The sequence below is a fragment of the Novosphingobium profundi genome (assembly GCF_018491765.1).
Classification (GTDB): Bacteria; Pseudomonadota; Alphaproteobacteria; order Sphingomonadales; family Sphingomonadaceae; genus Novosphingobium; species Novosphingobium profundi.
On the sequence record NZ_JABWCU010000013.1, the window covers coordinates 110273 to 165008 of the forward strand.

56 protein-coding genes (2 of these 56 cut by a window edge) are annotated in these 54736 nt (G+C 68.1%); 29 read left to right on the forward strand and 27 right to left on the reverse strand.

The window, feature by feature from the left end; all coding sequences use genetic code 11:
* The 5 genes from HT136_RS16045 to HT136_RS16065 all read left to right on the forward strand — a co-directional run.
* Positions 1–481 carry the 3' portion of a DUF4163 domain-containing protein gene (locus HT136_RS16045; protein WP_214200802.1) on the forward strand. 374 nt of this gene lie to the left of the window's left edge, so 481 of the gene's 855 nt are visible here — the last part of the coding sequence; the start codon falls outside the window, past its left edge; the stop codon is at positions 479–481.
* 42 nt (positions 482–523) lie between these two features.
* Entirely contained in the window at positions 524–1354 is an 831-nt protein-coding gene (map, locus tag HT136_RS16050; RefSeq protein ID WP_214200803.1) for a type I methionyl aminopeptidase, read from the forward strand.
* Between the two features lie 47 nt (positions 1355–1401).
* Entirely contained in the window at positions 1402–1968 is a 567-nt protein-coding gene (locus tag HT136_RS16055) for a nucleoside 2-deoxyribosyltransferase domain-containing protein (RefSeq protein ID WP_214200804.1), read from the forward strand.
* 64 nt (positions 1969–2032) lie between these two features.
* Complete coding sequence (miaB, locus tag HT136_RS16060) at positions 2033–3379, forward strand: tRNA (N6-isopentenyl adenosine(37)-C2)-methylthiotransferase MiaB (protein WP_214200805.1); 1347 nt, start codon at positions 2033–2035, stop codon at positions 3377–3379.
* Between the two features lie 22 nt (positions 3380–3401).
* Entirely contained in the window at positions 3402–4106 is a 705-nt protein-coding gene (locus tag HT136_RS16065; RefSeq protein WP_343222216.1) for an alpha/beta fold hydrolase, read from the forward strand.
* Positions 4107–4213: 107 nt separating this feature from the next.
* Here HT136_RS16065 and HT136_RS16070 read toward each other — a convergent pair whose 3' ends face one another.
* Positions 4214–4840 carry a hypothetical protein gene (locus HT136_RS16070; protein ID WP_246543779.1) on the reverse strand — a complete coding sequence of 209 codons (627 nt, stop codon included), beginning with the start codon at positions 4838–4840 and terminating at the stop codon, positions 4214–4216.
* Positions 4841–4980: 140 nt separating this feature from the next.
* A complete protein-coding gene (locus HT136_RS16075; RefSeq protein ID WP_214200807.1) occupies positions 4981–5472 on the reverse strand; it encodes an RcnB family protein in 492 nt (163 codons plus the stop codon).
* A gap of 383 nt (positions 5473–5855) precedes the next feature.
* On the opposite strand from HT136_RS16075, the gene HT136_RS16080 reads away from it, so the two are divergent.
* The gene (locus HT136_RS16080) at positions 5856–6896 is read left to right on the forward strand and encodes a PhoH family protein (protein ID WP_214200808.1); all 1041 of its coding nucleotides are present in this window, start codon (positions 5856–5858) and stop codon (positions 6894–6896) included.
* A gap of 5 nt (positions 6897–6901) precedes the next feature.
* On the opposite strand, the gene HT136_RS16085 is transcribed toward HT136_RS16080, so the two are convergent.
* Positions 6902–7522 (reverse strand): NMCC_0638 family (lipo)protein, encoded by a 621-nt coding sequence (locus tag HT136_RS16085; RefSeq protein ID WP_214200809.1) that lies wholly within the window; start codon positions 7520–7522, stop codon positions 6902–6904.
* A 128-nt stretch (positions 7523–7650) separates the two neighbouring features.
* On the opposite strand from HT136_RS16085, the gene ybeY reads away from it, so the two are divergent.
* The 4 genes from ybeY (at position 7651) to HT136_RS16105 (ending at position 10833) form a co-directional block, all read left to right on the forward strand.
* The gene (ybeY, locus tag HT136_RS16090; protein ID WP_214200810.1) at positions 7651–8142 is read left to right on the forward strand and encodes an rRNA maturation RNase YbeY; all 492 of its coding nucleotides are present in this window, start codon (positions 7651–7653) and stop codon (positions 8140–8142) included.
* 23 nt (positions 8143–8165) lie between these two features.
* Entirely contained in the window at positions 8166–9083 is a 918-nt protein-coding gene (locus tag HT136_RS16095) for a hemolysin family protein (protein WP_214200811.1), read from the forward strand.
* A gap of 62 nt (positions 9084–9145) precedes the next feature.
* On the forward strand, positions 9146–10030 hold the full coding sequence (locus tag HT136_RS16100) for a LysR substrate-binding domain-containing protein (RefSeq protein WP_214200812.1): 885 nt from the start codon (positions 9146–9148) through the stop codon (positions 10028–10030).
* A 41-nt stretch (positions 10031–10071) separates the two neighbouring features.
* Positions 10072–10833, forward strand: coding sequence for a DUF2059 domain-containing protein (locus HT136_RS16105; protein WP_214200813.1), 762 nt, complete (start codon positions 10072–10074; stop codon positions 10831–10833).
* A 98-nt stretch (positions 10834–10931) separates the two neighbouring features.
* Here the strand turns inward: HT136_RS16105 and HT136_RS16110 are convergent, their stop codons facing one another.
* Complete coding sequence (locus HT136_RS16110) at positions 10932–11402, reverse strand: peptidylprolyl isomerase (RefSeq protein ID WP_214200814.1); 471 nt, start codon at positions 11400–11402, stop codon at positions 10932–10934.
* 229 nt (positions 11403–11631) lie between these two features.
* Between HT136_RS16110 and mgtE the strand changes: the two genes are divergently transcribed.
* On the forward strand, positions 11632–13113 hold the full coding sequence (gene mgtE / locus HT136_RS16115) for a magnesium transporter (protein WP_214200815.1): 1482 nt from the start codon (positions 11632–11634) through the stop codon (positions 13111–13113).
* Positions 13114–13140: 27 nt separating this feature from the next.
* Positions 13141–13545 (forward strand): DUF1489 family protein, encoded by a 405-nt coding sequence (locus HT136_RS16120; protein ID WP_214200816.1) that lies wholly within the window; start codon positions 13141–13143, stop codon positions 13543–13545.
* An 11-nt stretch (positions 13546–13556) separates the two neighbouring features.
* On the opposite strand, the gene nudC is transcribed toward HT136_RS16120, so the two are convergent.
* From nudC to HT136_RS16135, 3 genes are read right to left on the reverse strand one after another with little or no spacing between them, the layout of a single operon-like run.
* A complete protein-coding gene (gene nudC / locus HT136_RS16125) occupies positions 13557–14498 on the reverse strand; it encodes an NAD(+) diphosphatase (RefSeq protein ID WP_214200817.1) in 942 nt (313 codons plus the stop codon).
* A 2-nt stretch (positions 14499–14500) separates the two neighbouring features.
* A complete protein-coding gene (locus tag HT136_RS16130; protein WP_214200818.1) occupies positions 14501–15811 on the reverse strand; it encodes a serine hydrolase domain-containing protein in 1311 nt (436 codons plus the stop codon).
* On the reverse strand, positions 15808–16872 hold the full coding sequence (locus HT136_RS16135) for an A/G-specific adenine glycosylase (RefSeq protein ID WP_214200819.1): 1065 nt from the start codon (positions 16870–16872) through the stop codon (positions 15808–15810). Before HT136_RS16135 ends, HT136_RS16130 begins: the two co-directional genes overlap by 4 nt.
* 67 nt (positions 16873–16939) lie before the next feature.
* On the opposite strand from HT136_RS16135, the gene HT136_RS16140 reads away from it, so the two are divergent.
* The 5 genes from HT136_RS16140 to HT136_RS16160 all read left to right on the forward strand — a co-directional run bounded on the left by HT136_RS16140 (position 16940) and on the right by HT136_RS16160 (position 23519).
* Entirely contained in the window at positions 16940–17506 is a 567-nt protein-coding gene (locus tag HT136_RS16140) for a DUF721 domain-containing protein (protein WP_214200915.1), read from the forward strand.
* Positions 17503–18285 carry a DsbA family protein gene (locus HT136_RS16145; RefSeq protein WP_214200820.1) on the forward strand — a complete coding sequence of 261 codons (783 nt, stop codon included), beginning with the start codon at positions 17503–17505 and terminating at the stop codon, positions 18283–18285. The genes HT136_RS16140 and HT136_RS16145 overlap by 4 nt, the downstream gene beginning before the upstream one ends.
* A 111-nt stretch (positions 18286–18396) precedes the next feature.
* Positions 18397–19164, forward strand: coding sequence for a thioredoxin domain-containing protein (locus tag HT136_RS16150; RefSeq protein WP_214200821.1), 768 nt, complete (start codon positions 18397–18399; stop codon positions 19162–19164).
* A 45-nt stretch (positions 19165–19209) separates the two neighbouring features.
* The gene (locus HT136_RS16155; protein WP_214200822.1) at positions 19210–22632 is read left to right on the forward strand and encodes a chromosome segregation SMC family protein; all 3423 of its coding nucleotides are present in this window, start codon (positions 19210–19212) and stop codon (positions 22630–22632) included.
* A gap of 371 nt (positions 22633–23003) precedes the next feature.
* Positions 23004–23519 (forward strand): DUF3598 domain-containing protein, encoded by a 516-nt coding sequence (locus tag HT136_RS16160; RefSeq protein WP_246543798.1) that lies wholly within the window; start codon positions 23004–23006, stop codon positions 23517–23519.
* A 61-nt stretch (positions 23520–23580) separates the two neighbouring features.
* On the opposite strand, the gene soxR is transcribed toward HT136_RS16160, so the two are convergent.
* Complete coding sequence (soxR, locus tag HT136_RS16165; RefSeq protein WP_214200824.1) at positions 23581–24021, reverse strand: redox-sensitive transcriptional activator SoxR; 441 nt, start codon at positions 24019–24021, stop codon at positions 23581–23583.
* A 256-nt stretch (positions 24022–24277) separates the two neighbouring features.
* Between soxR and HT136_RS16170 the strand changes: the two genes are divergently transcribed.
* Positions 24278–24649: a VOC family protein gene (locus HT136_RS16170; protein ID WP_214200825.1), complete on the forward strand. Its 372-nt coding sequence runs from the start codon at positions 24278–24280 to the stop codon at positions 24647–24649.
* Positions 24650–24657: 8 nt separating this feature from the next.
* Here HT136_RS16170 and HT136_RS16175 read toward each other — a convergent pair whose 3' ends face one another.
* Positions 24658–25320, reverse strand: a complete 663-nt coding sequence (locus tag HT136_RS16175) for an SOS response-associated peptidase (RefSeq protein WP_214200826.1) — start codon at positions 25318–25320, stop codon at positions 24658–24660.
* Positions 25321–25340: 20 nt separating this feature from the next.
* Positions 25341–26273 (reverse strand): 4-hydroxybenzoate octaprenyltransferase, encoded by a 933-nt coding sequence (gene ubiA / locus HT136_RS16180; protein ID WP_214200827.1) that lies wholly within the window; start codon positions 26271–26273, stop codon positions 25341–25343.
* Positions 26274–26350: 77 nt separating this feature from the next.
* Between ubiA and HT136_RS16185 the strand changes: the two genes are divergently transcribed.
* From HT136_RS16185 to HT136_RS16200, 4 genes are all read left to right on the forward strand, one after another.
* Complete coding sequence (locus tag HT136_RS16185; protein ID WP_246543780.1) at positions 26351–27871, forward strand: M20/M25/M40 family metallo-hydrolase; 1521 nt, start codon at positions 26351–26353, stop codon at positions 27869–27871.
* Positions 27872–28053: 182 nt separating this feature from the next.
* A complete protein-coding gene (locus HT136_RS16190; protein WP_214200828.1) occupies positions 28054–28818 on the forward strand; it encodes a 16S rRNA (uracil(1498)-N(3))-methyltransferase in 765 nt (254 codons plus the stop codon).
* Between the two features lie 74 nt (positions 28819–28892).
* The gene (locus HT136_RS16195; protein ID WP_214200829.1) at positions 28893–30266 is read left to right on the forward strand and encodes a glutamate--cysteine ligase; all 1374 of its coding nucleotides are present in this window, start codon (positions 28893–28895) and stop codon (positions 30264–30266) included.
* A gap of 39 nt (positions 30267–30305) precedes the next feature.
* A complete protein-coding gene (locus tag HT136_RS16200) occupies positions 30306–31262 on the forward strand; it encodes a carbohydrate kinase family protein (RefSeq protein WP_214200830.1) in 957 nt (318 codons plus the stop codon).
* Between the two features lie 9 nt (positions 31263–31271).
* Here the strand turns inward: HT136_RS16200 and HT136_RS16205 are convergent, their stop codons facing one another.
* From HT136_RS16205 to HT136_RS16225, 5 genes are all read right to left on the reverse strand, one after another.
* Positions 31272–32630: a methyltransferase family protein gene (locus HT136_RS16205; RefSeq protein WP_246543781.1), complete on the reverse strand. Its 1359-nt coding sequence runs from the start codon at positions 32628–32630 to the stop codon at positions 31272–31274.
* Positions 32631–32796: 166 nt separating this feature from the next.
* A complete protein-coding gene (locus tag HT136_RS16210) occupies positions 32797–34176 on the reverse strand; it encodes an outer membrane protein assembly factor BamB family protein (protein ID WP_214200917.1) in 1380 nt (459 codons plus the stop codon).
* 23 nt (positions 34177–34199) lie between these two features.
* Positions 34200–35027: a tetratricopeptide repeat protein gene (locus tag HT136_RS16215; protein WP_214200832.1), complete on the reverse strand. Its 828-nt coding sequence runs from the start codon at positions 35025–35027 to the stop codon at positions 34200–34202.
* Positions 35028–35162: 135 nt separating this feature from the next.
* Positions 35163–36290: a glycosyltransferase gene (locus tag HT136_RS16220; protein WP_214200834.1), complete on the reverse strand. Its 1128-nt coding sequence runs from the start codon at positions 36288–36290 to the stop codon at positions 35163–35165.
* Between the two features lie 11 nt (positions 36291–36301).
* Complete coding sequence (locus HT136_RS16225; protein WP_214200835.1) at positions 36302–37219, reverse strand: alpha/beta fold hydrolase; 918 nt, start codon at positions 37217–37219, stop codon at positions 36302–36304.
* Positions 37220–37375: 156 nt separating this feature from the next.
* Here HT136_RS16225 and HT136_RS16230 point away from each other — a divergent pair, with 156 nt between their 5' ends.
* Together HT136_RS16230 and HT136_RS16235 are read left to right on the forward strand one after the other, a co-directional pair.
* A complete protein-coding gene (locus tag HT136_RS16230) occupies positions 37376–38821 on the forward strand; it encodes a protein adenylyltransferase SelO family protein (protein ID WP_214200837.1) in 1446 nt (481 codons plus the stop codon).
* A 176-nt stretch (positions 38822–38997) separates the two neighbouring features.
* On the forward strand, positions 38998–40413 hold the full coding sequence (locus HT136_RS16235; RefSeq protein WP_214200838.1) for a succinylglutamate-semialdehyde dehydrogenase: 1416 nt from the start codon (positions 38998–39000) through the stop codon (positions 40411–40413).
* Positions 40414–40419: 6 nt separating this feature from the next.
* Here HT136_RS16235 and HT136_RS16240 read toward each other — a convergent pair whose 3' ends face one another.
* Positions 40420–41148: a hypothetical protein gene (locus HT136_RS16240; protein WP_246543782.1), complete on the reverse strand. Its 729-nt coding sequence runs from the start codon at positions 41146–41148 to the stop codon at positions 40420–40422.
* 340 nt (positions 41149–41488) lie between these two features.
* The gene (locus HT136_RS16245; protein ID WP_214200839.1) at positions 41489–41920 is read right to left on the reverse strand and encodes a glycine zipper 2TM domain-containing protein; all 432 of its coding nucleotides are present in this window, start codon (positions 41918–41920) and stop codon (positions 41489–41491) included.
* Between the two features lie 207 nt (positions 41921–42127).
* Between HT136_RS16245 and rarD the strand changes: the two genes are divergently transcribed.
* Positions 42128–43039 carry an EamA family transporter RarD gene (rarD, locus tag HT136_RS16250; RefSeq protein ID WP_214200840.1) on the forward strand — a complete coding sequence of 304 codons (912 nt, stop codon included), beginning with the start codon at positions 42128–42130 and terminating at the stop codon, positions 43037–43039.
* Here rarD and HT136_RS16255 read toward each other — a convergent pair.
* Entirely contained in the window at positions 43036–44361 is a 1326-nt protein-coding gene (locus HT136_RS16255; RefSeq protein ID WP_214200841.1) for a dihydroorotase, read from the reverse strand. The two genes, rarD and HT136_RS16255, sit on opposite strands and share 4 nt — an antisense overlap.
* Before the next feature lie 162 nt (positions 44362–44523).
* On the opposite strand from HT136_RS16255, the gene HT136_RS16260 reads away from it, so the two are divergent.
* Positions 44524–44898: a hypothetical protein gene (locus tag HT136_RS16260; RefSeq protein WP_214200842.1), complete on the forward strand. Its 375-nt coding sequence runs from the start codon at positions 44524–44526 to the stop codon at positions 44896–44898.
* A 31-nt stretch (positions 44899–44929) separates the two neighbouring features.
* On the opposite strand, the gene HT136_RS16265 is transcribed toward HT136_RS16260, so the two are convergent.
* The 3 genes from HT136_RS16265 to HT136_RS16275 all read right to left on the reverse strand — a co-directional run bounded on the left by HT136_RS16265 (position 44930) and on the right by HT136_RS16275 (position 48388).
* Positions 44930–46210 (reverse strand): methyl-accepting chemotaxis protein, encoded by a 1281-nt coding sequence (locus tag HT136_RS16265; protein ID WP_246543784.1) that lies wholly within the window; start codon positions 46208–46210, stop codon positions 44930–44932.
* Between the two features lie 285 nt (positions 46211–46495).
* Positions 46496–47512, reverse strand: coding sequence for an alpha/beta hydrolase (locus tag HT136_RS16270; protein ID WP_214200844.1), 1017 nt, complete (start codon positions 47510–47512; stop codon positions 46496–46498).
* A gap of 285 nt (positions 47513–47797) precedes the next feature.
* Positions 47798–48388 carry a nitroreductase family protein gene (locus tag HT136_RS16275; RefSeq protein ID WP_214200845.1) on the reverse strand — a complete coding sequence of 197 codons (591 nt, stop codon included), beginning with the start codon at positions 48386–48388 and terminating at the stop codon, positions 47798–47800.
* 449 nt (positions 48389–48837) lie between these two features.
* Here HT136_RS16275 and HT136_RS16280 point away from each other — a divergent pair, with 449 nt between their 5' ends.
* Both HT136_RS16280 and ygfZ read left to right on the forward strand, forming a co-directional pair.
* The gene (locus HT136_RS16280; RefSeq protein WP_214200846.1) at positions 48838–49752 is read left to right on the forward strand and encodes a LysR family transcriptional regulator; all 915 of its coding nucleotides are present in this window, start codon (positions 48838–48840) and stop codon (positions 49750–49752) included.
* A 63-nt stretch (positions 49753–49815) separates the two neighbouring features.
* A complete protein-coding gene (gene ygfZ, locus HT136_RS16285) occupies positions 49816–50577 on the forward strand; it encodes a CAF17-like 4Fe-4S cluster assembly/insertion protein YgfZ (protein ID WP_214200847.1) in 762 nt (253 codons plus the stop codon).
* Between the two features lie 78 nt (positions 50578–50655).
* Here the strand turns inward: ygfZ and HT136_RS16290 are convergent, their stop codons facing one another.
* The 4 genes from HT136_RS16290 to rplU form a co-directional block, all read right to left on the reverse strand.
* A complete protein-coding gene (locus HT136_RS16290) occupies positions 50656–51237 on the reverse strand; it encodes a GNAT family N-acetyltransferase (RefSeq protein ID WP_246543785.1) in 582 nt (193 codons plus the stop codon).
* Positions 51238–51397: 160 nt separating this feature from the next.
* Positions 51398–51970 (reverse strand): GNAT family N-acetyltransferase, encoded by a 573-nt coding sequence (locus HT136_RS16295; RefSeq protein ID WP_214200848.1) that lies wholly within the window; start codon positions 51968–51970, stop codon positions 51398–51400.
* A 274-nt stretch (positions 51971–52244) separates the two neighbouring features.
* Positions 52245–52514 (reverse strand): 50S ribosomal protein L27, encoded by a 270-nt coding sequence (rpmA, locus tag HT136_RS16300; RefSeq protein WP_214200849.1) that lies wholly within the window; start codon positions 52512–52514, stop codon positions 52245–52247.
* Between the two features lie 26 nt (positions 52515–52540).
* Complete coding sequence (gene rplU / locus HT136_RS16305) at positions 52541–52837, reverse strand: 50S ribosomal protein L21 (RefSeq protein ID WP_214200850.1); 297 nt, start codon at positions 52835–52837, stop codon at positions 52541–52543.
* A gap of 344 nt (positions 52838–53181) precedes the next feature.
* On the opposite strand from rplU, the gene HT136_RS16310 reads away from it, so the two are divergent.
* The gene (locus HT136_RS16310; protein WP_246543786.1) at positions 53182–53760 is read left to right on the forward strand and encodes a hypothetical protein; all 579 of its coding nucleotides are present in this window, start codon (positions 53182–53184) and stop codon (positions 53758–53760) included.
* A 286-nt stretch (positions 53761–54046) separates the two neighbouring features.
* On the opposite strand, the gene HT136_RS16315 is transcribed toward HT136_RS16310, so the two are convergent.
* On the reverse strand, positions 54047–54523 hold the full coding sequence (locus tag HT136_RS16315; protein WP_214200851.1) for a molybdenum cofactor biosynthesis protein MoaE: 477 nt from the start codon (positions 54521–54523) through the stop codon (positions 54047–54049).
* A 5-nt stretch (positions 54524–54528) separates the two neighbouring features.
* Positions 54529–54736, reverse strand: the 3' portion of a protein-coding gene (locus tag HT136_RS16320; protein ID WP_214200852.1) for a MoaD/ThiS family protein. 35 nt of this gene lie beyond the right edge of the window; the window shows 208 of its 243 coding nt (coding positions 36–243); the start codon falls outside the window, past its right edge — the gene reads right to left on this strand; its stop codon occupies positions 54529–54531.

Below are 54736 nucleotides of genomic sequence, written 5' to 3' on the forward strand. Positions count from 1 at the left end.
CGCCCACGTCTACAGCGCCGACTGGCAGGTGGTGACCGACCTGCCCGAATGGCTCTCGCTTTCCTCCGAGATCTACACCTACACCGGCGGCGCGCACGGCATGAGCAGCTTCGACGGCCGCTTGTGGAACCGCGGCACCGACGCGATGCTGAAGGCCGCCGATCTCTTCACTAGCGAGGATGCCTTTTCCTCCGCGGTGCGCGCGCGCTTCTGCAAGGCGCTCGACGCGCAGCGCGTCAAGCGCCGGGGCGCGGCGCTGGTGCCGGGCGACATCTTCTCCGAATGCATCGAGCCCGCGCGCCAGACCGTCCTGCTCGGCTCCTCGAACGGCAAGACCTTCGACCGCATCGGCTTCGAGATCGCCCCCTACGAGGCCGGGCCCTATGCCGAAGGCAGCTACGAGATCACGCTGCCCGTCGACGCGGCGGTGATGCGCGCACTCAAGCCGCAGTACCGCAACAGTTTTTCGATTCCAGGCTGAGAGCCGCTCGCATTTTGCGGGCAATATCGCTATGTCGGGCCCATGACCGAATACCAGACAGTCGAAGCCGACGACACTACCGTCCTGCGCGACGGGACCATCAAGCTGCACGGACCCGAAGCCTTCGAAGGCATGCGCAAGGCCGGGCGCCTTGCCACGCAGATCCTTGACGAGATCGCGCCGATGGTGCGGCCGGGCGTGACCACCGCCGCGCTCGACGACAAAGTGCGCGAGATGACGCTCGATGGCGGCGCGGTCCCCGCGACGCTGGGCTACCGGGGCTACGCGCACTCGTGCTGCATCTCGATCAACCACGTCGTGTGCCACGGCATCCCCTCCGAGAAGACGCTCAAGGACGGCGACATTCTCAACATCGACGTGACCCCGCTGCTCGACGGCTGGCACGGCGATTCGAGCCGCATGTATTTCGCGGGCGAACCCTCGCTCAAGGCGCGCCGCCTCGTCGACGTGACTTACGAATGCCTGATGATCGGGATCGAGCAGGCCAAGCCCGGCAACCGCATCGGCGACATCGGCGCCGCGATCCAGAAGCACGCCGAACAGTACCGCTACGGCGTCGTGCGCGAATTCTGCGGGCATGGCCTCGGCCGCCTGTTCCACGACGCCCCCGAAGTCGTCCACGCCGCGCGCGCGGGTACCGGCGCGCTGATCAAGCCGGGCATGTTCTTCACCATCGAGCCGATGATCAACCTCGGCAAGCCGCCGGTGAAGCTGCTTTCCGACGGCTGGACGGCGGTGACCCGCGACAAGTCGCTCTCGGCCCAGTTCGAGCACTCGATCGGCATCACCGAAGACGGCTGCGAGATCTTCACGCTCAGCCCCAAAGGCCAGCACCAACCGCCTTACGCGTGAGGCGCGGCCCTGCAAGGCCGCCTCTCAGCCCACCCGAAAGCGCGCGCATGTCGATAAGACCATTCCGGGCCGCAGCCACGTTGCAGGCTGTCGCGCTGGCCTGCGCCGTAGCGTATCCCGCCGCGGCCGCCACCGTCGTCACTTCGCCCGCTGCGCTGCCCGCCGACCATGCCGCGCCCCGCCTGTTCCTGGGCGGCAGCATCGACATGGGCCATGCGCCCGACTGGCAAAAGCAGATGATCGCCGATCTCGCCGACGAGGATGTGGTGATCCTCAACCCACGCCGGCCCGACTGGGACCCGGCCTGGCGCCCCGAAGCCGACGAGCCCGAATTCCGCCGCCAGGTTGAATGGGAACTTGCCGCACTCGACAGCGCCGACGTGATCGTCCTCTACCTCGCGCCCGGCACGCAGAGCCCGGTCAGCCTGCTCGAGATGGGCCTGCACGCGCACGACGGCAAGCTCATCGTGCTCTGCCCCGAAGGCTACTGGCGCAAGGGCAATGTCGACATCACCGCGAAGCGCTATGGAATCGAGCAGGTTGCCGACATGAAGGAGCTTCTCGCCGCGACGCGCGCGCGTCTTGCCGCGCTCGCCCGCCCCGCGAAGCGCTGAGCCCCGAGGGTCGGCCGCCACGCGCCCCCTTCAAAATCGGCGCAAAGCCGTGTAACGGCGCGCCATGTCGACACCAGCCCCCACTTCCGCGAATCCGAAGACCTACCGGGTCAAGAGCTTCGGCTGCCAGATGAACGTCTACGACGGCGAGCGCATGGCCGAACTGCTTGCCGAGCAGGGCATCACGCCCGCGCCCGAGGGCGAGGAGGCGGACCTGGTCGTGCTCAACACCTGCCACATCCGCGAAAAGGCGGCGGAAAAGGTCTATTCCGACATCGGCCGCCTGCGCCGCGAGGACGGCACCTCGCCGCTGATCGCGGTCGCGGGCTGCGTCGCGCAGGCCGAAGGCGAGGAGATCATGGCGCGCGCACCGGCGGTGAAGATGGTCGTCGGCCCGCAGGCCTACCACCGCCTGCCCGACATGGTGAAGGCGGCGAGCGAAGGCCGCCGCACGACCGACACCGACATGCCCGCCGAAACCAAGTTCGACGCGCTCCCGCGCCGCCGCCGCTCGGGGCCAAGCGCGTTCCTGACGGTGCAGGAAGGCTGCGACAAGTTCTGCACCTATTGCGTCGTGCCCTATACCCGCGGCGCCGAAATCTCGCGCCCTTACGCCGACCTCGTCGACGAGGCCAAGCGCCTCGTCGAGGCGGGCGCGCGCGAGATCACGCTGCTTGGCCAGAACGTCAACGCGTGGGAAGGGACGAACGCCAGGGGGCAGAGCCTCGGGCTCGACGGGCTGATCCGCGAACTCGCCGAGATCCCCGAGCTCGCGCGCATCCGCTACACCACCAGCCATCCCAACGACATGACCCCGGGCCTGATCGCGGCGCATGGCGAAGTCGCCAAGCTGATGCCCTTCCTGCACCTTCCGGTGCAGTCCGGCTCGGACCGGGTGCTGAAGGCGATGAACCGCGCGCACCAGGTCGAGAAGTACCTCAAAATCCTCGAAGACGTGCGCAAGGCCCGCCCCGACATCGCGCTCTCGGGCGACTTCATCGTCGGCTTCCCCGGCGAGACCCAGGCCGAGTTCGAGGAAACCCTGAAGCTCGTCGACGCGGTCGGCTATGCGCAGTGCTTCAGCTTCAAGTATTCGCCCCGCCCGGGCACGCCGGCCGCCACGATGGGCGAGCAGATCCCGATGGCGGTGATGGACGAACGCCTGAAACGCCTGCAGGACGCGCTCAACCGCGACCAGTACGCCTTCAACACGGCCAGTGTCGGCAAGACCTGCCAGGTCCTCGTCGAACGCCGTGGCAAGCACCCGGGGCAGTGGCTCGGCAAGTCGCCCTGGCTCCAGTCGGTCCACTTCACCGGCGACGTCGCGGTGGGCGACGTCGTCACCGTCGAACTGGTCGAGGCCGGGCCCAACTCGATCGCCGGCGCGCTCAAGGTTCCCGCGACGGCCTGACCTTCGCACCATGACGGATTGCGTGACGGGCGCCCGCGTGCGCCAGCCGCTCGTGCTCGTGCCGGGCCTATCGTGCGACGCGCGGCTGTGGGAGGCGCAAGTCGCCGGAATCGCCGACGTCGCCGCGCCCCACATCGGCGACACCCTCACCGATGACAGCCTGCCCGCGATGGCCAAGCGCATCCTTGCCGACGCGCCGCCGCGTTTCGCGCTCGCCGGGTTCTCGATGGGCGGCTACGTGGCCATGGAAATCTGGCGCCAGGCGCCCGAGCGCGTCACCCGCATCGCCTTTCTCGACACCAGCGCGGGGGCCGACGACGCCGACGCCACACACCTGCGCCAGGCCGCGATCACCACCGCGCGCAAGCGCGGATATGAGGCGGTGCTGCGCGGCAGCCTGCGCCGGCTGGTCCACCCCGAAACCCCTCGCCCGATCGCCGAGGCGGTGGTGGCGATGGCACTCGAGGTTGGTCTCGAGACGTATGCCCGCCAGCAGCGCGCGATCATGGCGCGGCCCGATTCGCGCCCCGACCTCGCCCGCATCGCGGTGCCCGCGCTTGTGGTGGCCGGCGCGCAGGACCAGCTCACGCCCCCCGATCGCGCACGCGACATCGCCCGGCACATCCCCAAGGCGCGCCTCGCGCTGATCGAGCGCTGCGGCCACATGGCGCCGATGGAGCGCCCCGAGGAGCTCAACGTGCTCTTGCGCGACTGGCTTGGCGCCTAGAGCGGTTTACGATCAGATTGCATCAGATCGACCGCTCTAGCTTGTTGTTTTGACGCATTTTCTGAACCGTCAGGTGATTCCACCTGACTGGAAAATGCTCTAGCCTGTCAGCCGCCGTTCGACAGCATGTCGGGCGTCAGCAGCACTTTGCCCAGCGAATCGGCTTCCTCGGTGTCAGGGCTGGTCGGGTTGGAAGCGTAGTGCCCGTCCTCGAAGGCGACCCGGCGGATCGAGGAAGCGATCCCGCCTCCCGAGACCGAAACGGCAAGGTCGCGCCAGCCGTTACTCGAACTGTCGAGCACGCCGACCGGTAGCTGCACCACCGAAAGATCGCCCACGACCTTGAAGCCCTGCGCCTCGCTCTTGAGCACGAGCAGGTTGCAGCCCCCCGTTCCGCACATCATCGAACCGCTCGCGTAGGCGAGGATCTCGTCGGTGCCGTCGCCATCGAGATCGACCTTCGCGGTGTTCACATGGATCACGCCGAGGTCGCCACCGTTCTCCTTCTCGATGTGGTCGCGCACCCAGGCCTTGGGGTCCTGCTGGGCCACCGCCTCGCTGCCCGCAGCGCCGCTGGCCGCCGCGCTCGTCGCCTCGCTGGGCGGGGCATCGCCCTTGCAGCCGGCCAGGGCAAGGGCCAGCACCAGCGCCGGGGCGCCAAGACGGCGAACGCGCAAAGTGGGAGGCGGGGAGGCGACGTCGCGCCTGCGCAAACTGCGGAAAGTTCTGCTCATGCCCGCACGCTATCGGCCCTTGGCCCGATCGACAACCGTCCGCCATGCAACCGACCGCACGCAACGGGCAACACATGCGCAAGCGGCCCCGGTGTTCGCGCACCGGAGCCGCAGCAGGGGACTCACGTAAGGCTTGGCTCTTACCAGAAGAAGCCGGTGTAGACGCTCGCAACGCGGCCGGTCCGCACGTTGATCAGGACCACGTCGTTGTTGTAGCGCACCCAGCGCATGCCGGCGCGCGGCGCGGGCAGGCGGTAGCGGGCGTAGTCACGCACCCAGTAGCGGTCGCCGTAATAGGCGGGCTGGAAGCGGTGCCCCACGCTCACCGGGCGATAGCGGTAGCCGCTGGGACCACGATAGGCAGGGCGACGGTAGACGTCGCGGTGGGCCTTGCGATAGTCGCGCCAGTCCTCGCGCGCCTCGCGCTGGGCATGGCGCACATCGCCACGGGCATCGCGCACATCGCGGCGATCGCCATGGCGTTCCGCCTGACGCAAGTCGCGCTTGGCGTCGCGCACGTCGCGCTGGCTCTCGCGCGCCTCGTGATAGCTCTGCGCCGAGGCCATCGTCGGGATGGCGAGGGTGGGGACGGCGACACTTGCGGCCAGAACGGTCATCATCAACTTACGCATGGTTCAACTCCTTCACTTTGAAGCCGACAACGCGGCCTTGGCGTTCAGGTTTCGCACCATGCGGCTGAACGAAAGACGAGCGCGACGTACAGAATTCGCTCAGGAGTGTCGCAAGATCGCGACAAATGGCCCGCAAATCGGCCGAAGCGAACCAAATTGCGCGTTCATCTGCGGGAACTCGGCCCAAGCCCCTGAAAACACTGCGACGGACCGCCCCCTGCGCGCGACGAGATCGGTCGTTCGTCGCCAGCCAAGAAGGTGCTGCGCGTGATCGCGGGTTTTTCCACTGCCACGTGCACTTGGCCCCGCCTTCCCCTTGCAAGGCGCCCCCGCCAGGGCCATCTTCGTTCCATAAAGAACGCATCCTCATCAGAAAGGAACGCATGGCCCGTAAAGCAGCTCGCGCCGACAACGATACGGTGCACTTGAGGCCCGACACCCATCGTCGCGCCCGTGTCGAAGTCGACTTCGACGAACCCACGCTGCTGGGGGCCTTGTTCGGGCAATTCGATTCCAACCTCGTCCAGGTCGAAAACCGCCTCGGCGTCTACATCGCCGCGCGCGGCAACAAGATCCAGATCGAAGGTCCCGAGGACGCCGTTGCGCGCGCGAGAGAGACTCTGGTGGGCATGTACAAGCAGCTCGAACAAGGGCGCGAGCTCGATTCGGGCGCAATCGAGGCGCTTATCTCGATGTCGGCCGAACCCACGCTCGAGGGCATCATCACCGGCGATGGCGGAAAGGCCCCGCCGATCATGATCCGCACCCGCAAGAAAACCATCGTGCCGCGCTCGACCACGCAGATCGAGTATATGCGCGCGCTGGCCAAGTCCGACGTGATCTTCGCGCTCGGTCCGGCGGGCACGGGCAAGACCTATCTCGCCGTCGCGCAGGCCGTCAGCCAGTTGATGACCGGCTCGGTGCAGCGCCTGATCCTCTCGCGCCCCGCGGTCGAGGCGGGCGAGAAGCTGGGCTTCCTGCCCGGCGACATGAAGGAGAAGGTCGACCCCTACCTGCGCCCGCTCTACGACGCGCTCTACGACTGCATGCCACCCGAACAGGTGGAGCGCCGGCTCGCTTCGGGCGAGATCGAGATCGCGCCGATCGCGTTCATGCGTGGCCGCACGCTCGCGGACGCCTTCGTCATCCTCGACGAAGCGCAGAACACCACGCGCGAGCAGATGAAGATGTTCCTCACCCGCTTTGGCCAAAACAGCCGCATGGTGGTCTGCGGCGACCCGCGCCAGATCGACATTCCGGGCGGCGAACGCATGTCGGGCCTTGCCGACGCGGTGACCAAGCTCGAAGGCGTCGAGGGCATCGCGGTCACCCGCTTCTCCGCCGCCGACGTCGTGCGCCACCCGATCGTGGGCCGCATCGTCGAGGCCTACGAAGGCCCGCTCTCGCAGTACGACGAGAAGTAGTCGCCCTATCCTTGCGTGTCGGCGCCGGCTTCGGGAACCTGGTGCACGAAGCGAAGCACGTAGCCGGTTTCCCCCGCCTTGCGCCGTGCCGGATCGTTGATGCTCTGGACGACGTACATCAGGTTCTCGACTCCGCTTTCGGCGAGGTCGGGCGCCTGCGCACGCGCCACGAGCTGCACGAATTCGGCCTCCATGTGGATGTCGCTGTCGAGATCGCGCTCCACGTGCTGGTCCGGGGCGATGCGCGCCTCGGCGTGCTGGGCGTGAAATCGCGTGAAATAGCGCGCCTTTGCCGCTTCGTAGGGCGCGGAGTCGGGCAGTTCGGGCGAACTCCAGCGCACCGAACAGGCGTGGTAGGGCGGCAACTCGAGCCAAACGCTGGTCGTTTCGCCCGCGAACTCCCACGCGCGCGCCGGATCGTCGCGCATCGTCACCTTGACCCGCTCCTCGGGCATCGCCACGCCGCCGCGCTGCTCGACCCGGCGCGCGAGCGCGTCATCGTCCGGAAAGCTCTGGAGACACAGCTCCTCGTAAAGCGCGACCATGCGCGCGAACTGCGCGTCAGCGCCACTGGCAGGCGGCGTGGCCGCCAGTGCCGCACCCATCACCGCAAGAACCACCCCCATGCACACCCCCTTTGCGATCGGATCCCTCTGACCCCGAACCGCAATCGACCGGTTCGGCCATCAAGGCAAGCGGATGATGGCGCGCGGCAACCGCTCGACCCCGGGCGATCGAGCGGTTAAGGAAGCCCATGGAACTCGAGATCGACATCGAAGAACCCTGGGCCCACGGCACCGACTGGGCCGAGCTTGCCGCGCGCGCCCTGGCGGCCCTCGTCGAGGTGGCGCCCGAACTGGGCAACGAACGGCTGCTCACCAGCGTCCTGTTCACCTCGGATTCGCAGGTCCACGAACTCAACCGCGAATGGCGCGGCAAGGACAAGCCCACCAACGTCCTCTCCTTCCCGATGCTCGAACGTAACGATCTGTTGCAATTGACGCGCGAAGGGCCTCCCGAAATGCTCGGCGACATTGCCCTCGCCGCCGAGACCTGCATTCGCGAAGCACTTGATAAAAATGTTTCTATTCAAGAACATGCTACGCACTTGCTAATTCACGGCCTGCTCCATCTGGCCGGGCACGATCACGAAATTTCCGAAGCCGATGCCGTCGCCATGGAAGCTCTCGAAACAAAGGCACTTGCGATTCTTGCCATTGCCGACCCATATGGGGACCGAACTTAGACTTTCAGGGATACCCAAGCACGATGGCCGAGAATGGCCGCCACACCGACGCCGGAGACGGGGACAGTACCGGCACGCTCTGGCGTGCCTTTCGCAAACTGTTCCAGGGGGACGCCGATCAATCGCTGCGCGCGCAGATCGAGGACGTCATCAACAACCACGAGGGCGACACTGCGCCTGGCGGCGGGGGCACCGGCGACCTCTCCCCGCTCGAGCGCCAAATGCTGCGCAACTTGCTTCACTTTTCCGAACATGACGCGGACGACGTCGCCATCCCGCGCGGCGAGATCATCGCCATTCCGGCCTCGGCAAGCTGGGAGGACGTGGTCGAGGCCTTCGCCGAACACGGCCATTCGCGCCTGCCCGTCTACGGCGAATCGCTCGACGAGGTGAAGGGCATGATCCACATCAAGGACGTCTTCCCGATCCTTGCGCGCGGCGAAGTGCCCCCGGCGGACTGGACCAGCCTCCTGCGCCGCCCGCTCTTCGTGCCCCAGTCGCGCGGCGCGCTCGACGTGCTGGCCGACATGCGCGCGCAGCGCGTGCACCTCGCGGTCGTGATCGACGAGTACACCGGCACCGACGGCATCATCACGATCGAGGATCTCGTCGAGGAAATCGTCGGCGAGATCGAGGACGAGCACGACGAAGCCGCCGAGGACTGGTTGATTGCGCTGGACAATGGCGTCTGGGAAGCCGATTCGCGGGCCGAGCTCGATGACGTCGCCGAGCGTATCGACCCCCGGCTTGCCGAAATCGAGGAAGCCGTCGATACTCTGGGCGGTCTGGCCTTCGTCCTGGCCGGGCAAGTCCCCCAGGTCGGCACGATCCTGGACCACGACAGCGGCTGGCGCATCGAGATCACGGACGGGAACGAACGGCACGTCACGAGGCTGCGGCTCCATCCGCCTCTAGAAGAGTCCTTGCGAGAGGAAAACTGAAAGTACCCCTGCACACCGTCGCACTCCCGCGTGCGGTGACCACAACGGAAAAGACCTGACAATTGCCCGTACGTCGACTTCCTCCCCTGCGCGCGCTCGAAGCGTTTGTCCGTGTGGTGCGCCTCGGATCCGCCAAGGCCGCCGCGAACGAACTCGCGCTCAGCCCCTCCGCCCTCTCGCGCCGCGTTGCCGCGCTCGAGGATTTCACCGGCAAGCGCCTGTTCACGCGCCAGCACCAGGCGATGAAGCTGACCGACGAGGGCCAGGCGTTCTACAACGTGGTCGGCCCCAAGCTCGAGGAGCTCGCCGAGGCGGTTGAATCGCAGATCGACCGTGGCCAGGTCCTGCGCCTGCACCTGGGCGTGCCTTCGCTGTTCGGCGGCCAGCGCCTGTTCCCGCGCCTGCCCGAACTGCGCAAGCTCCATCCGCGCCTGCACATCGATATCGACACCGGCACGCACCTCGAAGCACGCGTGGGCGACACGCTCGATGCCGCGGTGATCCTCGCCAAGGAACCGGACCCCGCCTTCTACCGCGTCCAGCTCGACCACAACAAGGTCTACGGCATCGTCTCGCGCGACATGGCCGCCGAGATGGGCCCCAAGCCCGACCGCGAGAAGCTATCCAAGCAGACCTTCCTGATCCACCAGGACCTGCCTGAGAGTCTCGACGCCTGGAAGCGCGCGATCGGTATGCCCGATCTCGAGCCCGCCTCGGTCGACAAGTTCGATTCCGGCCAGCTCGTGCTCGAAGCCGCCGCGCAGGGGCTCGGCATCGCGATCATGCACGACGACCATTTCCGTCGTTCGCACGATTCGCGTCTCGCCCGCCTCTACGACATCGACGTCGAAAGCCCCTACCGCTACTGGTTCGTGTGCCGCCCCAAGGCGCTCGAGACGCGCCCCGTGCGCATGTTCCACGAGTGGCTGCAGCAGGCCGGGCTCTGATCGCTCGCGCGACCACGGCCACTTCCGGGAGAACCAGGACCATGACACCGATCGCCCGCACCCTTCTGGCCGGGGCGCTCGCGCTCGGCGCCAGTGCGCCGCTGGCCGCGCAGGATGCCCCCGCGCCGCACGTGGCGCCGCAACCGGCACCGGTCGATCCCGCGCGCATTGCCCTCGCGCACCAGACGGTGGACTACATCTGGCCGCTCGGGACTTACGAGCGCATGATGCACGGCACGTTGGACGAGATGATGGACGCCATGATGGGCTCCCTGTTCGACATGCCCCTCTCCGCGCTGAGCCCCGATGGCAAAGGCCCCGAGGGATCGATGCGGGAGCTGGCCGAAATCGAGGATCCGTATTTCAAGGAGCGCCTGCGCCTCGCCACCCATGCCATCATGGACGAGATAGTCCCGCTCATGAACGAGATGGAACCGGACATCCGCGAGGGACTCGCGAAGGCCTATGCGCGCAAGTACGACGCGCGCCAGCTGGGCGAAATGAACGCCTTCTTCGCGACGCCCACCGGAGGCGCCTACGCGCGCGACGCCTACCTCATGTTCATGGACCCGGAGGTCATGACCAAGATCCAGGCCTTCATGCCCGAGATGATGGAGCGTATGCCCGACCTCGTCGCAAAGATGCAGGAAGCGACCGCCAAGCTCCCGCCTCCGCGCCGCTTCGACGAACTCAGCCCCGCGCAAAAGGCGCGGGTCGCCACCCTCAAGGGCAAGAGCGTGGAACAGCTCGAAGCCGAAGCCAAGGCTACCGCCAGCCAGGGCGGCGAGACGCCCACCCACTGACCTGCGGCCGGTGAACCCGGGCCTGAAAAAAAGGGGCGCTTCCCAGGATGGGAAGCGCCCCTTTTTCGTGTCAGGCCGGGCGACCCGAAAGGCCGCGATCAGCCTTCCGAGACGGTCGCCTTGACGATCTTGCCGGGCTCGCGCGGCGGCTCGCCCTTGGGCAGCGCGTCGACATGCTCCATGCCTTCGACGACTTCGCCCCACACGGTGTACTGCTTGTCGAGGAAGCGCGCGTCGTCGAAGCAGATGAAGAACTGGCTGTTGGCCGAGTGCGGGTAGCTGGTGCGCGCCATCGAGCACACGCCGCGCACGTGCGGCTCGGCGTTGAATTCGGCCTGGAGGTCGGGCTTTTCCGAACCACCCATGCCGGTGCCGTTGGGGCAACCGCCCTGCGCCATGAAGCCGGGGATCACGCGGTGGAACTTGATGCCGTCGTAGAAGCCTTCGCCGGTCAGTTCCTTGATGCGCTCGACGTGGCCGGGCGCGAGGTCGGGACGCAGCTTGATCTTGACGTCGCCGCCTTCGCCGTTGCCGGTGTCGAGCGAAAGGGTAAGAAATTCATCAGCCATCGAAAACTCCTTCATCCCGTCTTGCGCGGGGCCTGCAGTGCGGGCGGGCGGCGGGGCCGCCCTCCCGAGGATCGAACCGGCCCGATATAGGGAACCTGTCGCGGATGTCACGTTCCCTGTCGCCATCGCGGTCACTTCGCCTGTGGCTTTCGTGCAGAAATGCACAACCGAACCGGGCCTTGCGCCTTGCGCCTGTTGCAATTGCGAAATTGCTGCGTAGACCCGCCTGATGAGCGATACGGACCTCAAGGACGACGGCATCGGAGACGACGTGCTCCGCGATGCCCCGCGCCCGTCGTCCGCGCCCGACGCTCCCGACCCCCAGGACGAACCCGAAAGCGCCTCCGAAAGCGAGAGCCTCGACGAGGACAACCTGCTCAAGGCCGACTACGTGCGCGCCGTCAAGGACGCCTTGTGGGAGGAAGACTTCGACCGCGTCTACGAGCTGGTCGAACCGCTCCACCCGGCCGACATCGCCGACCTCTTCGAGCTCGTCGACGCCGACGAACGCCCGATCCTCGCCCGCTCGATCCGCGACCTCATGGGCGTGGAGGTCATCGCCGAGCTGAACGACTGGGTGCGCGAGCTCCTGGTCGAGGCGTTGCCCGCCGAAGTCGTCGCCGAGATCGCGGGCGAGCTCGATACCGACGACGCCGTCGCGATGCTGGAAGACCTCGACGAGGAGGACCAGCAGGCCGTCCTCGCCGAGATGGAACCCGAGGACCGCGCCGCGATCGAATCGGCGCTGTCCTACCCTGACGAGTCCGCCGGGCGCATGATGAGCCGCGAGTTCGTCGCGGTTCCCGAGACGATGACGGTGGGCGATCTCATCGATTTCCTGCGCGAGCACCGCGAGTTGCCGACCGAGTTCTGGGAAGTGTTCATCGTCGATCCGATGCACCGCCCGCTGGGCACGTGCGCGCTCTCGTGGATCCTGCGCTGCCCGCGCAACATCCCACTCTACGACCTGATGAAGCGCGAGCAGACGCTGATCCCGGTCGACATGGACCAGGAAGAGGTCGCGCTGCGCTTCCAGAAGTACGCGCTGATCTCGGCCGCCGTGGTCGATCCGGCCGGACGGCTGATCGGCCAGATCACCGTCGACGACGTCGTCCACATCATCCAGGAAGAGGCGGGCGAGGATACCCTGCTGCTTTCGGGTGCGGGCGATGGCGACATCAACGAACCGATCCTGCTGACCGTGCGCGCGCGCCTTTCGTGGCTGGTGGTGAACCTTGCCACCGCCATGCTCGCCTCTTCGGTGGTCGGCCTGTTCCAGGGCGCGATCGCCCGCTTCGCTCTGCTGGCCGTGCTGATGCCGATCGTCTCGGGCATGGGTGGCAACGCGGGCACGCAGACGCTGGCCGTGGTGGTGCGCGCGATCGCGACCAACCAGCTCACCGATTCGAACACCTGGCGCATGATCGGGCGCGAGTTCCGCATTGCGCTCACCAACGGCTGTGCGCTCGGCACACTGATCGGCGTGGGCACCTGGCTGATCTTCGCGAACCCGGTGCTGGGCGCGGTGATCGCCGCGGCGATGATCATCAACAACCTCGTCGCGGGATTGGCCGGTATCCTCGTGCCGGTCACGCTCAACCGCTTCAACGTCGACCCGGCGGTCTCCTCGGCGGTCTTCGTGACGACCGCCACCGACACCATGGGCTTTTTCTCGTTCCTCGGTCTCGCGGTGCTCGTCGGACTGGCCTGAGAGCCTTTCCATCCCTATCTAGCCGTCATGCCGCTGCACATGACGAAGATTGCCTTCTCCGCCGAAAGCCCTGCCGACTTGCGCGCCTGGCTCGAGAGCCACGCCCCGCTCGGCGAAGCGCGGCTGACGACGCGCTACGTGCCCAAGCGGCAGGAGGAGATGGTGGGCGGCTCGCTCTACTGGATCTTCGAGCACGCGCTGATCGGGCGCTCGCCGATCCTGGGCTTCGAACAGCGCGAGAGTGACGGGCGCTGGCACATCCGGCTCGAGCCCCGGCTGATCCCCGTCGTCACCAAGCCCAAGCGCGCGCACCAGGGCTGGCGCTATCTCAAGGACGAGGACGCCCCGCGCGATCTCACCGACGGCGAAAGCTCGGGCGAGGTCATGCCGCCCAGGCTCGCGCGCGAACTGATGCGCCTCGGGCTGGTCTGAGGCCCCCTCGCTCAGGCGAGCGGACCGCGATCGACCCACCACTTGAGCAGGACATGCGCGACGGCGGTGTGCGAGGGCGCATCGAAGGCCTCGCCGGCCTCCCCGCGCGCCTTGGCCTCGAGCGCCTGCGTCACCTCGTCACGGGAGAACCAGCGCACGTCCTCGAGTTCGGTCGCGTCCATGGTGATCGCCCCGTCGTCGGCGAAGGCGTGGCAGGCGATCATCAGTGAGGAGGGAAACGGCCAGGGCTGGCTGGCGATATAGGTCACGTCGCGCACGCGCACACCCGCCTCCTCGAACGTCTCGCGCGCGACGGCCTCCTCGATCGTCTCGCCCGGCTCGACGAAGCCCGCGAGTGCGGAATAGCGCCCCTCGGGAAAGCGCGGCTGGCGGCCCATGAGCAGCCTGCCCTCGTGCTCGACGGTCATGATCGTCACCGGATCGACGCGCGGGAAGTGCTGCGCGCCGCAGGCCTTGGAGGTGCAGCTGCGCTGCCAGCCGCCCTTGTCGAGCACGGTGGGCGATCCGCATTGCGCGCAAAAGCGGTGGCGCGCGTGCCAGGAGACCAGCGCGCGCGCGCCGCCGTAGATCGCCAGCTCGTCGGCGGGCAGGACCGCCATCGCGTTCCAGCTCGCCGGCCCCGCGTGCGGGCTGCCGCCAGGGGGAAGCTGTGGCACGGGCACGAAGCAGCCGCGCGCCTCGTCCCCCTCGCCCATGACCCCGAGCAGGATCAGTTCAGCCCCGTCCGTCCCGCTTGCGATGCCGTCCCAGACCAGCCGCTCCTCCTCGTCGAGGACCGGATCGAGACCGTCGAGCCGCAGCACGCGGGCCCGCGCGTCCTGCAAGGCGGCGATCGCCTCAGGGTCGTTGCGGATGGGGTCGGCGCGGTCGAGTGGCGAACCCGCGTAGGCGACGGGCGCGAGCCGGGGCCTTGCGGCGAGGGCACAGGTCATCTTCAGCTTTTCTCCAGGAGCGCGGTCACGTCGGCCTTCAGCGCCGACTGGAATTCGGGGAGCAGTTCGCTCGCATTGGGGGGCATGAACTGGACGAAGAGCTGCGAGCGAAGCCCGCGCGCCATGTCGACCATCGCCACCGTGCCCGCCGCGCCGGCCCAGCCGTAGATGCCGCCTTCCGCGCCCATTCCCACGCGCCCGCCCGCGCCGAAGCCCGACGGGTTGCCGTTGGTGACCGGACCCGCGACGCCGGTGGGCAGGAGATTGCTGGTCCCCGTGCGCACCGCCTCTTCGGCCAGGACGCGCGTGCCATCGATCGTGCCCAGTTGGGCAAGCAGGCGCAGGAAGCGGTCGTAATCGCGCGGCGAGGACACCAGCCCCGCCCCGCCGAAGGGAAACGGCGGGGGATCGAGGAAGATCGAGGTGGCCCCCTCGTCGATCGGCACCAGCCCCTGGCCCAGGGCTGCGTAATTGGTGGTGAGGCGATGCGCCTCGGCTTTGGGAACCTGGAACCAGGTGCTGGTCATTCCGGCGGGCTCGAAGATCGTCTCAGCCAGGTAGCGGTCGAAAGGCTGGCCGGAGGCGACCTCGATCACGCGGCCCATGAGATCGAGCCCCATCGAGTAACTCCAGCGCGTCCCCGGATCGGCGACGAGCGGCACCGTGGCCAGGCGGTCGGCGAACGCGGCCAGGCTGTGCGCGGGTTCGCCGCTGAAAATGCCAGGCACCTTCAACCGGCTGATCTGCCCCGGGATCAGCCCCTTGTCCTCCATCAGCGTCTTGATCGGACCTTTCTGGACGATGGTATAGCCGATCCCCGAGGTATGGGTCATCAACTCGCGCAAGGTGATCGCGCTCGGCGCTTCATGAAGCGCGGTAATCGAGCCGTCGTAGCTGTCCTGAACCTGCATGTGGCGATAGGCGGGAAGGATCTCGTGGAGCGGCTGGTCGAGGCTTAGCCGCCCCTCGGCAATGAGGTTCATCGCGGCCATCGCGGTGATCGGCTTGGTCATCGAATAGATGCGAAACAGGCTGTCCGCGCGCATCGCGTCGCCATCGGCGAAGCCTTCGCTGCCCGAGAGGACATATTCGGGCTCCTGCCCGGGCAGGCCGAGCGAGCCGATCATGCCGGGAAACTTGCCCGGTCCGGTCCAGCGCGCCAGCAACGCGCGAACCCGTGGGAGCAGTTCGGGGCTCTCGGCCGCGCGGGCGAGGCGCGGCAGGAGCGCCGCGCCGAGACCCGCCGCGGCGCCCATCGCCAGCAGCCGGCGGCGGTCCATCGCGGCAGCGAGGACGTGCGGTCGATGCATCATGTCACTTCTCCCGTATGCGCCAGCGCGAGCTGCGCGGCCTTGGCAAACAGCGTGGGAAGGCCCGCCTCCGCAATTCGTTCGAGCGGCCACCATTCGCCTTCCCCGGCAGCCTCGCCCCGGTCTCCCAGATGGATCGAAACACCGAGATCGAGCGCAAAATGGCTGAACACGTGGGAAACGCGCCCGGCCGGTTCCCAGCGACCCGAGAAAGGTTCGCCCCCGTCGCCGTCGCGCCGTGCGGCCCAGCCATCGTCGGGAAGCGCACGCATGCCGCCCAGCATGCCCTTGGGCGCGCGCCGCACCAGCCAGACGTGGTCGACGCCCGCGATCTGCCGCTCGATCCAGAACGCGCGTCCGGTGCGGGTGGGCTTGGCTTTCTTGGGCGCCTTGACCGGAAGCGCGGCCGGATCGCCCGAGGCGCGCGCCTCGCACGCACCCGCCAGCGGGCAGAGCAGGCAGCGCGGCTCGCGCACCGTGCAGATCGCCGAACCCAGGTCCATCATCGCCTGCGCGAAGTCGCCCGCGCGCTCTTCGGGCGTGATCGTCTCGGTCCTGGAGCGAATCAACGGGCGACTGGCGGGCAGCGGCTCGGCAATCGCGAAAAGCCGCGAGACGACCCGCTCGACATTGGCGTCGACCACCACCGCGCGACGTCCGAACGCGATCGCGGCGATGGCCGCAGCGGTATAAGGGCCAAGGCCCGGCAGCGCGCGCAGGCCCTCCTCGGTTTCGGGAAAGCGTCCCCCGCGTGCCGCCACTTCGCGCGCGCAGGCCAGCAGGTTGCGCGCGCGGGCGTAGTAGCCAAGGCCCGCCCAGGCAGCCATCACGTCCTCGTCGCGCGCCGCGGCAAGGTCCTCGACGCGCGGCCAGAGCGTGGTGAATTTGGCGAAATAGTCCTTCACCGCCGCCACCGTGGTCTGCTGGAGCATGACCTCGGACAGCCACACGCGGTAGGGTTCGGGCGCGGGCGTGCCGGGCGGCGCGCGCCAGGGCAGCGCGCGGGCATTCGCGTCGTACCAGTCGAGAAGCAGGCGGGCGGGATTTTCGGAACTGGCGTCCATGCACACCCTATGGCATTGGAGGCCGCGCAAGGAAACGGGTCAGATGGATCGCAAGCACACCGAGGAAATGGAAAAGAGTTCGGGCAAGGTTGCCGGCAAGGGCAAGGGAACGGGCAAAGGCCCCGCCACGCCCAAGACGTTCGAGCGCACGCGCGGCGGGCAGGCCCGCGCCATCTCCGACCTCATGCCCAATGTCGGGCGCACCGCCTTTCGTCGCTTCGGCTTCGTCCAGTCGAGCGTGGTCACGCGCTGGCCCGAGATCGTCGGGGCGCGCCACGCCCGGGTGTGCATGCCCGAGGCGATCCGCTTCGCCCCCGGCGAGAAGTGCGACGGCATCCTCCAGCTGGTGGTCCGCCCCGCCCACGCCACGCTCATCCAGCACGTCGTTCCCGAGATCGTCGAGCGGGTGAACCGCTTCTTCGGCTACAAGGCCGTGGCCAAGGTCAAGATCCGGCAAGGCGAGGTTAAGCCGCCACCTGCTTCCGTGCAAAGAACTGCGCCGCCTTCGCTCAAACCGGTTCCCTACGAACTGGGCGAATCGCTGCGCGACATCGGCGATCCCGAGCTGCGCGCCGTGCTCGAATCGCTGGCCCGCAGCATGGGCGCGCAAGCTGATCGGAACGACGAGACATGATTTCCGCCTTCACTACCCGTTTCCTGCCGGTCCTCGCGGGCCTCGGCCTTGCCACTGCGACGCTGGCGGGCCCCGCTCTGGCGGCCAGCCCGGCCAAGCCCGCGCAGGCGAGCCAGGTGACCGTCACCGGCAACGGCAGCTTCACTCTGGGCAACCCGCAGGCCCCGGTGAAGGTGACCGAGTTCATCAGCTACACCTGCCCGCACTGCGCCGTGCTGCACAAGGACGCGGACGCGGCCTTGCGCGCCGGCCTGATCCCGCAGGGCAAAGTCGCGCTCACCGTCTCGAACCTGGTGCGCAACCCGGTCGACATCGCCATCGCCCTGCTGACCGCCTGCGGCGATCCCAAGGGCTTCTTCCCCCGCCACGACGCGTTCCTTTCCAGCCAGGACACCTGGCTGCCCAAGGCGGCCGCGGCCACCCCCGAACAGCGCGCCCGCTGGAACGCGGGCGAACTGCCCGATCGCCTCAAGGCGATCTCCGGTGATCTGGGCTTCTATCCGATGATCGCCCGCTTCGGCGTGAACCGCGCCAAGGCCGAGCAGTGCCTCGCCAACAAGGCCGAGCTCGACCAGATCATGGCGCAGTACAAGCAGGCGGGCGACTTCAAGTTCGCCGGCACGCCCGGCATCGTCGTCAACGGCAAGGTCGTCTATCTCGAGGAGAACGGCAAGCTCGTGCTCGGCGACGATGGCGCGCCCTTGCAGGCGACCCAATGGAAGGACATGTCACAAGCGATCAACCGCGCGCTGTCCGCCAATCGCGCCGGACAGATCTGAGCCTTCCCTCAAGACCTCTCAACTGTGCAAAGATCGGTGCCGGGCAGGCCCTGCCCCTGCCCGGCCCTCCCGGTTTCTGCCAGAATGCCCACTCGACAAGGATTCGTGACCATGACTTCCAGTGCCCTGCGCAAGATCGCCCTCGGGCTTTTCGTCGCCCCGCTCGCCCTCGGCCTCGCCGCCTGCGGCGACAAGACCACCGACGGCGCCACGGGTGACGTCACCTCGAGCGAGGCCATCGCCAGGATCGCCCCGCCCGCCGGCACCGAGTGGGCCAGCGTCATCGCCAAGACCGAGGACGGCGGCTACCGCATGGGCAACCCCGACGCCCCGATCAAGCTCGTCGAATACGGCGCGCTGTCGTGCTCGCACTGCGCCAAGTTCGCCGAGGAAAGCTTCGCCAAGCTGCGCGACGACTACATCGCCAGCGGCCGCGTGAGCTACGAAATCCGCTTCTTCATGCTCAACCCCTACGACTTCTCGGCGACGATGCTGGCGACCTGCGGCTCGGACGAGGCCGTGATCCCGCTTGCCGAGCAGTTCTGGGCCTGGCAGCCCAACATGTTCGACAACCTCCAGAAGGCAGGCCAGGACAAGCTCCAGGCGATCTCCTCGCTGCCGCGCGACAAGCAGTTCGCCGCGCTCGCCGACGTCGCGGGCATGAGCGACTTCTTCGCCTCGCGCGGCATCTCCAAGGACCAGGGCGCGCAGTGCCTCGCCAAGAGCGAGACCGCGCAGGCCTTCGCCGACGCCACCGACAAGGCGGGCAAGGAAAAGGACATCACCGGCACGCCCACCTTCTTCATCAACAACACCAAGGTCGGCTCGGTCGAATGGCCCGCGCTCGAAGCCAAGCTGCAGCAGGCCGGCGCGCGCTGATGATTCCGGCGGCCCTTCCCACCCCTTCGGGGGCCTAGGGCCGCCATGCATTTCCGGCGTCTCAAGCTCAGCGGCTTCAAGAGCTTCGTCGAACCCAGCGAACTGCACATCGAACCGGGCCTCACCGGGATCGTGGGGCCCAACGGCTGCGGCAAGTCCAACCTGCTCGAAGCGCTGCGCTGGGTCATGGGCGAAAGCTCGCCCAAGTCGATGCGCGGCGGGGGTATGGAGGACGTGATCTTCGCGGGCACCTCGCAGCGTCCCCCGCGCGCCTTCGCCGAAGTCGTCCTCCAGGCCCGCACCGCGGGCAACGACGAGCTCGAGGTGGTACGCCGGATCGAGCGCGGCGCGGGCTCGGCCTACCGCGTCAACGGGCGCGACGTGCGCGCCAAGGACGTTGCGCTGATCTTCGCCGACGCCGCCACCGGCGCGCACAGCCCCGCGCTCGTCAGCCAGGGGCGCATCGCCGCGGTCGTCTCGGCCAAGCCTGCCGAACGGCGCGCCATGCTGGAAGACGCCGCCGGAATCTCGGGCCTCCACGTGCGGCGCAAGGACGCCGAGCAGAAATTGCGCGCGACCGAGGCCAACCTCGCCCGGCTCGAGGACATCATGGCCGGGCTCGACAAGCAGGTCGCCGCGCTGCGCCGCCAGGCGAAGTCGGCCGAGCGCTACAAGCATCTTTCGCAGGAAATCCGTCTCGCCGAAGCGCGGCTCGTCTTCGCGCGCTGGCGCGCCGCGGCCGCCGCCGCCGAGAGCGCCAAGGCCGAAGCCGAGGCCGCCGATACCCACGTGGGCACTGCCCAGCGCACCGCGTTCGAGGCCCAGAAGGCGCAAGGCCAGACCGCCCAGGCGCTCGTCACCGCGCGCGACGAGCAGACCGACCGGCGCGACGACGTCCAGGCGCAGGCTCACCGCCTCGCCACCCTGGCCGGTCAGCTCGAAAGCGCCGAGGAGCGACTCGCCGACCTCGACCGCCAGAAGGCGCGCCTCAGCGAAGATCGCGGCGATGCCGACCGCATCACGCGCGACGCCGCCGAGGCGCTGGCCCGCCTCGAAAGAGAGCTCTCCGAGGGGAAGGCCCGCCTTGCCGAGGACGAGGCCGAACGCCCGCGCCTCGCCAATGCGCTCGAAGGCATCGAGCGCGCCGCGCGCGAGGCCGAACTCGATCTCGCGCAGGCCAGTGCCGCGCAGGCCGGGCTCGAGGCCGAATGGCGCATCGCCGCCGCCGAACGCACGCAGGCGCAAGCCCGCCTCGACCGCCTCGCCGAGGAAGCGCGCCGCCTCGAGGCACAGCGCGCAGAGCTGGCCCGGACGGGCGATCTCGACGCTGCGGTGCACGCGACGAAGGCCGAGGCCGAAGCGGCCGCGCGGACCCTCGCCCAGGCCCGCGCGGCGCTCGAAGCGCTCCAGACGCGCAAGACCCACCTCCAGGCCGAACGCGACGCCGCTGCGTCCGCGCTCGCGGCCGCCAGGGCCGATCTTACCGGCGTCGAACGCGAGCACACCGCGCTCGTGCGCGACCGCGAGGCGCGCGCGAAAGGCGCCAAGGCGGCGCACGGATTGCCCGTCGCGATCGAGGCGCTGCGCGCCGCCCCCGGTTACGAACGCGCGCTCGCCGCCGTGCTGGGCCGCGACGCCAAAGCCCCGCTCGGGCTCGTCGAAAACGCCGAAGGGCGCTTCTGGAACGGCGCCGACGTGCCCGAGCCGGTGCCCGACAGTCTGGCCCACCACGTGCCGCAATGCCCGCCCCAGCTCGCCGCGCGCCTCGCGCTCGTGCATGTCGCGCGGGACGACGACGGGCGCGCGCTGGCCCCCGGCCAATGGCTGGTGACGCTGGCCGGTGTGCTGCGCCGCTGGGACGGCTTCGTCGCGCACGGCGAAGGCGCGGCCGAGGCAGCGCGGCTCGAGGCCGAGAACCGCCTTGGCGAACTGGAAGAACGCCTGCCGGCGCTCGGCGCCGCCGTCTCCGAGGCCGAGGCGGCGCTGAGCGCCGCGCAAGCCCAACTCACCACGCTCCAGACCCAGGCCATCGCCGCCGAACGGGCCATCGCCGAGGCCGCGAACGCGGAGCGCTCCGCGCTGCGCGCGCTCGACGAGGCCGAACACGCCCGCCAGCGCCACGCCGCGCGGGCCGCCGAAATCGCGACCGCCGCCAGCGAACTGGCCGAACGCCAGGAAACCGCGCGCCGCGAACGGCACGAGGCCGAGGCCCGGCAGGAAGCCTTGCCCGATCCGCAAGCCGGGCGCGACGCGCTCGAAGCGGCCAAGGCGCACAACGCCGAGGCCCGCCAGGCGCACCAGAACGCCGCCGCCGCGCTCGCCGCGCACGACCAGGCGCTGGCCGTCGCGCGCGAACGCACGGCCGCGCAAGCCAGCGACATTCGTGGTTGGCAGGCCCGCGCGGGCGATGCCGCAAGCCGCCTCGCGCAAATGGCCGGTCGGCTCGACGAGATCGCGACCGAGCGCGCGGTGGTTGCGGCCAAGCCCGAAGCGCTGATGGAGCAGATCGAGCAAGCGGAGGTGGTCCGCCTGCGCCTGGGCGACGAACTCGCCGCGGCCGAAGCCGCCGTGACGGCGGCGGTCGAGGCCGCGCGTCAAGCCGACACCGCGCTCGCCGCCAGCCAGGAAGCGCTCGCCAGCGCGCGCGAAGCCCGCGCGGGTGCCAGCGCGCGCGCCGAAAACGAGGACGCGCGCCGCCTCGAGATGACCCGCCTTTCGGGCGAGCGCTTCCAGTGCCCGCCTCCGCTCCTGCCCGAACGCTTCGCTTTCGCCTCGGCGCAGGTGCGCTCGGCCGAAGCCGAGAACGCGGCGATGGAAGGCCTCAGCGCCGACCGCGAGCGGCTCGGCCCGGTCAACCTCGTCGCCGCCGACGAACTCGCCGAAGCCGAGGCGCGGCTCGGCACCTCGGTCTCGGAGAAAGAGGAGTTGGCCGAGGCCGTCAACCGCCTGCGCGGCTCGATCGGCAATCTCAACCGCGAGGGGCGCGAGCGCCTGCGCGCCGCCTTCGAGGCGGTCGACCAGCACTTCCAGCGGCTCTTCACCAAGCTCTTCCTGGGCGGCCAGGCCCACCTTGCCTTCGTCGATTCGGACGATCCGCTCGAAGCCGGGCTCGAGATCTACGCCCAGCCGCCGGGCAAGCGCCTGCAATCGCTGACGCTGCTTTCGGGGGGTGAGCAGGCGCTGACCGCGGTCGCTCTCGTCTTCGCGCTGTTCCTCACCAATCCCGCGCCGATCTGCGTGCTCGACGAAGTCGACGCCCCGCTCGACGACGCCAATGTCGAGCGCTTCTGCGACCTGCTCGAGGCGATGACGCGCGAAACGCAGACCCGCTACCTCATCGTCACCCACAATGCGGTGACGATGAGCCGGATGCACCGCCTGTTCGGGGTGACGATGGTCGAGAAGGGGGTCTCGCGGCTGGTCAGTGTCGACCTGGGCGGTGCGGAGGAACTCCTCGCGGCCGAGTAGTACGGGGTTTCGAGGGACCGGCGCTTTCGACGCTCGCCACGGAAAAGTGCATGCAATAGGTGGACAGCCCGGATCACGCGAAGTACGCAATGGCGACCCAAAAGCCTACTCCGACCCGGCGAAGAGACCGGTAAAATCCGTCGAAAATCGCTAATTTAATAGGCAAACAGAGGTAACGCGTGTCGGGCCATCCCGTGACGGACTGCAAATTTTGGCTAGATTTATAACAATCTCTCGCGGGCCGGATAGAGCAGGAAATTGCATGCAATTTTTGACGTAAAGGCGCAAATCTGGGCGCCTGCCGTTTCGGTGCGGGGTCTTCGCGCCGGGACATCCTCCGATCCCCCCACAGGAGACACTAGGTGACCGACATGATCAACCAGCCCGGCGTGCGCGAAGCCATGCCGATCCTCGCCTCGAACGAAGGCGTCTGGGAAGGCTGGTACCGCTATTACGACGCCAAGACCGGCCTGCTGACCGACCAGCACCGTTCGCGCCTGATCTGCCGCCTGATCCACAAGGACGGCGTCGACCACTACCACCAGACCAACCACTACTTCTGGGAAGACGGCCGCAAGGAAGTGCGCGACTTCCCCGCAGTCTACCGCGACGGCCGCATCTGGTGGGACAACGACCTGATCAAGGGTTGGGCCGCGCACATGCAGCCCGACGACTTCAACCGCTCGACCTGCCTCAACTGGACCCGCAAGAACGAGCCGGGCATCTACCTCTACGAGATGATCCAGAACAACGACGCGCGCACCCACCGCTCGCGCACCTGGCAGTGGTTCCGCGACGGCATCTGCTACCAGCGCACGCTGATCGACGAGAAGTTCGTCACCGCCGACTGGCAGAACTTCACCACCGAAGACGCACCCGACGTCTGAGAACGACCCGCGTCACGATGAGGAGGGGGCTGCGCGCAGGCGTAGCCCCTTTTTCGTGGCGTCACGCATCCGACAGCACCAGCCGCGGCCCCGGCCCCTCACCGCCGTGCAGGTCCTCGGCGTTGTAGAGGTGGCATTTGGCAAGGCTGAGGCAGCCGCAGCCGATGCACCCGTCGAGTCGATCGCGCGTGCGCTCGAGCATGGCGATCTTCGCTTCGATCGCATCGCGCATCGAGCGGCTGATACGCGCCCAGTCCTCGACCCCCGGCGTGCGCCCCTGCGGCAACGCGGACAGTTCGCGCTCGATCTCGGCTAGCGGCAGCCCCAGCTTCTGCGCGATCAGGATGAAACTCACGCGGCGGATGTCCGAACGCAGGAACCGGCGCTGATTGCCGGGCGAGCGCAGCGCCTGGAGCAGCCCCTTCTCCTCGTAGAAGCGGATCGCCGAGGTTTTCACTCCGGTGCGCCTGGCCAGTTCGCCGATGGTGATGAAGCTGGGCATGGGAGGGAACCTCAAGAATGGAAAGAAGGACGAAACAAGGGGCCATCGCCCCTTGAACCCCAGAATCGGCCAGCTTGTGGCTGGCACCAAGCCGGGGCGTCGACACCACAATCGACGATTTTGGGAGCTCGAGGGCGATGGCCCTCGAAATCCTTCTTTTCTTCTAACGCGAAATAACGCTTGAGCTCAAGCTAACTTGAACTTGCACTTTCTCCTTGCCCGGCGATTCGCCGGACACGCCAACAGGAGAAATGGCATGCCCAAAGGCCGCCTCGAACACGCCAATATCACCGTCAGCGACATCGATCGCTTGTCCGCCCTGCTCCAGGAACTGCTCGGCTGGCACGAGCGCTGGCGCGGCCCTGCGCTGGGCGGCGGCGAGACGATCCACGTCGGCGAAGAGTTCGGCTACATCGCGCTCTACACCGACCGTCAGCCGCATGACGCCTTCGCCAAGGGCCAGCCGCTCAACCATGTGGGGCTCGTCGTCGATGATATCGACGCGGCGGAGAAGGTGGTGGTCAAGGCCGGACTCGTCCCCTTCAACCACGCCGACTATGCGCCGGGGCGGCGCTTCTATTTCTTCGATTGGGACCACATCGAGTTCGAGCTGGTGAGCTATGAATGAGCCGCTGATCACAGAAGGCGGGGCATGGTATCGTCCACGTCCCGCCCGGCCTCGGCGCTTGCTGCGAGATCGCCTGCGCCGCTCCATAGCCGCCTTGTCCGCTCGACGTGCAGCTCGGCCGACGAGGTCCGGCACAGCGCAAAGGCCTCCTCGGGCGCCGCGTTGAGCCAGGTCCGCCAGTCGCGCGGGGGCAGCAGCACCGGCATGCGGTCATGCACGTCGACCATCTGCGCGCAGGCCGGCGCCATGACCAGGGTGTAGACCTCCCCCCACTCCACACTCGCGCGCCACAGCCCCGCGACCGCGAACGTTTCCTCCCCCGCGACGCCATACCAGGTCCGCGTCATCCGCCCGGCCTTGCCTTCGGGTTCGGCCCAGGAGGTGACGGGGACCAGGCAGCGCCGGTGGACGAAGCTGTCCTTCCAGAATCGCGTGTGGAGCTTGTCGTCGCGCGCGTTGGTGACGGGTTTGGGCCTGAGGCGCTGGCCCTGACGTCCGGTGCGCACCAGCGGGAAGCCCCAGGTCATCGCCCGCGCACGCCCCTCGGCGATGACCAGCCCGGGATAGCCGGGGTAGATCTCCTCGGCGACATTCGCGCCCGAATCGGGCAGCACCTCGAACAGGGCGGCCACTTCGGCCGTCCCCTTGGTCATGCGGTAGAGGTTGCACATGGTGTAAGAGAGGCGCGCGCCTAGACGACGCCGGCGTTGCCTACCACCCAGCAGGCAAGCGTCATCACGAAGCCCAGGTCGCGGTTCGAGCGGAAGCGCGCCAGCGCGTTCTCGCCGTCCGCAGGATCGAGCGTCACGACCTGGAAGGCCAGGTGCAGCGCCACCGGCACCAGCGCGACGAGCCCCACCCAGTCGGGCCGGATCGCCCAGAAGGCGAGCGCCCAGAAGGCGACGGCCAGCGCGTAGAAGCCGCCAACCCCGGCCTTGACCCGGCTTCCCAGCCGCAGCGCGGAAGAGCGGATGCCGACCAGCGCGTCATCCTCGCGGTCCTGGATCGCGTAGATGGTGTCGTAGCCGATGCACCACACGATCGAGCCGAAGTAGAGCGCGGCCAGCGCCTCGAGATGGTCGCTGCGGATCTCCACCCAGCCGACCAGTGCCCCCCAGGTGAAGACCATGCCCAGCCAGGCCTGCGGCCACCAGGTGATGCGCTTCATGAAGGGATAGGCCGCGACGAGCGCCACGCTGCCAAGCGCCACGAGCTGCGCGCGCGGCTTGAGCTGGAACAGCACCACCAGCCCGACCACGCACAGCGCGCCGAGCCAGGCCCAGGCTGCGGTCTTGCTGACGCGTCCGCTCGCCACCGGGCGCTGCGCGGTGCGCGCCACCTGTCGGTCGAGATCGGCATCGACGATGTCGTTGAGCACGCAGCCCGCGCCGCGCATCGCAATCGAGCCGACGAGCAGCCAGGCGATGAGCCCGATGCGCGTCTCGCCGCCCGAGAGCATCACCCCCCAGGCGCAGGGCCAGAACAGCAGCCACCAGCCGATCGGCCGGTCGAAGCGCGCCAGCATCGCGAAATCGCGAAGCTGCGGCGGCAGGGCCGCGACCAGTCCACGCTGCTGGCTGTCGGGTACGAAAGTCGGGTCAGTCACCGGTCGCAGATACTCCATTGCGCCCTTCGTGTCATGCCCGAAGGTTCCCCGGTCACACATGGAGGCACATCGAGTTGTGAGCGAGGGCCTCTCGTTTGGCGTTGCACCCACCCGCGCGAACGCGCAAGAAGAAGTGGGCGCGCAAGACCTTGCGCCACCGCATCACACCTTGGGGGGACCTTTCGACCATGCGCCTCGACCGGCACGCACGCCACGCATTCCTGGGCCTCGGCCCGCTTACGCTCGCGGCGGCCGCGCTGCCGGCCCTTGCCCAAATTCCTGCCCAGACACCCGTCACGCCGGCCGGCAAGGAAGCCCTCGCCGTCCTCGAAGAGGCCGTCGCGGTCCCTACCGTCGAAGGGCGCGGCCAGGTGCCGGTGCTGGCCGACAAGCTCAAGGCGCGGCTTCTCGCCGCCGGCTTCAAGCCCGGCGAGGTGGCCTTCACGCCGGTGGGCGAGACCGGCTACCTCACCGCGCGCTATCCCGGCCGCGACCGCAAGGCGCCGCCCACGCTGATCATCGCGCACATGGACGTCGTCGAGGCCAAGCCCGAGGACTGGGAGCGCGATCCCTTCACCCCGGTGATCGAAGACGGCTACCTGTTCGGGCGCGGCTCGCTCGACAACAAGGGCGACCTCGCGATGGTCATGGCCACCGTCATGAAGCTGCGCCGCGAGGGCTGGGTGCCCGCGCACGACCTCGTACTCGCCTTCTCGGGCGACGAGGAGACGCAGATGGCCTCCACCGCCGCGATGGCCAGCGCCATCGCCGGGGCGGGCAAGGTCGACCTCGTGCTCAACGCCGATTCGGGCGGCGGCACGCTGGGCAAGGACGGCAAGCCCTTCGTCTACGAAGTCCAGGCGGGAGAGAAGACGTACGCCGACTACCGCCTGACGCTGAGCGACCCCGGCGGCCACTCGAGCCGTCCGGGCCGGACCAACCCGATCGCCGCCATGGGCACCGCGCTGGAAAAGGTGTGGGCCCACAGGTTCCCGGTCCAGGTCAGCCCGCTGACCAAGGCCTACCTCGAAGGCAGCGCTCCCTCCGCACCGGCCGAAGTGGCGGTCGCGATGCGCGCGATCGCCGCCAATCCGGCCGACGCCGAGGCCGCCGCAGCGCTTTCGGCGCGCCCCGAATATGTCGGCGTCATCCGCACCACCTGCGTGCCCACGATGATCGAAGGCGGCCACGCGCCCAACGCCCTGCCCCAATCGGTCACTGCCAACGTCAATTGCCGCATCTTCCCCGGCAACCCGCGCGCGAAGGTGATGGAGACGCTGAAGGGCGTGATCGACAATCCCGCCATTTCGATCGAATTCATCGACAACGGCACGCTCGAATCGATCGAGAGCCCCTTGCGCGACGATGTCATGAAGGCGGTCGCGACCGCCGTACACCAGCGCGCGCCGGGCCTCGCGATTGTCCCGGGCATGAGCGCGGGGGCAACCGATTCGATGCACTTCCGCTCCAAGGGCATCCCCGCCTTCGGCGTCTCGGCGGTGTTCATGGCGCCCGGCGACGAGTTCGCGCACGGCCTCAACGAACGCCTGCCGCTCGCCACGATCGACCCGGGCGTGAAGCAGTGGGAGACGCTGCTGCGCACGCTGTTGAAGTAAGGACGAAAGGGTTTTCGAGGGCCATCGCCCTCAAGCTCCCATTGCCGTCGAGCTTGTGCCACGCCGACTCCGCAGCGCAAGCTCGACGGTCCACGGGGTCAAGGGGTGGTAAACCCCTTGAAACCTCGCTTCCTCCTGCATAACCCCGAGCCCCCACGTCCCTGCCACACCGAGACCTGCCCATGCCCGCCACCCCCGCCTGGCCGCCCCGCTCCGCCCCTCGCCTCTTCGTGCCCGGCCCGCTCGCCGAGGGGCAGGAGCTGGTGCTCGACGGCAATCCGGCGAACTACCTCGCACGCGTCATGCGCGTTGCGCCCGGCGATGCGGTGATCGTGTGCGACGATGTGACCGGCGAATGGGTCTGCGAAGTCATCGAGACGGGCAAGCGCGCGGTGACGCTGGCGCTGCGCGAGAAGCTGCGCGAACGCGAGGCGGTGCCCGACCTGTGGCTCTGCGCGGCGCTGCTCAAGAAGCCCAATTTCGACCTGGTCCTCGAAAAGGCGACCGAGCTCGGCGTCGCGCGCGTCCAGCCACTGGTGACCCGCCGCTGCGTCGCCGACAAGCTCAATGCCGAGCGCGCGCAGACCATCGTCACCGAGGCGGCCGAGCAATGCGCGCGCACCGCGCTGCCCGAGCTTGCCGCGCCGATGAAGCTGGAAAGCCTGCTCGCCCAGTGGCCCGAGGACCGCGCGCTGTTCTTCGCCGACGAGCAGGGCGGCGAGAGCGCGGCGGCGACCTTCGCCGCGCACGAGGGGCCCGCCGCGCTCCTCGTCGGACCCGAAGGCGGCTTCGACGAGGCCGAGCGCGCCGCCATCCGTGCCCACCCCTGCGCCCGCGCGATAACGCTCGGCCCGCGCATCCTGCGCGGCGAAACCGCGACGATTGCGGGGCTCGCGGTATGGATGGCGACACGCGGGGACTGGGTGGGCAACCAGACAGCCGATTGACCGCGCACGAATTTTGTACGGCTCCGAACACAATTCACTGGCGCTAAGGGCTTCGCCCCTCTAACTCCACGCCCATGAGTACCCGCGAGGCTTCGGATCGCGACGATCCGGTTATCGAGACCCTGGACCAGCTTGCCGCGCCGATGGCCGCGGGCGAGAAGCCGCGCGCGGCGTGGCGGATCGGGACCGAGCACGAGAAATTCGTCTACGACACCGGCGACCACCATGCCCCCTCGTACGACGAGGACGGCGGCATCCGCGATTTGCTGATGGCACTCGAGGAATTCGGCTGGGAGCCGATCCTCGAAGGCGGCAAGGTGATCGCAATGAAGGGCTCGGACGGAACCGTCAGCCTCGAGCCCGCCGGCCAGCTCGAACTTTCGGGCGCCCCGCTCGAGACCCTGCACCAGACCTGCGCGGAAACCGGGCGCCACCTGGCCCAGGTCAAGACCATCGGCGACCGCATCGGCAAGGGCTACCTGGGCCTTGGCATGTGGCCCGACAAGACCCGCTCCGAACTGCCGCTGATGCCCAAGGGCCGCTACGACATCATGACCCGGCACATGCCGCGCGTGGGCTCGCTGGGCCTCGACATGATGCTGCGCACCTGCACGATCCAGGTCAATCTCGACTATTCGAGCGAGGCCGACATGGTGCAGAAGTTCCGCACCAGCCTCGCCCTCCAGCCGCTGGCGACCGCGCTCTTCGCCAATTCGCCCTTCACCGAGGGCAAGCCCAACGGCATGCTCTCGTACCGCAGCCACATCTGGTCGGACACCGACCCCGCGCGCACCGGCATGCTGCCTTTCGTGTTCGAGGATGGCTTCGGCTACGAGCGTTATGTCGACTACATGCTCGACGTGCCGATGTACTTCGTCTTCCGCGAGGGCAAGTACATCGACGCCGCCGGCCTCTCGTTCCGCGACTTCCTCAAGGGCGAGCTTTCGGTCCTGCCCGGCGAAAAGCCGCGCGAATCCGACTGGATCGACCACCTCTCCACCGCCTTCCCCGAAGTGCGCCTCAAGAGCTTCCTCGAGATGCGCGGTGCCGACGGCGGCCCGTGGAACCGCATCTGCGCGCTGCCCGCGCTGTGGGTGGGCCTGCTCTACGACCAGGGCGCGCTCGATGCCGCCTGGGATCTCGTCAAAGGCTGGGACATGGAAGGGCGCGAAACCTTGCGCAGCTCCGTCCCGAAGATGAGCCTCGATGCGCCCCTGCCCGGTGGCGGCACCTTGCGCGACATCGCGGGCGAAGTGCTCGACATCGCGCGCGGCGGCCTCGCCGCCCGCGGCAAGCTCAACGCCAGCGGTGACAACGAGACCGGTTACCTCGAACCGCTCGCCGAGATCGTCGCCAGCGGCAAGGTGCCCGCGCAGCGACTGCTCGACCTCTACAACGGCGAGTGGCAGCGCGATCTCTCGCGCATCTACAAGGTCAAGAGCTTCTAACCCCGGGCGGCCCCACGCCGGGGCCGGAAGACGCAGTTCATGAGCGCCATCATCGCCAATGCGCCGGTCGACCTCACGGGATGCGTCGGGGAGGATTTTCTCGTCCGTCACGCCATCCCGCGCGGGGGCACGCTGACGCTGGGCGATCGCGTGGCGCTGACGTCGCTCCATGCCGATTTCGAGCGGAGCGCCCGCGCGCATGGCGGCGTAGAGGCGCATCCCGGCGGTTGCGGCGCCAACACCGCCGCCAGCCTCGCCACGCTCGGCGGGCGCATCACACTCGTCGCCCCCTTCGGCACCGGCCCCCATGGCGCGCTCGCCCGCGAAGACCTGACCCGGCGCGGGGTCACGATCGCGGGGTTCGACACCGCCGAACCGCATCTTGCGATCATCACCGCGATCTCGCCCGACGGTGAACGCTCGTTCGCGATGGTGGCCTGCGAGGGACACGACGAATTCGCCGATCACCTCGCCGCGCTGAACCGCGAATCGTCCGTGCTGCTCGACGGCTACCTGCTCGAGGACAAGGCCAGCGCGGAGGCGATCCTCACGCACGTCGCGAAGGGCATGCCGGCCGGGCAGGACTTCGTCGTGTGCCCGAACGGCGCGGAGATCATCGCCGCCGCGCCCGAGCGGCTCCACGTCGCCCTCGCCCGCGCCAGCCACATCCTCCTCAGTGAAATCGAGGCGCTGGCGCTCACCGGATCCGCCGATGCACACGCAGCGGCACGGCGCTTGCGCGCGCGGGGACTTGCCGGGGCGATCACGCTCGGCGCGCGCGGTGCACTGCTTTTCGATGGCCACGAAATGGTGGAAGTGCCCGCAGAGGCAATCCCGCCCGGCGAGATCGTCAACATGAACGGCGCGGGCGATGCCTTCGCTGCCGGCTATCTGCTCGCTCGCCAGCGCGGTCTCAACCTCTTCGAGACCGGCGCCCTGGGCTGTGCCTGCGCCGCCGGGGTCATCCGCCAGGTCGGCGCACGGCTACCCGCCTGAACCCTGCCCTCATTCGGCGGGCTGCGCGGTATCCTCGAAGCGCGGCGGACGCGGCGCGAAACGCGCCCACAGCGCCACGAAAGAGCGGGTGATCACCGCGTTGCGCGCCATCCAGGCATGGTATTCGACATACTTGGGGTCCTCGCCCAGCAAGTGACGCTCCTCGGTCTTGGCGCGCCAGAAGTAGATCCCGCTGACCACCGCCAGCAGCACGGTGTTGCGCACCATGTCGGTCAACGAACCGTTGGTGACGAGAAAGGGCAGCGTCGAGATCCACCAGAACAGGTTCTTCGAGAGATAGGCCGGGTGGCGGGTGAAACGGTAGGGGCCGTTGGTCAGCACACCGCGGTAGGTAAGGTTGGAAAAGCGCAAGCCAAAGGCGAAGGTCGCCCAGGCGTAGACGGCGGTGAGGAACACCATCATCGCCACCCACAGCCAGGCCAGACTGACGTCGCCACCCAGCCAGTGCGCCCAGCCGCCGGTGTTGACCTCGTAGCCCAGCACGTCGGCGCGCCCGATCGTGCCCCACACGAAGGGCGGGTAGCACATCAGCGCCGCGACCCATCCCGCGAGGTAGGGGTTGCCGCTACGAATGTGCGCGTCGAGCGGACGGAAGGTGAAGATGTAGCCGACCGTGCCGATCTGCACGTCGATAAGGAACAGCAACTGGATCAGCAGCGAGCCGATCGCCACCGGATCGCGGCCGAGCGTGCCGAGATCGGCCTCCACCACCGCGCCGAACCCGCCGGGCAGGATCGAGATCATGAAGGCGCCGAAGAAGCCCTTGATCGCCCAGGCCCGCCAGTGCTTCTTGACCTGCTCGCCATCCCAGGCCTCGCGCCCGAGCAGCATCGCGCCGAAGTGCCAGGACGCATCGCGCGGCTGCGTCAGGACGCGGTCGAGCCACAGGACGTAAGGCACCGAGAGCGCGAAGAGCGGCACCGCCGCCGCGCCGATCACCTCCATCGCGAAGAGGTACTGCCCGTCCCAGTACCAGCGCCCCATGCAGTAGAAGAGCCCAATCCCGACCCAGGTCCCCCACAGGCCCGCAAGCTTGGTGACCGAGATGTCGAACGTCTCGGCCAGGGGACGCCGGGAATTCCAGTCGATCCCGGTCGAGGGATTGCGGTGGACCTTGTCGACCAGCAGCGAATAGAGGCTCATCGCGCAGCCGGTGACGAAGAGCGTGGCCAGCGCTGCATAGGGCCCGCTCAAGGGCGCACGGGGGCCCGGTATGCCCAGCGCGGGGGCCAGGCTCGCCCAGTTACGGCAGACCAGCAGCCAGAGGACGAGCGCGGCCAGGCCCACGAAGCCCACCGCGCCCGATACGTCGCTGGTGGGGCGGGCCGTGCCCGTGCCCGTACCCAAGGCGGCTCCTGCTCCCGGCTTCCGAATGTCGCGCAGCTCTGTCATGGCCCTGTGGCTAAGGGCAAATGGTTAAGGGGCCCGAAACGAGCCCCTTTCCGCGCGCAAGGCGGACATGTCCGATGCGACGGGCGCCTGGTCGAGGTTCGATCAGGCGCCCGCGCAAACATCAGCGGTAGGCCGTGATGCGGCCCGAATTGTCGAGGATGTAGAGCGTCGAATTGGCGACCACCGGGGCCAGCGAGACGCTGTCGCCCAGTTCGGCGAACTTGGTCGGCGTGCCCGTGGCGGGATCGACCTTGTAGACCTCGCCGCGCGAGTTGGCGGTCCACAGCGTGTTGCCGGCGAGCACCGGCCCCACCCAGAACACCGGGTTCTTGCGCTTCTTGGGCTTCTGGTAGCGCATCAGTTGGGTCAGCCAGCGCACTTTGCCGTTCGCGCGCGAGATCGCGAGAATCTCGGCGTGATCGTCGAGCGTGAAGACCCAGTCGCCCGCGACCGCCGGGGTCGAGATGCCCGCGAGGTTGAGTTCCCACACGCGCTGGCCGGTCAGCAGCTCGTAAGCCGCCATGCGGCCGCCCTGGCCCAGCGCGAAGACGCGGTCCTGGTCGATGATCGGATCGGCGTCGACGTCGGTGAGACTGCCCACTTCGGTCGAGATCGAGGTGCGCGAGAGCGCGTCCGACCAGAGCTGGCGGCCGTTCTCGTAGCGGTAGGCGACGAGCTCGCCCGAAGAATAGCCCGCGATCACGGTGCCGCGCCCGGCGGCGGGCGAAGCCACGCCGAAGACGCCCGACTGGGTGACCGAGCCCGATTCGTTCCACAGGATCTTGCCGTCCTCGGCGTTGAGCGCGAAGATCTGGTTGTCCTGGGTCATGACGTAGATCGCGTTGAACGCCACCGTCGGCGCGCCGCGCAGCGGGCCTGCCGGCTTCACCGACCAGAGCTGCTTGCCGTCCTTGGCGTCGAGCGCGGCGACTTCGCCCAGGCCCGTGGTGACGTAGAGCTTGCCGCTCTCGAAGCTGACGCCGCCACCGAAGACCGAGCGTTCGTTGTCACCCGAAACCGAGAAGCTCTTGGTCCACAGCTGGCTGCCGGTCTGCGCGTTGAAGGCGTGGACGACGCCCTGCGTGTCGATCACGAAGAGGTTGCCATCGCCGATGACCGGTGCGGCCGCAAGACGCTGGCGCTGCGAGGCACCGGCGATCTGCGCGGTCCAGGCCTTGGTCGGGTTGTCCGCCAGCGCGAGGTGGCCGTAGGACTTGGTCGGCGTGCCGCCGCCCTGCGCCCAGGCGGTGTTGACCTGCTCGGGCGGCAGGACGACCGAGACCATCGAGAGCGTGGGATCGACTTCCGCACCGCTTTCGATGTGCGAGAGGATCGGGATACGCTCGCCCACGGTCGGGGTCTTGGGGCCACCGTCACCGCCACCGCCGAAAAGCTTGCAGCCCGAAAGGGCCGTCAGCAGCGCAATCGCGACAAGCGGCGCGGCGCGGCGACGCCACGCGGCGCGCGGCGCGCTAGGCGCATTCGAGGCCTTTGCATTCATGCCGAATTTCTCACAGGTATCGATCATTCGGCAGCCTTTCCGCCTTTCGCGTCTTCATTCGTGGTCTTGGCGCCGGCCGTGTCCGCGATCGGTTCACCCTGGGCATCGACGACGTCGGCCACGGCATCGACGCCGAGCAGGGCGGCGAGCTGGCGTGCGCGGCTGCGCAGCCCCTCGGAAGAATTCTCGTCCTTGGCGATGGCCGCGAAAAGCGGTCCGGCCTGGCCGGGCTTGTCCATCTTGAGGTAGGCCATGCCCACCATCTCGCCCGCGACGCCGAACCAGGCGTTGCCCGGTGCGGCCAGCGGCTTGAGCCGTGCGACGACGTCCTGCGGCTTCATGTCGTCGAAGCGCGCGGCGACCGAACGCACCGTGGCGAGATCGCGCAAGGGCTGGGGCGCGGAGGCGTCGGCGGCGACCTCGTCGTAGATCGTGGCCGCGCCCTTGGCGTCGTCCTGCTCCTGCGCGATCGCGGCGAGCATCAGCCGTGCGGGCACGGTGTTGCCCTTGGCGTCCGCGCCGGTCAGCGCCTTGAGCTTGCTCTTCGCATCGGCAAGGTTGCCGGCCTGGACCGCGTCGAGCGCCTGGACATAGGCCTCGGCGTGTTCCTCGCGCAGGGTCTTCTGGTGATGGTTCCAGTAGAGCCAGCCGCCGAACCCGGCGAGGACCACGACGATCAGGACGGCGAGCGCGATGCCCTTGCCCTTGATGAAGTTCTCCATCTGGTCCTGGCGCAGGGCATCATCGACTTCGCGAACGAAGACGTCCTGCTGCGCGGCCTTTACGGCAGCGGCCCGGTCGTTGCCGGAAGGGCCATTGGAGGCGGATTTCGTGTCAGGTGGCAGGGCCAAGATCGGGGCGCTTTCTGCGGTAAACGAGGTTGGTTTCGGGCTGTTTAGCGTATGGACGCGGGTTTTCAACGGGGATGATCGCTGCACGTCCCGCTCTGAAGCAGAACTGAACGGCGAGATCGACCCCCCGCATCCTTACGGCAGGTCGGCAAGCCCCATAGCGCCTGCGTACGTCCGCCGATAGGCCGAAATCATCACATTCTCGTCGTAGTGCCGCGCGGCGTATACGCGATTGGCCTGACCGACACGTGCGCGCAAGTCTCCATCGCCCGCCAGAGCGCAGAGCGCGGCGGCCAGCGCCGCCTCGTCGCCGGGCGCGGTGACGTAGGGGTGGTTTTCGGGCGCGACCATGGCCGCCACGTCGCCCACGGCCGGCGCCGCGACGGCGAGCCCCGCCGCCATCGATTCGACCACCGAGATCGGGAACTGCTCGCTGCGGGACGATAGCGCGAAGAGATCGAACAGCCCGACCGCGCGCGAGGGATCGGCCACGAAACCGGGCAGGTGCACCCGCTCGGCGACCCCGCAGGCGCGCGCCTGCGCCTCGATCGCACCGCGTTCGGGCCCCTCGCCCAGGATCACCAGTTCCCATTCGCCCGGCATCCGCGCGAAAGCGCGCACCAGCTGCGGCAGGTCCTTGACCGCGCGCAACCCCGCCAGCGTGCCCAGCCAGCGCGCCCCCGGTGCCTTGACCAGCCCCGCAATCGCGTCGACGGGCGGCGCCTTGGCATAGGCGGCGGTCGCGATGCCGTTGGAAATCAGCCGCACCCGAGCGCGCGGCTGCTTCCACGCGCCGAGCGCGATGCCCTCGAGCCGCAGCGAAGGGACGACGAGCGCGAAGGCGCCGCCGAGCGCGAAACGGCGGAAGAGGTTGCGTTGCCACTTGAGCCCTTGCGCCTCATCCTCGTTGAAGCCGTCCTCGTGGTGGACGAGCGGAGGCAGACCCAGCCGCCGCGCATGGAGCCGATGCGCCAGCACCGTGTCCATCGCCCCCCAATTGTAGGTCAGCACGAGATCGTAGCCGCACATCGCCTCGGCCAGCCGGTGCAGCCGCGCGGGCGTCGGCCGACCCTGCAAGGGCGGAAAATCGCCGCCGAGCTCGACTTCGAGCGCGGGATCGATCAGCTCCGCCGCGCCATAGGCCCCGGGTAAGGCGGAGACGATCCGATGCCGGATCGCCGGACCGAACGCCTTCATCAGGCGCACCGCGCGCACTTCCTTGCCGCCTGCGTCGAAACCCGAATGGAGGTGGAGGAAACGCATCGCCGGCCGCCTCAGGCCGTCCGCTCCGGCGTGGCCGATACCGCGGCGGTGCGCGCCAGCAGCGCCTCGATCGCGGCGACCGCCTCGGGCTCGTCGAGCGTGGGCGCGTGGCCGACCCCGGCCAGCGTCAGCGCCTCGGCCCCCGGGACACGTTCGAGCATCTGCGCCAGCGTCTTGAGCGAGAGCAGGTCGGACAGCTCGCCGCGCAGCACCAGCAGCGGGCGGCCCGCCATCGCCTCCCAGAACGGCCAGAGGTCGGGCTGATCGGCCATGTCGGCCGCCAGGATCGGCTCGGCGATCTTCATGTCGTAGTCGAACACGATGCGTCCGTTGCTGGTAAGCGTCATCAGCCGCTTGGCCTTGCGGATCCAGAAATCGAGCGGTTGGCCGGGGTGGGCATCGCCTTGCGCGCTTTCGAGGCCCCGCGCGGCATGGACCCAGGTCGGGTAGCTGCGCCCTTGCCCGACGTAGTCGCGGATGCGCTCCATGCCCTCGGGCTCGAGCCAGGGGCCGACGTCGTTGATCACCGCCGCGCGCACCCGCTCGGGCACGACCTGGGCCAGCCCCATCGCGATCAGCCCGCCCAGAGATGTGCCGATCACCGAGAAGCTCTGGATGCCCTCGGCACGGATGAGCCCGAGGATGTCCTCGACATATTGCTGAGGCGTGTAGCTGGCCGCATCCTTCGCATAATCGCTCTCGCCGCGCCCGCGCAGATCGGGGCACAGCACGTTCCAGCCGCGCGCGGCAAGATGGGGGGCCAGCCCGTCGAAATCGCGCGCGTTGCGGCTGAGGCCGTGGAGGCAGAGCACCACGCCGGCCGCCTCGTCCGCATCGCCTGCCCCTTCGCGCGTCACCGGCGCATAGTCGCGATAATGCAGCTTGAGACCATCCGCGCTCGACCAGTAGCGATCCTCGTAGTGCGTCATCAACTCGCCCGTTCCTGCCCTTCGTCTCGATGTCGCGTCGCGGCGGCCAACGGACCTGCGCGCCCGTCCGTGACCACTCGCGCGGGTGATAGCTTTCCTGAAGGCCTGTGAACACCCGGCTTGAAGCGCGACGTGGACAGGCCCACCTTGGAAGCCATGTCCTTTCCCGCCCCCCGGTCCGACCATCGCCCCGAACCCGCCCCTGGCCCCTACCGCTCCGATCGCGCCATCGAACCGGTCGCCGGCTGGCTCGCCGATCCGGTCGACGCCGCGCCCTTTCCCCAACACGTGCTGCGCTTCCGCAACCAGCGCCAGGCCGCGACGGTCGGCCTCGACCACCTCGACGAGGCGCAGTGGATCGCCCATTTCGGCCGCTTCGAGGCGCTGGAGGACAACCTCCCGCGCCCCCTCGCGCTGCGCTACCACGGGCACCAGTTCCGCAGCTACAATCCGGACCTGGGCGACGGGCGTGGGTTCCTCTTCGCGCAGCTGCGCGCGGCGCCGCAGGGGTCCGAGGCACCCGCGCGCCTGCTGGACCTGGGCACCAAGGGTTCGGGCCAGACACCGTGGAGCCGCGATGGCGACGGGCGCCTGACACTCAAGGGCGCGGTGCGCGAGATTCTCGCCACCGAAATGCTCGAGGCGCTCGGCGTGAACACGAGCAAGACCTTCTCGGTGATCGAGACCGGCGAACGGCTGTGGCGCGGCGACGAGCCTTCGCCGACGCGCTCGGCGGTGCTCGTGCGGCTCTCGCACGGGCACATCCGCATCGGCTCGTTCCAGCGGCTCTACGCTCTGGGCGAGAGCGACCACCTCGAAGCGCTGGTGGCCTATGCGCTGGAGCACTATCCCGGCCCGGCCGCGCCCGAGGATGCCCCCGACCGGGCCAATCCGGCGGTGATCCTGCTCCATCAGGTGGTCGCCCGCCTCGCCGACCTTGCGGCCTCGTGGATGGTCGCCGGCTTCGTCCACGGCGTGCTCAACACCGACAACATGAACATCTCGGGCGAGAGCTTCGATTACGGCCCCTGGCGTTGGGCGCCGCGTTGGGACCCGCGCTTCACCGCCGCCTATTTCGACCACACCGGGCTCTACGCCTTCGGCCGCCAGCCCGAGGCGCTGCTGTGGAACTGCGGGCAGTTAGCCATGGCCTTAAGCCCACTTGCCGAAACGCCCGCGCTCGTCGCCGCGCTCGACCGCTTCGGCCCGCTCTACCAGGAGGCGCTGACCCGGCGCTTCTGCTGGCGCCTCGGCGTCGTCGCGCAGGGCCTCGAGGCCGACACCGCGCTGGTCCAGGCCGCCGAGCAGGCGATGGTCGAGACCGGGCTCTCGCCCGACGCCTTCTTCTTCCTCCACCGCGCCGGACGCCAGCCGGGCACCGGCGATTTCGGCACTCGCCTCGCGACATATGCCCCGAGCGCAACCTGCGACGAACCGTTCTGGCGCGCCGAAGCCGCCCCCGACCTGCACATCGAGGAAGTCGAGCGGATCTGGGAAGCCATCGCCGAACGCGACGACTGGAGCGAACTCGACAACAAAGTTGCAGCCATCCGCGAATTGGGTCGTTATCTGGGGCCCGCGCCGCGTCCGCTCGCGCAGTGAGCACTTTTTGCCGGGCGCGTTAGCAACCCGGTAGGAATAGCCCCGGTAGGAATACCCATGCTTTTCGACCCAAGATTTCCAAATTCCTTAGCTAACGCAGACAGGAGCCTTGATCGGCGGGGCACGCGCGCGCGCCACACCGGCACGCACGAATCGAACGGGAGCCCGTCAGGGACGTGAGCAAGGCGGACATCATCTCTCTCGAGCCGGCTACCGGCGCGGAAATCTGGCGCGGCGCGGCCTGCGACGTCGACGACGTCGTCGCGCGGGCGCGGCGCGCCTGGCCGGCCTGGGCGGCCCAGCCGCTGACCACGCGCATGGAACTGATGCGCCGCTTCGCCAACGAAGTGCGCAAGGAAGCGGACACGCTCGCGCACACCATCGCGCGCGAAGTGGGCAAGCCCTTGTGGGAAGCCCATGCCGAAGTCGAAGCGGTCGTCGCCAAGGTCGAAGTCTCGATTCGCGCCTATGCCGAGCGCACCAGCCAGCGCAAGCTGGACTCCGCGCTGCAGGGCAAGATGGCGCTGCGCCACAAGCCCCACGGTGTGCTCGTCGTGCTCGGCCCGTTCAACATGCCCTGCCACCTGCCGGCCGCGCACATCGTGCCCGCGCTGATCGCGGGCAACGTGGCGATCTTCAAGCCGAGCGAAAAGGCGCCCGCTTCGGGCGAGATTCTCGCGCGCTGCTTCAACCGCGCGGGCATCTCCGCCGCGGTCATGCAATTCGCCCCGGGCGGCCCCGCCGAAGGCCAGCGCCTCGTCGCCCATGAAGGGATCGACGGCGTGCTGTTCACGGGCTCGGCCAACACCGGCATCGCGATCAACCGCAAGCTTGCCACCCGGCCCGACAAGATCGTCGCGCTGGAAATGGGCGGCAACAACGCGCTGGTCATGTGGGACACGCCCAAGCTCGCCGACGCGGCCGCGCTCATCGTGCAGTCCGCTTTCGCCAGCGCCGGCCAGCGCTGCACGGCGGCGCGCCGGCTGATCGTCAAGGCCTCACTCTACGACCAGATCATTCCGCTGGTGAAGAACCTTGCCGACCGCATCATCGTGGGTGCCCCGTTCGACGAACCCGCCCCGTTCATGGGCCCGGTGATCGACAACGCCGCCGCCGACGGTCTTTCGGAGAGCTTCCTCTACCTGATGAGCAACGGCGGGCGCGCGATCAAGCACCTCCAGCGCCCACAGGGCGGCACCCTGCCCTTCCTCAGCCCTGCGATCATCGATGTCACCGCGATGCAGGACCGCCCCGACGTCGAACTGTTCGGGCCCATCCTCCAGGTCATCAAGGTCGACGATTTCGACCAGGCGATCTCGGAGGCCAACAGCACGCGCTTCGGGCTCGCCGCCTCGCTGATCGGCGGCACCCCGCAGGACTACAATCGCTTCTGGGCCAACATGCGCGCCGGGATCGTCAACTGGAACCGCGCCACCGTGGGCCCGAGCCACGCCGCGCCGATGGGCGGCATGGGCCTCTCGGGCAACCACCGTCCGACCGGCTACTACGCCGCCGACTACTGCGCCTACCCGGTCGCCTCGGGCGAGATGGAACAGCCGCGCGCGGTGATCGGCGTCGGCCTCAAGTCCTGACCCCGACTACTTGCCGGAGGTGACGAGGTTGACCTCGGTCACCGCCGAACTGCCGACCTTATTGACGTAGACGACGTAGGCCTTGCCGCCCTTGCGCCCGCCGATCGCGTACTGACCCTTGGCGCGCGCGACCTGGGCGGTGTACCCCACCTTGTCCGCCAGGGTGTAGTAGAAGCTCAGGACATCCGAAGGGCTCATCGCGGTCGCGTAGTTGACCACGATCATCGCGCAGCCGTCCTTGTCGATCCCGGCCGCCTCCTGCACCGCGCCGCGCGGATAGACCGGCAGCTCCTTGGGCAACTTGGCTGCCCAGGTGTTCGAAAAATCGAGCTTGGCGGTGCAATCGGTGTGCGCGAGCTGCGCCGCCTTCGCCACTTGCGCGGCGGTCGCGGCCCCTTCGCTGAGCGGCGCGAGGCCCCCGTTCCCGGGCTGCGGGGCGGGCTTCAGCGCTCCGCCGGCAAGCGCTGCGGCCTTCTTGCGCGCATCGGCGATGGTCTCGGCCGAGAGGTCCTGCGGGGGCAGAGTGATCGCGCCGTCGTCGGCCGAAAGCGCCGCGCCGTCCTGCCCGGCCATCTGCGGGTCGACCATGATGTCATCGCCCAGGGCGCCGCTCACCGCCGGATCGCTCGAGGGCGCGGTCGGCTCCTTCGAGCCGCCGCAGCCTGCCAGCAGGAGCGAGGCCAGCGCGGCCATCGCCAGCGGACCTGCCGCCTGCACCCGGAGGAACTTGCTCATCTGTCGCGATCCTTCTTCACCCGCGCGCGCCGCCCTTGGCCGCTGCGTCGGTTCGTTCTGATCGCCCAGAAAGGGGAAAAAGCAGGTTAAGACCAGCCTATTGCAGGTCTACGTCCCATTTCGGGAAAGGCACGAAGGCGACGGGAGCCCCCCTTCAGCACGCGCATCGAGGACGCCTGCTTCCGAAAAGCAGACGCCCTCCCGCGACGAATTGCAGGCCGTGAAGCGTACCTGCAACCGGCGGCCCACCGCGGTGTCGCCGTCCATAGCGGTGGGGATTACGAAGCCGGTGGAAGGAAGGGCGCCGCCACAGGTCGAACAGCGCCCTTCCTGCCCCGGATTAACGGCAACGCGAATCGCTGCGATCGATCTCGCGGCCCAGCAGCGCGCCACCCACGGCGCCCAGCAGCGTCCCGACCGTGCGGTCACGCCCGCCGTCGATCTCGCGGCCGAGCAAGGCCCCCGCCGCGCCGCCGATCAGAAGACCGGTGGTGCCGTCCTGCTTGCGGCAATAATAGCGCCCGTTGTTGCCGCGCCAGACCCGCGTCGGGCGGTCGTAGCCGCGGTAGCGGTCACGGCCGTAGCCGCGGCGGCGATCCTCGCGCGAATAACGGTAACGGTCGCGGCCATAGGCGCTGGTCTCCTCGCCGGGCGCATGGAACTGCGTGGCCGAAGCGGGACCGTAGCTCTGCACTGCCGCCGAAGCCGGAACCGCGGTGGCGATGCTGGCGCTCGCCGCGGCAAGCGCGGTTGCCTTGATGAATGCGTGCATCGTGTATCTCCTTGGTTGCGGACCCCAGTTATGTGTCCCCTGGGGTGATCCGCGTCATGCATTCATATTTAAACCAAGAAAGCTGAACCGACTGCAACGCACTTGTAAGATTCGATAATATCGACGAAACGAAACTACGGGTGCGGTGAAAGGAGCCCTTTCCCGGCGCACCTCCGACAAAATCCACCATCGGACACGAAATCATTCATGAACGCGCAAGCCAGAAGCACCGCAAGCGGGCTGCCCTACGCGCTGGGCACGTATCTGTTCTGGGGTCTGTTACCGCTTTACTTCGCCGCGCTGCGCCACGTGCCCGCCTTCGAGATGGTGGGCTGGCGGATCGTCTTCACCGTGCCCTTCTGCATTCTCCTCGTCAGCCTGCGACGTGACTGGGGCGCGGTCGCAGGGGCACTGCGCAACCCGCGCACGTTCGCCATACTCGCCGCCAGTGCATTAGCGATCGGGGCCAACTGGACCATCTACGTCTGGGCGGTGCAGCAGGGCCACGTGCTTGCCGCAAGCCTGGGCTACTATATCAATCCGCTGCTCAACGTACTGGCGGGTACGCTCTTCCTCGGCGAGCGGTTAAGCCGCCTGCAGTGGGGCGCCGTGGCGCTGGCGGGGATCGGCGTCGCGATCCTGGCCGTCAACGCGCTGACGATGCTGTGGGTGAGTCTGGGCCTCGCGGCCTTCTTCTGCGTTTACGGATTGCTGCGCAAGCGCGTGGCGGTGGAGGCCTTGCCTGGACTCACGGTCGAATCGCTGATCCTGACCGTGCCGGGCGTCTGGGTCGTCATCCACCAGGCGCTTGCGCCCGGCGGTTCGAGCCTGGGCCAGTCGCCGCTCACCGACGCGCTGCTCGCACTGGCGGGCGTGCTCACCGGCCTGCCGCTGCTGTTCTTCGCCATCGCCGCGCGGCGCATGGACTACTCGACGCTCGGCTTCGTTCAGTTCGTCACGCCCACGATCGTGTTCCTGCTGGGCGTCTTCGTCTTCCACGAAGAGGTTCGCCTGACCCAGATCGCCTGCTTCGCCTTCATCTGGTGCGCGATCGGCCTGTTCACGCTCGACCTGCTGAGGCGCCGCAAGCGCCCCGGCAGGCGAGAGGCCGCTTCCTAGAGCGCGTGGGCAAAGCGCAGCGCTTCGCCCTGCGCCTGGTTGGCCAGCTGGCCTTCCCACATCGCGGCATGGCCGCGAATGATCGTACCCACCACGCGGCCGTCGAGCTCCATGCCGGTGAACGGCGACCAGCCGCAGCGGCTCTCGCCCCAGTCGTCGGTGATGGTGAACCTGCCCTTGCGATCGACCACGGTGAAGTCCGCGTCGTAGCCGGTGGCGATGCGGCCCTTGCCGACCAGCCCGAACACGCGCTGCACGCCCGCCGAGGTCATGTCGATCAGCCGCTCGAGCGTCATGTTCCCCTTGGCGACATGGTCGAGCATCAGCGGAAGCAGCGTCTGCACGCCGGGCATCCCCGAGGGGCTGGCCGGATAAGCCTTGGCCTTTTCCTCCTTGGTGTGCGGCGCGTGGTCCGAGCCGAGCACGTCGGGCACGCCCTGGCGCAACCAGTGCCACAGCCCGTCGCGGTGGGCCTTGGAGCGGATCGGCGGGTTCATCTGCGCGTACGTGCCCAGGCGCGGATAGGCGTCCTCGGCCCAGAGCGTGAGGTGCTGCGGGGTCACCTCGCAAGTCGCGATGTCGCGGTGCTGCGCGATCAGCTCGAGCTCGGCGGGGGTGGTGATGTGGAGGATGTGGATCGGGCGCTTCGCTTCACGTGCCAGGCGCAGGATGCGTTTGGTCGAGCGCATCGCACTCTCGTCGTCGCGCCAGACCGGGTGGCTCGAGGGATCACCCTCGACCCGCTCACCCTTGCGTTCGTTCATGCGATCCTCGTCCTCGGAGTGGATCGCGACGCGGCGGCGGCCATTGGCGAGCACGCGAGCAAGCTCGGGGTCGTGCGCGACGAGCAGGTTGCCGGTCGAGGCGCCCATGAAGATCTTGACCCCCGCGGTGCCCGGAATCCGCTCGAGTTCGCCCAGGTGTTCGGCGTTCTCTGCCGTCGCGCCGACGTAGAAGGCGTGGTCGCAGAACATGCGGTGGTGCGCGCGTTCGAGCTTGTCGTGAATGCGCATCGTCGAATCGGTGTTCGGATTGGTGTTGGGCATCTCGAACACCGCGGTGATCCCGCCCATGACCGCCGCACGGCTGCCGGTCTCGAGGTCTTCCTTGTGCTCGAGGCCGGGTTCGCGGAAGTGGACCTGGCTGTCGATCACGCCGGGCAGGACGTCGAGCCCGGTGCAGTCGATCCGGCGCGCCGCGTCCGGGTAGCTGCCAACGCCCAGGATCTTGCCGTCGCGCACCGCAACGTCGGCCACACCCGAACCGTTGGGAGTGTGCACCGTGCCGCCGGACAATACGAGTTCGGGAGCCATATCGGTCATCTGGGTTGCGCCTTTTTCCATCGACCGGTCGCGAGTGCCGGGCTTCGTCAAAGACGACCTAGGAGCGCAAGTCCCCGGGTGCAAGGCGGACGGTGCCGCCCGGCCGCGATTGCGCCGCAATTGGCAGGCAATTTCGCGCACGACATCCCAGGAGGACCGCCTGTGCCCGTTGCCGATGGACTGCCCCCGCCGCCCGCCCTGGAAGCGCCCGCGCCCTCGGCCGTGACCGGCCCCGCCTTCGACCTTGCCACGCTCGACGCGAACGAGCCGGACCACTCGTTCCACGCGGTGCGCCCGCGCTGCACGCGCGCCTCGCGGCCCGGCGAGATCGTCGTCTGCGCGCCCGATCCCGAGGCCGAACGGCTTGGCGATACAGGCGGCTTTCGCGGCTACACGGCGCCCGAGGGCAAGGGACTGCCGCGCGCCGCGATCGACTTTGGCGAGGGTGCCCGCCTCGACCTCCATCTCGACACCGCCGTCCTGCCCAACGGCATGGTCAGCAACCGTGTCATGGTGGGCATCAAGGTCCCGTTCTGAACGGGGCCCCGGTGCCCACCCGAAGCGGTTCTCAGCCCATGGCCATGGCGCCGTGGGCGATGGTGAAACGCGTGGTGAGCGCGCGCAGGCGCTCAACTTCGCCCTCGAGATTGCGCGCCGCCGCCGACGTTTCCTCGACCATCGCCGCGTTCTGCTGCGTCGACTGGTCCATCTGACCGATCGTCGCGCTGATCTCGCCGATCGAGCTCGACTGCGCCGAGTTGTCGCTGGCCATGCTCTCGAGCAGGCCGTTGACTTCGCGCACGTCGGTCAGGATCGCCGAGAAGGCATCGTCGACGTGGCGCACCATGCCGACCGCCGCGGCGACATCGGACTGCGTGCTCGAAAGCTGGTCGCGCGCGCGGCCCGCTTCCTCCTCGGCGCGCATGGCAAGCGCCGAGACCAGGTCGGCAACGACCGCGAAGCCGCGCCCGGCCTCTCCCGCGCGGCCCGCCTCGACCGCCGCGTTCATGGCAAGGACTCGGGTCTGGAAGGCGATCTTGTCGACCCCCTCGATGACGTCGTCGATGCCCTTGGCGCTCTCGGAAACGCGGCCCATCGCCTGCACTGCCTGGCTCGCCACGCTGCGCCCGGTCTCGACCGAAGTCATCGCGCCGTCGGCGCGCGAGACGGTGCGCTGCGCATTCGAGACCGAAGCCTTGAGGCGCCCGTCCATCGCCCCGATCGAGCTCGCGGTCTCGCCCAGGCTCGAGGCGGCGGATTCGGTGCGGCGGGCCAGGTCGTCCGAGGCGCTGGTGATCTGCGAGGAGCCGGTGGCAATCGCCTCGGTCGACTGGACCACCGACCCCACCAGCTCGCGCAGCGAAGCCAGCGCCTGGTTGAAGTTGGCTTTCAGGACCGCGTTGGCGCCGGGGAAATCGGCGGTCACGTCGGCGGTCAGATCACCTTGCGCGAGGCGGTCGAGCGAGGCGCCGAGGACGCGCACGACTTCAGCCTGCTGCTCGGCGGATTCACGCTGGGCAACCGCGGCGTCGCGGAAGATCAGCATCGCGCGCGAGATGCGACCCACGCAGTCCTCGTATTCGGTGTGCGCGATCGGTCCGGTCAGGTCGCCGGCGGCAAGCCCTTCCATGCGCACGACCGTCGCCACGTAAGGATCCGCGATCATGCGGCTGCACACGTGGGTCACGTAGAACGTCGCGCCCACGACCACGACCAGCAGCACCAGGTGGACGCTGGGGGGCAGGATCATGCCCAGGACACCCATGACCAGCATGAGTGCGAGCACCGCACCGAATGCCACTTTCAGCTTCTGGCGTATCGGCGCCTTGACCTCGAACCAATGGAACATCGCTAAACCCTTCCTACCGACGGCCCCCCAAACCGCTTGAATGTTGAAATTGACGAAAAATCTCTCACGACATGAAAGGATTCTAGACGGCTTGAGGCAACATCCTTGCCAAATGGCAGGAAAATGAATCGACATACGATTGCAAGATTCGAAATCGCGATACTCATAAAGGTTAATTCACCTCCCGAGGAATACGCCAGGGACGCGCCTTGGAGTGCGGTCGCAAAGAATTTCCGGAGCACGCCAACAAGCACGTCTGGTCCTCGAATCGGGGCCAGGCTCGAACTACAGGGCGAGGAAACCCTCGACCTCGAGCCAGTCGACGAACTGTTCGGCGAAACGCGCGGCCGTCGTGTCCTTGGAGCCGAGCCGGAAGCCATGGCCACCCTTGGCGTAAAGATGGAGTTCAGGGCGGTAACCCGCCGCGAAGAGGCGATCGTAATACGTACGAAAGCCGTCCTGCGCCGCGACGTCGTCCTGTGCCATCGCCAGGAATTGCGGCGGCAGACGATCGGGCGCGGGCCGGGGCGGGGGGGCACCGACCGGGGCCATCAGCGAGGCCAACGTCGGCGGCAGGTTGGCCGGCGGCAGTTCGATGAGATCGCCCTCGTAGGGCATGCCGTAAATGAGACCGGCAAAGCTCGCGCGGGCCTCGGGATCGGATGCGGCGGCCATCATGCCCGCCACGTGACCTCCCGCCGAGAAACCGATCACGCCGACCCGCTCGGGCCGCACCGCGTAATCGGCGGCCCGCGCACGGATCAGGCGCAGCGCCTCCAGGCCGTCCGCCACGCCGGCCTTGCCCGGCACGTTGCGGCGCATTTCCCACAAGCGCTTCTGCATCTCCGCGCGATCGCCGACCCAAGGCGCGGTGCGGTACTTCAGGACAAAGGCGGCGATCCCCCGCGCAGCGAACCACTTCGCAAGGTCCTCGCACATCGCGATGTCGAGCACGCGGAAGCCGCCGCCCGGCGCGATCACCACACCGGCCCCGCGCGCACGCCCCATGGCAGGCAGGTAGGCGGTATACGTCGGATCGGTGACATTGAGGAGCAGGTCCGTGCCCGGCTGCCTTTGCTCGCGCACGGCGGGATGGTCGTAGCCGGGCCACCCGGGGATGGCTGGCGCCCCCTCGGGCCAGATCCGCACCGGAGCCTCCTGGCGGATCGCGTCCGGCGCCGAAACCGTCCGCCCCGCGTCCGCCGTTTGTGCAAGACCCGCCCCCGGCGCGAGCAGGGCCAGGGCACCGGCCGCGAGAGATCCGGAACCAAGCGCTACCCAGCGAAAACGTGAATGTGCCATCCCGTTGACTTCCCCTCGAATCGTACGATCGCGGGCAGGATGATGGTGCGCGACACGGCCGCCACAAGGGCCCCGGCGCTGGCCGCCTGTCGGTGACCCAAAGGGAGCCAAGGCTGCGGCAGCCCCTTTGGTGCGCTTGGCGCGATTGGCGCACGAACCTCGAAAAGGGAGGCCCGGTCTACCTATCCCTGTCGAGAAAGGGATGGGTAGACCGGGCCAGTCACGGTACCTGCCGATGATGATGGTGGAGGTGGCAGGTACCGGGATGCCGGACGGTGAAACCCGTCAGGCGAATTTGCCCGCGCGCGCGACTTGCGAAAGCGGCTTGCGACCCGAAGGCGCTTCGCGATCCTGAAGGAATTCCGGCAGCGTCGACTTGTCGCCGATCTTGCCGATGACGAAGGCGGCTTCGAGGCGGTGGTCGGCAGGCACGCCGAGCGCGGCCTCGGCTTCACCGAACTTGAGGCCGGTCATGCCGTGCGTGTGGTACCCCAGCTTCAGCGCCTGGAGGGCGGCAAGCGCCCAGGCCGCGCCAGCGTCGAAGCTGTGGCTGTAATTGTCCGAATTGCCCTTTTCCGAGCGCATCTGGCTGTCCGAGACGACGAAGACCAGCGCCGAAGCGCTTTGCGCCCAGCCCTTATTGAAGTCGATCAGCTGCGAAAGGAACAGGTCCCAGTTGGCATCGCCCTTGACCGCGTAGAGAAACGTCCAGGGTTGGACGTTGTAGGCCGACGGCGCCCAGCTGGCCGCTTCGAGGATGGCCTCGAGATCTTCCTGCGGAATGGCGCTGCCATCGAAAGCGCGCGGCGACCAGCGATCGACGATCAGCTTCTCGATGCGGTCATTGGCCGTGCGTCCGAGCGATTGGGCGGTCATGTCTTCTCATCCTTGAATGCGGGTTAGGAGGATCGCGAGATTAGTCGGAACAGAGCGTTCCGACATCGTCCCACGCGAAGCAAAATCGTCAGGCGGTAGCCGCGTGCGCGATTTCACGATCCTCTAGCGTGGTAGCATCCATAGTGGGAAGAGCCTTCATGAAAACGTTACCATCGCACCGCTTGCACGAAACTTCGCGCAAGGGAGACACCTTTTCCGGCAAGGGGCGCCATTCCAGCATTCTAAGCGCTCCTCCTGTGTCGAGCGACCTGTCCGTCAAGCATGGACACCTTTTCCCGAGTTGGCCTGTTATTTTTATGCAAGGCCGTGCGAACCGAAGGTGGCTCGGGATCGAGGGCAAGGTCACCCCCGCTGTTAAAATCCCCATAGGGGCTTCCATATCATCGGAAAATTACGATAAAATCGATGAAAATGTACAGGAAACTTGAATGCCGAATCTCGTACCGCCCAGTCTCGACCACTTGCGCATCGTCCTGGCCGTCGTCGAGGAAGGCAGTTTCGGCGGCGCGGCGCGCAAGCTGGGCCGCGCGGTCTCGGTCGTCAGCTACGCGATCGCGCAAGTGGAACTCCAACTGGACGTCATCCTGTTCCACCGCGAAGGCTCGCGCAAACCCGTGCTGACCGAGAAGGGACGCGCGCTGCTTGCCGAGATGCGCACGATCTCCGAGGATTTCGACACGCTGCTCTCGCGCGTGCGCAGCTTGCGCCAGGGGCTCGAGCCCGAGCTCTCGCTGGTGGTCGACGTCATGGTTCCCAGCCACGTGCTGGCGCCTTTGCTCCGCGCCTTCCAGGAGCGCTTTCCGCGCGTCCCCCTGCGCCTTCACGTCGAAGCGCTCGGCTCGGTGGCGACGAGCCTGCTTGCCGGGCAGGCAACGCTCGCGATCGCCGGTCCCGACCTGCCCGACTTGCCCGAACTCGAGCAGGAAGTGATCGGTGCGATCGAGATGGTGCCGGTCGCCGCCCCCGACCATCCGCTCGGACGCCAGACGCGGATCGCACCGGGTGACACGCGCCGCCACCTCCAACTGGTGCTGACCGACCGTTCGGAGCTGACGCATGGGCGCGACTTCGCGGTGCTCAGCCCGCACACTTGGCGACTCGCCGACCTCGGCGCCAAGCACGACCTGCTGCGCGAGGGGATCGGTTGGGGCTCGATGCCGCGCGATGCGGTGCGCGAGGACCTCGCCAACGGCACCCTCGTCGAGCTCGACTTGCCCGAGCGCGGGCGCATGGCCTATCCGCTTATGGCGCTGTGGCGCCGCGACAGCCGTCCAGGCCCGGCGGCCTTGTGGGTGCTCGAGGAATTGCGCGAGCGCCTGCCCGTGCTCGACGTTCCCGCCTAGGAGCGCCCGACAATCGCACGCCCCAACCTTGCACTTGGCCCGCGCGCTCCCATTTCAAACGACATGAGCGCCACCCGACTGTTCGACCGTGCCGTGATCCGGCTGTCCCCTCGCCCCGAATCGCAGGAGGACGTCGCCGCCTTCCTGCAAGGCCTCGTCACCGCCGACGTGAAGGGCCCCCTTCCGGTCTGGTCGGGCCTGCTCAGCGCGCAAGGCAAGGTCCTGTTCGATTTCCTGGTCTGGCCCGCGGGCGAGGACCTGCTGCTCGACTGCGAGGCAAGCGTGGCCGACACCCTCGCCAAGCGCATCTCGATGTACCGACTGCGCCGCGCCATCGACATCGCGCGCGACGACACGCTCCTCGTCCACTGGCGCCCGCACACCGGCGACGGCGCCGCCAGTGACCCGCGGCTCGCCGCGCTCGGCGAGCGCTGGATCGCCCCGTTCGACCCCAACGACCCCGACGACATCCTCACCGGCGCCGACGCGGCCTGGCGCGCGCATCGTCTTGCGCTGGGCGTCACCGAAGGCCGCGCCGAACTGGGCGATGGCGAGACGCTCTGGCTTGAATGCAACGCGTCCGAGCTCAACGGGGTAAGCTTCACCAAGGGATGCTACGTCGGCCAGGAAAACACCGCGCGCATGAACTGGCGCCAGAAAGTGAACCGCCGCCTCATCGTCGTCCCGCTCGAACAGTCGGACGAGAAGCGCCGGCGCGCGACGTATACCGACCTTGGCCTCGCCGTCGATCACCTGCGGGTCGAATCGATTCCGCCGGCCTGCGTGCCCGACTGGCTCGATCTCGCGACCGGCACCGCCGACTGACGCCAAAACGAACAGGGCGCCCCGAAAGGCGCCCTGTCCATTGCCTCGAATTCCATCAGATCACCGGCGGTCGATACCTCAGGCGCTGAGCGAATGCGCATGCGGCTGCTCGTGCGCGACGAAGGACGCACGCCCCCGCGCCAGCGTCGCCTCGAACCGGCGGACCGGGATCACGCAGGCGTTCTGCGCGCTGAAGCGCTCCTCGACACGGTAGCCATCCTCGAAGCCGGCCGCGAGCAGGACGCGCGCGTCGCCGTCGCTCTCGATCGGCTCGTAGGCCGCGATTCGCGCGTGGCCGAGCGAACGCGCCTGTTCGAGCATGGCCCGCACCGCTTCTCCGGCGAAGCCACGACCGCAGAAGCGCGCCTTTATCCAATAGACCAGCTCGATCTCGTGCTCGCCTTCCACAAGCCCGATGTGACCCACCAGTTGCGCCCCGCCAGGCGCGCGCAGGTAGATCATGAACTGGGGCAGGCGCGGATTGCGCGTTTCCTCGAGCAGGCGGCGAACGTCACCAAGGGACCGGGGCAACCCGGGCACAGTCAGGGTCCGGGGCACGGCATCGCCATTGAGCGCCTCGAAGATTTCCTCGAAGTCCTCAGGCCAACCGGGCCGCAAAAATAACCTCTCCGTGCGGATGAACATTGTTTGTCTCTCCATTTGTTTTCTCTTTTCCGCAGCCTCCCTATGCAACACTTTGCCTCGCATTGCACGGAAATTGCGCGGATGACCTCTCTTCGGGACAGATCATGGTTTGGTTCGGACAGATTAAGAAGCCTCTAGCGCGCGGCTAGGGAAGCGGCCCTTGCGCCGCTCCACTTCAGGCCGCGCTGAGCGCCGGCTGGCGCGATGATGCCGGCGCGCCGACCACGCCCCCGTGCATGTCCAGATGGTATTCGAGCGGCGACTCGGCCCGGTTCGCGGCGCGCGCGCCGGCCCCGACCATCTCGGCCCGGATGCGACGAAAGCCATTCGCCTCGAGCGCCTGCACGCCCGCGCGGTTGTCGCTGGCAGTGCGCGCGACCACGCCGCCCAGGCCCAGTGCCCGCACCAGGCGGACGAGTTCGCGGCAGACCTCGCTGGCATAGCTCGTGCTGCGCGCGCCGCGCTCGATCCAGAAACGCAGCTCCACCGCGGTCCGATTCGCGATGAGGGCGGCGCAGCCGATGAGGCGACCATCCACCGTTCCGGGCACGGTCACCGCGAAGTGCGGCAGGCAGCCACGGCTTCGACCACTATCGGACACGGGCTCGGGCAGTCCCTGAGGCCCCCGCGACCAGGACAGCGTTGCCGGGTTGTCGGTGTTGCGCGATCCGGCCACCATCCGGCCCAGATCGCCATGGTCCTCGGGCCAGATCGGCCGCAGGAAAAGACGCTCGCTGCGAATGAACATGTCATTTCTCCATCCATCAGCCCCAGGCCATGGCTAGAGAAGCGCGATGACATCGACATTACGGCTCTGTCGCAAAGCGTATCGCCGCACGCGCGATTGTCGCGGACCGCGACAGCTCGCCGACCGGGCGGCAGGTCCCTGCGACGGAGCGAACCGCCCAACGCAAAAAAGGGAGCCAGGCCTTGCGCCTACTCCCTCTTCGCAGCCGGCCGCGGGGACCGGAAGGACCATCCTCGCGGATGGTCCCCATGTCGGCTTTGTCAGCCTGGTCCGATTACTCGGCGGCTTCGGCCATCACGTCGACCGAGACGTACTTGCGGCCGAGCTTGCCATCGTGGAAGCGCACGCGGCCTTCGGTCAGCGCGAACAGGGTGTGATCCTTGCCCATGCCGACGTTGACGCCGGCGTAGACCTTGGTGCCACGCTGACGGATGATGATGTTGCCGCCGATCACTTCCTGACCGCCGAACTTCTTGACGCCAAGGCGGCGTCCCGCGGAGTCGCGACCGTTGCGCGACGAACCGCCTGCTTTCTTATGTGCCATCTCGTTTTCCTTTCGAAAATCGGCGCTTAGCCGACCGAGGTGATGCGAAGCAGCGTAAGCTGCTGGCGGTGGCCGTTCTTGCGGCGATAGTTGTGGCGGCGACGCTTCTTGAAGACGATGACCTTCTCGCTCTTCGCCTGCGCGATGATCTCGGCCGAAACCGAAACCTTCGAGGCGTCGAGGACTTCACCGTCCTTGCCGGCGATCAGAACATCGCCCAGCGTGATGGTCTCGCCAGCTTCACCAGCCAGCTTTTCAACCGCGATCTTGTCTCCGGCGGCAACCCGATACTGCTTGCCGCCCGTGCGCACTACTGCGAACATGGTGCCCTTACCTAATCTCGTGTATGCCCGAAACGAGCCGAAACAATGTTGTTTTGCCCCGGCCGCTTTGGTCCGACGAAGAACCGTGGGAAGCCTTGCGGGCGACGCACCGACATATACGCTCCAAATCGGTGATTTGTCTGCGCCATGCCGGAAAGAAGCGTGCCGTTAGGCCAAGGGGCGATTCGTGTCAACCGAAGAGTCGGTGAACCACACGCTTTGCCCTGATTGCGCGAGGCCGGGACGGGTGTAGCGGTCGCTCCCCTGCGCTCGCGCCACGCCGTCACAGCGCATCGATGCGATTCGCTCTCGATCCGGACCGGAGGCGTGCTATGGCCCATGGCATGAACTGCCCTGCCCTGCGCCCCGCCGCCTGCCAACCCGTTCGCCTCCGGGGCCTTTTCGCGAAGTACCGGCTCGCCCTGGCCGTTCCGAGCCTCGCGCTTCTCGCCGCGTGCTCCTCGACCGGCACCTACCCCTCGCTCGCGATCCGCGAGGTCGAGACTCGCATGCAGGCCCAGCCCGCCAAGGCCGATGCCGAGGCGGCGCCCGCGCTGCCCTCGCCCGACGCCGATCTCACCACCCGCCTCGACGGCCTCGTCGCGGTCGCGCGCAGCGCGAACACGCGATTCGCGCAAAAGCGTCCTGCCGCGGAACGGGCCGTAGCCGCCTCGGGCAACAGGGCCAGCGATGCATGGAGCGCCGCGCAGATCGCGCTCGCCGATCTCGAGAGCAGCCGCTCGGCCGCGATGACCGCGCTTGCCGATCTCGACCAGCTCTATTTTGCCGCGCGCGACGAGGCTCCGCTCGAGACCTCCCCCAAAGCCGAGGCGATCGCGGCGGCGCGCGAACAAGTGCAAGGCTGGATCGCGGACGAGGATGCGGTGATCACGAAGCTGTCGGGCCGTCTCTCCGGGGCCTGAAGGCTGGCAGGAGAAGGAGGGATGGGCCCGCTCAGGGGGAAATGCCTGATCGCGGATGCCCGCAAGCCCCCCGGCACCGGCATCCGCGATCAGGTGGTCGACACCGCGAGGCAGTCCCGACCGACACCGCGCGAGGGAAAACCGTGATCCCCCCGAAAATTCCCGCGCGAGCGTGGGGATAGTCATGCCATGAAGCTGCGCACCGGAAATTGACCGGCGTCAATCGCGCGGCGCATTCGCGCGAAGTCCGGGCCGATTCGATCGAGGCCGGGACGAGAGGCTGAATTCAGGCCGGAGCCTTGGCCTGCCAGCGCGCAATGTCGGTGAAATCCTGCGCGCGCGGCTCAACCCAGCGCCAGGTGCCGCCGACTTTCTCACGCTTCCAGAACCACGATTCGCTCTTGAGATGATCCATCGTGAAATCGGCGGCGGCGAAGGCGTCGCGGCGATGGCGCGCGGCGGCGGCGACCAGCACGATCGGCTCGCCCGGCGCCATTTCGCCGCTGCGGTGGACGATCAGCAGCCCCTCGAGCGCCCAGCGCGCGCGCACTTGCGCGGCAAGATCCTCCATCGCGGGCCGCGTAAGTGGTTCGTAATGGCGCAGTTCGAGCGCCTCGACACCTTCGTCGAGCCGAACCTGCCCCAGGAAACTGACGATGCCGCCCGCTGCCGCCTGCGCCGAGGTGAAGCCAGCCAGCGTCGCGGCCGCATCGAACGGCGCGTCCAGCAGCCGGACATCGCTGCGCTGAGCGGGCGTGTCCATCGTGCTCAGCCGCCCGAGACCGGGGGCAGGAAGGCGATCTCGTCGCCATCGCGCAGGACAGGCGCGTCGCGGTCCTGCAGGAGTATGCCGTTGACCGCCAGCTTCACGCGGGGGCCCCGCAGCGCCTCGGCGAGCGTGGGGCCCAGCGAATCGATCGCGTCATCGAGTGTGTCGGCCAGCGGAATCGCGCGCGCGCCGCAGCCCGCGACATCT

What these genes read in the sequence shown, in the direction of transcription:
- HT136_RS16075 (WP_214200807.1), bottom strand. Translation starts at nt 5,472, where the DNA reads ATGCGTAAGTTGATGATGACCGTTCTGGCCGCAAGTGTCGCCGTCCCC.
- nudC (WP_214200817.1), bottom strand. Translation starts at nt 14,498, where the DNA reads ATGACCTGTGCCCTCGCCGCAAGGCCCCGGCTCGCGCCCGTCGCCTAC.
- HT136_RS16085 (WP_214200809.1), bottom strand. Translation starts at nt 7,522, where the DNA reads ATGGGGGTGGTTCTTGCGGTGATGGGTGCGGCACTGGCGGCCACGCCG.
- HT136_RS16130 (WP_214200818.1), bottom strand. Translation starts at nt 15,811, where the DNA reads ATGATGCATCGACCGCACGTCCTCGCTGCCGCGATGGACCGCCGCCGG.
- HT136_RS16170 (WP_214200825.1), top strand. Translation starts at nt 24,278, where the DNA reads ATGCCCAAAGGCCGCCTCGAACACGCCAATATCACCGTCAGCGACATC.
- HT136_RS16230 (WP_214200837.1), top strand. Translation starts at nt 37,376, where the DNA reads ATGTCCTTTCCCGCCCCCCGGTCCGACCATCGCCCCGAACCCGCCCCT.
- HT136_RS16150 (WP_214200821.1), top strand. Translation starts at nt 18,397, where the DNA reads ATGACTTCCAGTGCCCTGCGCAAGATCGCCCTCGGGCTTTTCGTCGCC.
- HT136_RS16190 (WP_214200828.1), top strand. Translation starts at nt 28,054, where the DNA reads ATGCCCGCCACCCCCGCCTGGCCGCCCCGCTCCGCCCCTCGCCTCTTC.
- HT136_RS16175 (WP_214200826.1), bottom strand. Translation starts at nt 25,320, where the DNA reads ATGTGCAACCTCTACCGCATGACCAAGGGGACGGCCGAAGTGGCCGCC.
- mgtE (WP_214200815.1), top strand. Translation starts at nt 11,632, where the DNA reads ATGAGCGATACGGACCTCAAGGACGACGGCATCGGAGACGACGTGCTC.
- ybeY (WP_214200810.1), top strand. Translation starts at nt 7,651, where the DNA reads ATGGAACTCGAGATCGACATCGAAGAACCCTGGGCCCACGGCACCGAC.
- HT136_RS16220 (WP_214200834.1), bottom strand. Translation starts at nt 36,290, where the DNA reads ATGCGTTTCCTCCACCTCCATTCGGGTTTCGACGCAGGCGGCAAGGAA.
- HT136_RS16155 (WP_214200822.1), top strand. Translation starts at nt 19,210, where the DNA reads ATGCATTTCCGGCGTCTCAAGCTCAGCGGCTTCAAGAGCTTCGTCGAA.
- ygfZ (WP_214200847.1), top strand. Translation starts at nt 49,816, where the DNA reads ATGAGCGCCACCCGACTGTTCGACCGTGCCGTGATCCGGCTGTCCCCT.
- HT136_RS16265 (WP_246543784.1), bottom strand. Translation starts at nt 46,210, where the DNA reads ATGTTCCATTGGTTCGAGGTCAAGGCGCCGATACGCCAGAAGCTGAAA.
- HT136_RS16280 (WP_214200846.1), top strand. Translation starts at nt 48,838, where the DNA reads ATGCCGAATCTCGTACCGCCCAGTCTCGACCACTTGCGCATCGTCCTG.
- rpmA (WP_214200849.1), bottom strand. Translation starts at nt 52,514, where the DNA reads ATGGCACATAAGAAAGCAGGCGGTTCGTCGCGCAACGGTCGCGACTCC.
- HT136_RS16195 (WP_214200829.1), top strand. Translation starts at nt 28,893, where the DNA reads ATGAGTACCCGCGAGGCTTCGGATCGCGACGATCCGGTTATCGAGACC.
- HT136_RS16210 (WP_214200917.1), bottom strand. Translation starts at nt 34,176, where the DNA reads ATGAATGCAAAGGCCTCGAATGCGCCTAGCGCGCCGCGCGCCGCGTGG.
- rplU (WP_214200850.1), bottom strand. Translation starts at nt 52,837, where the DNA reads ATGTTCGCAGTAGTGCGCACGGGCGGCAAGCAGTATCGGGTTGCCGCC.
- map (WP_214200803.1), top strand. Translation starts at nt 524, where the DNA reads ATGACCGAATACCAGACAGTCGAAGCCGACGACACTACCGTCCTGCGC.
- HT136_RS16200 (WP_214200830.1), top strand. Translation starts at nt 30,306, where the DNA reads ATGAGCGCCATCATCGCCAATGCGCCGGTCGACCTCACGGGATGCGTC.
- ubiA (WP_214200827.1), bottom strand. Translation starts at nt 26,273, where the DNA reads ATGGAGTATCTGCGACCGGTGACTGACCCGACTTTCGTACCCGACAGC.
- HT136_RS16245 (WP_214200839.1), bottom strand. Translation starts at nt 41,920, where the DNA reads ATGCACGCATTCATCAAGGCAACCGCGCTTGCCGCGGCGAGCGCCAGC.
- HT136_RS16120 (WP_214200816.1), top strand. Translation starts at nt 13,141, where the DNA reads ATGCCGCTGCACATGACGAAGATTGCCTTCTCCGCCGAAAGCCCTGCC.
- HT136_RS16310 (WP_246543786.1), top strand. Translation starts at nt 53,182, where the DNA reads ATGAACTGCCCTGCCCTGCGCCCCGCCGCCTGCCAACCCGTTCGCCTC.
- HT136_RS16055 (WP_214200804.1), top strand. Translation starts at nt 1,402, where the DNA reads ATGTCGATAAGACCATTCCGGGCCGCAGCCACGTTGCAGGCTGTCGCG.
- HT136_RS16080 (WP_214200808.1), top strand. Translation starts at nt 5,856, where the DNA reads ATGGCCCGTAAAGCAGCTCGCGCCGACAACGATACGGTGCACTTGAGG.
- HT136_RS16295 (WP_214200848.1), bottom strand. Translation starts at nt 51,970, where the DNA reads ATGTTCATTCGCAGCGAGCGTCTTTTCCTGCGGCCGATCTGGCCCGAG.
- HT136_RS16110 (WP_214200814.1), bottom strand. Translation starts at nt 11,402, where the DNA reads ATGGCTGATGAATTTCTTACCCTTTCGCTCGACACCGGCAACGGCGAA.
- HT136_RS16105 (WP_214200813.1), top strand. Translation starts at nt 10,072, where the DNA reads ATGACACCGATCGCCCGCACCCTTCTGGCCGGGGCGCTCGCGCTCGGC.
- rarD (WP_214200840.1), top strand. Translation starts at nt 42,128, where the DNA reads ATGAACGCGCAAGCCAGAAGCACCGCAAGCGGGCTGCCCTACGCGCTG.
- HT136_RS16225 (WP_214200835.1), bottom strand. Translation starts at nt 37,219, where the DNA reads ATGACGCACTACGAGGATCGCTACTGGTCGAGCGCGGATGGTCTCAAG.
- HT136_RS16290 (WP_246543785.1), bottom strand. Translation starts at nt 51,237, where the DNA reads ATGGAGAGACAAACAATGTTCATCCGCACGGAGAGGTTATTTTTGCGG.
- HT136_RS16315 (WP_214200851.1), bottom strand. Translation starts at nt 54,523, where the DNA reads ATGGACACGCCCGCTCAGCGCAGCGATGTCCGGCTGCTGGACGCGCCG.
- HT136_RS16135 (WP_214200819.1), bottom strand. Translation starts at nt 16,872, where the DNA reads ATGGACGCCAGTTCCGAAAATCCCGCCCGCCTGCTTCTCGACTGGTAC.
- soxR (WP_214200824.1), bottom strand. Translation starts at nt 24,021, where the DNA reads ATGCCCAGCTTCATCACCATCGGCGAACTGGCCAGGCGCACCGGAGTG.
- HT136_RS16275 (WP_214200845.1), bottom strand. Translation starts at nt 48,388, where the DNA reads ATGACCGCCCAATCGCTCGGACGCACGGCCAATGACCGCATCGAGAAG.
- HT136_RS16070 (WP_246543779.1), bottom strand. Translation starts at nt 4,840, where the DNA reads ATGAGCAGAACTTTCCGCAGTTTGCGCAGGCGCGACGTCGCCTCCCCG.
- miaB (WP_214200805.1), top strand. Translation starts at nt 2,033, where the DNA reads ATGTCGACACCAGCCCCCACTTCCGCGAATCCGAAGACCTACCGGGTC.
- HT136_RS16160 (WP_246543798.1), top strand. Translation starts at nt 23,004, where the DNA reads ATGATCAACCAGCCCGGCGTGCGCGAAGCCATGCCGATCCTCGCCTCG.
- HT136_RS16270 (WP_214200844.1), bottom strand. Translation starts at nt 47,512, where the DNA reads ATGGCACATTCACGTTTTCGCTGGGTAGCGCTTGGTTCCGGATCTCTC.
- HT136_RS16255 (WP_214200841.1), bottom strand. Translation starts at nt 44,361, where the DNA reads ATGACCGATATGGCTCCCGAACTCGTATTGTCCGGCGGCACGGTGCAC.
- HT136_RS16145 (WP_214200820.1), top strand. Translation starts at nt 17,503, where the DNA reads ATGATTTCCGCCTTCACTACCCGTTTCCTGCCGGTCCTCGCGGGCCTC.
- HT136_RS16140 (WP_214200915.1), top strand. Translation starts at nt 16,940, where the DNA reads ATGGAAAAGAGTTCGGGCAAGGTTGCCGGCAAGGGCAAGGGAACGGGC.
- HT136_RS16095 (WP_214200811.1), top strand. Translation starts at nt 8,166, where the DNA reads ATGGCCGAGAATGGCCGCCACACCGACGCCGGAGACGGGGACAGTACC.
- HT136_RS16240 (WP_246543782.1), bottom strand. Translation starts at nt 41,148, where the DNA reads ATGAGCAAGTTCCTCCGGGTGCAGGCGGCAGGTCCGCTGGCGATGGCC.